The 54,477-nt window shown below is 39.8% G+C and carries 62 protein-coding genes and 4 tRNA genes (1 of these 66 cut by a window edge); 25 read left to right on the top strand and 41 right to left on the bottom strand.

The window, feature by feature from the left end:
- From psmB to amrS, 8 genes are all read right to left on the bottom strand, one after another.
- Positions 1-263 carry the 5' portion of an archaeal proteasome endopeptidase complex subunit beta gene (gene psmB, locus ACMFNG_RS09900; protein ID WP_011012551.1) on the bottom strand. It extends 358 nt beyond the left edge of the window, so 263 of the gene's 621 nt are visible here — the first part of the coding sequence; it begins with the start codon at positions 261-263; the stop codon falls past the left edge of the window.
- A gap of 88 nt (positions 264-351) precedes the next feature.
- Positions 352-960 carry a tRNA (pseudouridine(54)-N(1))-methyltransferase TrmY gene (trmY, locus tag ACMFNG_RS09895; RefSeq protein ID WP_011012550.1) on the bottom strand — a complete coding sequence of 203 codons (609 nt, stop codon included), beginning with the start codon at positions 958-960 and terminating at the stop codon, positions 352-354.
- A gap of 14 nt (positions 961-974) precedes the next feature.
- Positions 975-1,871 (bottom strand): hypothetical protein, encoded by an 897-nt coding sequence (locus ACMFNG_RS09890; protein WP_011012549.1) that lies wholly within the window; start codon positions 1,869-1,871, stop codon positions 975-977.
- Between the two features lie 32 nt (positions 1,872-1,903).
- Positions 1,904-2,680, bottom strand: coding sequence for an FKBP-type peptidyl-prolyl cis-trans isomerase (locus tag ACMFNG_RS09885; RefSeq protein WP_011012548.1), 777 nt, complete (start codon positions 2,678-2,680; stop codon positions 1,904-1,906).
- 45 nt (positions 2,681-2,725) lie between these two features.
- Positions 2,726-3,466: a hypothetical protein gene (locus ACMFNG_RS09880; RefSeq protein ID WP_011012547.1), complete on the bottom strand. Its 741-nt coding sequence runs from the start codon at positions 3,464-3,466 to the stop codon at positions 2,726-2,728.
- Between the two features lie 44 nt (positions 3,467-3,510).
- On the bottom strand, positions 3,511-5,328 hold the full coding sequence (locus ACMFNG_RS09875) for an S-layer protein (protein ID WP_011012546.1): 1,818 nt from the start codon (positions 5,326-5,328) through the stop codon (positions 3,511-3,513).
- A 187-nt stretch (positions 5,329-5,515) separates the two neighbouring features.
- The gene (locus tag ACMFNG_RS09870; RefSeq protein ID WP_011012545.1) at positions 5,516-6,319 is read right to left on the bottom strand and encodes a hypothetical protein; all 804 of its coding nucleotides are present in this window, start codon (positions 6,317-6,319) and stop codon (positions 5,516-5,518) included.
- A 1-nt stretch (position 6,320) separates the two neighbouring features.
- Positions 6,321-7,367: an AmmeMemoRadiSam system radical SAM enzyme gene (gene amrS, locus ACMFNG_RS09865; RefSeq protein ID WP_014835402.1), complete on the bottom strand. Its 1,047-nt coding sequence runs from the start codon at positions 7,365-7,367 to the stop codon at positions 6,321-6,323.
- 63 nt (positions 7,368-7,430) lie between these two features.
- Here amrS and ACMFNG_RS09860 point away from each other — a divergent pair, with 63 nt between their 5' ends.
- From ACMFNG_RS09860 to ACMFNG_RS09850, 3 genes are read left to right on the top strand one after another with little or no spacing between them, the layout of a single operon-like run.
- Positions 7,431-8,357, top strand: a complete 927-nt coding sequence (locus ACMFNG_RS09860; RefSeq protein ID WP_011012543.1) for a 2-dehydropantoate 2-reductase — start codon at positions 7,431-7,433, stop codon at positions 8,355-8,357.
- The gene (locus ACMFNG_RS09855; protein WP_014835401.1) at positions 8,335-8,973 is read left to right on the top strand and encodes a TIGR00153 family protein; all 639 of its coding nucleotides are present in this window, start codon (positions 8,335-8,337) and stop codon (positions 8,971-8,973) included. Before ACMFNG_RS09860 ends, ACMFNG_RS09855 begins: the two co-directional genes overlap by 23 nt.
- Before the next feature lie 5 nt (positions 8,974-8,978).
- Positions 8,979-9,899, top strand: coding sequence for a D-2-hydroxyacid dehydrogenase (locus ACMFNG_RS09850; protein ID WP_011012541.1), 921 nt, complete (start codon positions 8,979-8,981; stop codon positions 9,897-9,899).
- Here the strand turns inward: ACMFNG_RS09850 and ACMFNG_RS09845 are convergent.
- Complete coding sequence (locus tag ACMFNG_RS09845) at positions 9,882-11,780, bottom strand: 1,4-alpha-glucan branching protein (protein WP_011012540.1); 1,899 nt, start codon at positions 11,778-11,780, stop codon at positions 9,882-9,884. The genes ACMFNG_RS09850 and ACMFNG_RS09845 overlap by 18 nt on opposite strands.
- A gap of 183 nt (positions 11,781-11,963) precedes the next feature.
- Between ACMFNG_RS09845 and rqcH the strand changes: the two genes are divergently transcribed.
- The 3 genes from rqcH (at position 11,964) to ACMFNG_RS09830 (ending at position 15,268) form a co-directional block, all read left to right on the top strand.
- Entirely contained in the window at positions 11,964-13,913 is a 1,950-nt protein-coding gene (gene rqcH, locus ACMFNG_RS09840) for a ribosome rescue protein RqcH (RefSeq protein ID WP_011012539.1), read from the top strand.
- Positions 13,913-14,350 carry a hypothetical protein gene (locus ACMFNG_RS09835; protein WP_011012538.1) on the top strand — a complete coding sequence of 146 codons (438 nt, stop codon included), beginning with the start codon at positions 13,913-13,915 and terminating at the stop codon, positions 14,348-14,350. The genes rqcH and ACMFNG_RS09835 overlap by 1 nt, the downstream gene beginning before the upstream one ends.
- A 147-nt stretch (positions 14,351-14,497) precedes the next feature.
- Positions 14,498-15,268, top strand: coding sequence for a hypothetical protein (locus ACMFNG_RS09830; protein ID WP_223208978.1), 771 nt, complete (start codon positions 14,498-14,500; stop codon positions 15,266-15,268).
- Here the strand turns inward: ACMFNG_RS09830 and ACMFNG_RS09825 are convergent.
- Positions 15,254-16,090, bottom strand: a complete 837-nt coding sequence (locus ACMFNG_RS09825) for an SPL family radical SAM protein (RefSeq protein ID WP_011012536.1) — start codon at positions 16,088-16,090, stop codon at positions 15,254-15,256. The genes ACMFNG_RS09830 and ACMFNG_RS09825 overlap by 15 nt on opposite strands.
- Before the next feature lie 69 nt (positions 16,091-16,159).
- On the opposite strand from ACMFNG_RS09825, the gene ACMFNG_RS09820 reads away from it, so the two are divergent.
- Both ACMFNG_RS09820 and ACMFNG_RS09815 read left to right on the top strand, forming a co-directional pair.
- Positions 16,160-16,591: an OsmC family protein gene (locus tag ACMFNG_RS09820; RefSeq protein ID WP_011012535.1), complete on the top strand. Its 432-nt coding sequence runs from the start codon at positions 16,160-16,162 to the stop codon at positions 16,589-16,591.
- 60 nt (positions 16,592-16,651) lie between these two features.
- On the top strand, positions 16,652-17,437 hold the full coding sequence (locus tag ACMFNG_RS09815; RefSeq protein WP_014835400.1) for a 4-phosphopantoate--beta-alanine ligase: 786 nt from the start codon (positions 16,652-16,654) through the stop codon (positions 17,435-17,437).
- Here the strand turns inward: ACMFNG_RS09815 and ACMFNG_RS09810 are convergent.
- From ACMFNG_RS09810 to ACMFNG_RS09795, 4 genes are read right to left on the bottom strand one after another with little or no spacing between them, the layout of a single operon-like run.
- Positions 17,434-18,153 (bottom strand): helix-turn-helix domain-containing protein, encoded by a 720-nt coding sequence (locus ACMFNG_RS09810; RefSeq protein ID WP_149586330.1) that lies wholly within the window; start codon positions 18,151-18,153, stop codon positions 17,434-17,436. The two genes, ACMFNG_RS09815 and ACMFNG_RS09810, sit on opposite strands and share 4 nt — an antisense overlap.
- 44 nt (positions 18,154-18,197) lie before the next feature.
- Positions 18,198-18,788 carry a type-4 uracil-DNA glycosylase gene (gene udg, locus ACMFNG_RS09805; RefSeq protein ID WP_011012532.1) on the bottom strand — a complete coding sequence of 197 codons (591 nt, stop codon included), beginning with the start codon at positions 18,786-18,788 and terminating at the stop codon, positions 18,198-18,200.
- Entirely contained in the window at positions 18,789-19,163 is a 375-nt protein-coding gene (locus ACMFNG_RS09800; RefSeq protein WP_014835399.1) for a hypothetical protein, read from the bottom strand.
- A 5-nt stretch (positions 19,164-19,168) separates the two neighbouring features.
- A complete protein-coding gene (locus ACMFNG_RS09795; RefSeq protein ID WP_011012530.1) occupies positions 19,169-19,972 on the bottom strand; it encodes a sugar phosphate isomerase/epimerase family protein in 804 nt (267 codons plus the stop codon).
- Positions 19,973-20,055: 83 nt separating this feature from the next.
- Here ACMFNG_RS09795 and ACMFNG_RS09790 point away from each other — a divergent pair.
- The 3 genes from ACMFNG_RS09790 (at position 20,056) to ACMFNG_RS09780 (ending at position 21,700) form a co-directional block, all read left to right on the top strand.
- Positions 20,056-20,165, top strand: a tRNA-Met gene (locus ACMFNG_RS09790).
- Between the two features lie 46 nt (positions 20,166-20,211).
- Complete coding sequence (locus tag ACMFNG_RS09785; protein ID WP_014835398.1) at positions 20,212-21,252, top strand: NAD(P)-dependent glycerol-1-phosphate dehydrogenase; 1,041 nt, start codon at positions 20,212-20,214, stop codon at positions 21,250-21,252.
- A 13-nt stretch (positions 21,253-21,265) separates the two neighbouring features.
- The gene (locus tag ACMFNG_RS09780) at positions 21,266-21,700 is read left to right on the top strand and encodes a UPF0179 family protein (RefSeq protein WP_014835397.1); all 435 of its coding nucleotides are present in this window, start codon (positions 21,266-21,268) and stop codon (positions 21,698-21,700) included.
- Between the two features lie 4 nt (positions 21,701-21,704).
- Here the strand turns inward: ACMFNG_RS09780 and ACMFNG_RS09775 are convergent, their stop codons facing one another.
- Genes ACMFNG_RS09775 through ACMFNG_RS09765 form a run of 3 tightly spaced genes read right to left on the bottom strand, consistent with a single transcriptional unit; the run spans position 21,705 to position 25,043 of the window.
- On the bottom strand, positions 21,705-23,594 hold the full coding sequence (locus ACMFNG_RS09775) for an arginine--tRNA ligase (RefSeq protein WP_011012527.1): 1,890 nt from the start codon (positions 23,592-23,594) through the stop codon (positions 21,705-21,707).
- 10 nt (positions 23,595-23,604) lie between these two features.
- A complete protein-coding gene (locus tag ACMFNG_RS09770; protein WP_011012526.1) occupies positions 23,605-24,675 on the bottom strand; it encodes an mRNA surveillance protein pelota in 1,071 nt (356 codons plus the stop codon).
- Positions 24,676-24,680: 5 nt separating this feature from the next.
- Positions 24,681-25,043 (bottom strand): ribonuclease P protein component 2, encoded by a 363-nt coding sequence (locus tag ACMFNG_RS09765; RefSeq protein WP_011012525.1) that lies wholly within the window; start codon positions 25,041-25,043, stop codon positions 24,681-24,683.
- Positions 25,044-25,190: 147 nt separating this feature from the next.
- Here ACMFNG_RS09765 and ACMFNG_RS09760 point away from each other — a divergent pair, with 147 nt between their 5' ends.
- Positions 25,191-26,093 carry a transcription initiation factor IIB gene (locus ACMFNG_RS09760; RefSeq protein WP_011012524.1) on the top strand — a complete coding sequence of 301 codons (903 nt, stop codon included), beginning with the start codon at positions 25,191-25,193 and terminating at the stop codon, positions 26,091-26,093.
- A gap of 91 nt (positions 26,094-26,184) precedes the next feature.
- Here ACMFNG_RS09760 and ACMFNG_RS09755 read toward each other — a convergent pair.
- The 3 genes from ACMFNG_RS09755 to tuf form a co-directional block, all read right to left on the bottom strand.
- Positions 26,185-26,271 (bottom strand) — tRNA-Ser (locus ACMFNG_RS09755).
- A 37-nt stretch (positions 26,272-26,308) separates the two neighbouring features.
- The gene (gene rpsJ, locus ACMFNG_RS09750; RefSeq protein ID WP_011012523.1) at positions 26,309-26,617 is read right to left on the bottom strand and encodes a 30S ribosomal protein S10; all 309 of its coding nucleotides are present in this window, start codon (positions 26,615-26,617) and stop codon (positions 26,309-26,311) included.
- 39 nt (positions 26,618-26,656) lie between these two features.
- Positions 26,657-27,943, bottom strand: coding sequence for a translation elongation factor EF-1 subunit alpha (tuf, locus tag ACMFNG_RS09745; protein WP_011012522.1), 1,287 nt, complete (start codon positions 27,941-27,943; stop codon positions 26,657-26,659).
- A gap of 270 nt (positions 27,944-28,213) precedes the next feature.
- On the opposite strand from tuf, the gene ACMFNG_RS09740 reads away from it, so the two are divergent.
- Positions 28,214-28,963 carry a lipoate--protein ligase family protein gene (locus ACMFNG_RS09740; protein WP_014835396.1) on the top strand — a complete coding sequence of 250 codons (750 nt, stop codon included), beginning with the start codon at positions 28,214-28,216 and terminating at the stop codon, positions 28,961-28,963.
- Between the two features lies 1 nt (position 28,964).
- Here the strand turns inward: ACMFNG_RS09740 and ACMFNG_RS09735 are convergent, their stop codons facing one another.
- Positions 28,965-29,819 (bottom strand): cation diffusion facilitator family transporter, encoded by an 855-nt coding sequence (locus ACMFNG_RS09735; protein WP_014835395.1) that lies wholly within the window; start codon positions 29,817-29,819, stop codon positions 28,965-28,967.
- A 239-nt stretch (positions 29,820-30,058) separates the two neighbouring features.
- Complete coding sequence (locus ACMFNG_RS09730) at positions 30,059-30,292, bottom strand: hypothetical protein (protein WP_011012519.1); 234 nt, start codon at positions 30,290-30,292, stop codon at positions 30,059-30,061.
- 346 nt (positions 30,293-30,638) lie between these two features.
- On the opposite strand from ACMFNG_RS09730, the gene ACMFNG_RS09725 reads away from it, so the two are divergent.
- Both ACMFNG_RS09725 and ACMFNG_RS09720 read left to right on the top strand, forming a co-directional pair.
- Positions 30,639-30,714 (top strand) — tRNA-Asn (locus tag ACMFNG_RS09725).
- Between the two features lie 6 nt (positions 30,715-30,720).
- Positions 30,721-30,798 (top strand) — tRNA-Ile (locus ACMFNG_RS09720).
- On the opposite strand, the gene ACMFNG_RS09715 is transcribed toward ACMFNG_RS09720, so the two are convergent.
- The 5 genes from ACMFNG_RS09715 to rpl7ae all read right to left on the bottom strand — a co-directional run bounded on the left by ACMFNG_RS09715 (position 30,799) and on the right by rpl7ae (position 32,919).
- Positions 30,799-31,629 (bottom strand): DMT family transporter, encoded by an 831-nt coding sequence (locus tag ACMFNG_RS09715; protein ID WP_011012518.1) that lies wholly within the window; start codon positions 31,627-31,629, stop codon positions 30,799-30,801. It lies immediately after the preceding tRNA gene.
- A 34-nt stretch (positions 31,630-31,663) separates the two neighbouring features.
- On the bottom strand, positions 31,664-31,939 hold the full coding sequence (locus ACMFNG_RS09710) for a transporter (RefSeq protein ID WP_011012517.1): 276 nt from the start codon (positions 31,937-31,939) through the stop codon (positions 31,664-31,666).
- A 140-nt stretch (positions 31,940-32,079) separates the two neighbouring features.
- Positions 32,080-32,280 (bottom strand): 50S ribosomal protein L24e, encoded by a 201-nt coding sequence (locus ACMFNG_RS09705; RefSeq protein ID WP_011012516.1) that lies wholly within the window; start codon positions 32,278-32,280, stop codon positions 32,080-32,082.
- A gap of 5 nt (positions 32,281-32,285) precedes the next feature.
- Positions 32,286-32,501: a 30S ribosomal protein S28e gene (locus ACMFNG_RS09700; protein WP_011012515.1), complete on the bottom strand. Its 216-nt coding sequence runs from the start codon at positions 32,499-32,501 to the stop codon at positions 32,286-32,288.
- Between the two features lie 46 nt (positions 32,502-32,547).
- Positions 32,548-32,919 carry a 50S ribosomal protein L7Ae gene (gene rpl7ae / locus ACMFNG_RS09695; protein ID WP_014835393.1) on the bottom strand — a complete coding sequence of 124 codons (372 nt, stop codon included), beginning with the start codon at positions 32,917-32,919 and terminating at the stop codon, positions 32,548-32,550.
- 153 nt (positions 32,920-33,072) lie between these two features.
- Between rpl7ae and ACMFNG_RS09690 the strand changes: the two genes are divergently transcribed.
- Positions 33,073-33,774: an IS6-like element ISPfu1 family transposase gene (locus ACMFNG_RS09690; protein ID WP_011011522.1), complete on the top strand. Its 702-nt coding sequence runs from the start codon at positions 33,073-33,075 to the stop codon at positions 33,772-33,774.
- A gap of 47 nt (positions 33,775-33,821) precedes the next feature.
- Here ACMFNG_RS09690 and ACMFNG_RS09685 read toward each other — a convergent pair whose 3' ends face one another.
- Complete coding sequence (locus ACMFNG_RS09685) at positions 33,822-34,136, bottom strand: HEPN domain-containing protein (protein WP_014835392.1); 315 nt, start codon at positions 34,134-34,136, stop codon at positions 33,822-33,824.
- Between the two features lie 113 nt (positions 34,137-34,249).
- Here ACMFNG_RS09685 and ACMFNG_RS09680 point away from each other — a divergent pair, with 113 nt between their 5' ends.
- Genes ACMFNG_RS09680 through ACMFNG_RS09665 form a run of 4 tightly spaced genes read left to right on the top strand, consistent with a single transcriptional unit; the run spans position 34,250 to position 38,712 of the window.
- Complete coding sequence (locus ACMFNG_RS09680) at positions 34,250-35,371, top strand: glycosyltransferase family 4 protein (protein WP_011012511.1); 1,122 nt, start codon at positions 34,250-34,252, stop codon at positions 35,369-35,371.
- Positions 35,368-36,336, top strand: coding sequence for a glycosyltransferase (locus ACMFNG_RS09675; RefSeq protein WP_011012510.1), 969 nt, complete (start codon positions 35,368-35,370; stop codon positions 36,334-36,336). The genes ACMFNG_RS09680 and ACMFNG_RS09675 overlap by 4 nt, the downstream gene beginning before the upstream one ends.
- On the top strand, positions 36,314-37,552 hold the full coding sequence (locus tag ACMFNG_RS09670) for a glycosyltransferase family 4 protein (protein WP_011012509.1): 1,239 nt from the start codon (positions 36,314-36,316) through the stop codon (positions 37,550-37,552). Before ACMFNG_RS09675 ends, ACMFNG_RS09670 begins: the two co-directional genes overlap by 23 nt.
- Before the next feature lie 8 nt (positions 37,553-37,560).
- Positions 37,561-38,712 (top strand): glycosyltransferase family 4 protein, encoded by a 1,152-nt coding sequence (locus ACMFNG_RS09665; RefSeq protein WP_011012508.1) that lies wholly within the window; start codon positions 37,561-37,563, stop codon positions 38,710-38,712.
- On the opposite strand, the gene ACMFNG_RS09660 is transcribed toward ACMFNG_RS09665, so the two are convergent.
- Genes ACMFNG_RS09660 through ACMFNG_RS09625 form a run of 8 tightly spaced genes read right to left on the bottom strand, consistent with a single transcriptional unit; the run spans position 38,702 to position 46,281 of the window.
- Positions 38,702-39,799 (bottom strand): glycosyltransferase, encoded by a 1,098-nt coding sequence (locus ACMFNG_RS09660; protein ID WP_011012507.1) that lies wholly within the window; start codon positions 39,797-39,799, stop codon positions 38,702-38,704. The two genes, ACMFNG_RS09665 and ACMFNG_RS09660, sit on opposite strands and share 11 nt — an antisense overlap.
- Entirely contained in the window at positions 39,796-40,701 is a 906-nt protein-coding gene (locus ACMFNG_RS09655; RefSeq protein WP_011012506.1) for a glycosyltransferase, read from the bottom strand. Before ACMFNG_RS09655 ends, ACMFNG_RS09660 begins: the two co-directional genes overlap by 4 nt.
- Positions 40,702-40,724: 23 nt before the next feature.
- Positions 40,725-41,633 (bottom strand): glycosyltransferase family 4 protein, encoded by a 909-nt coding sequence (locus ACMFNG_RS09650; protein WP_011012505.1) that lies wholly within the window; start codon positions 41,631-41,633, stop codon positions 40,725-40,727.
- A 9-nt stretch (positions 41,634-41,642) separates the two neighbouring features.
- A complete protein-coding gene (locus ACMFNG_RS09645) occupies positions 41,643-41,876 on the bottom strand; it encodes a hypothetical protein (protein WP_011012504.1) in 234 nt (77 codons plus the stop codon).
- Positions 41,877-42,887, bottom strand: coding sequence for a UDP-glucuronic acid decarboxylase family protein (locus tag ACMFNG_RS09640; protein ID WP_011012503.1), 1,011 nt, complete (start codon positions 42,885-42,887; stop codon positions 41,877-41,879). It lies immediately after the preceding gene.
- Entirely contained in the window at positions 42,884-43,735 is an 852-nt protein-coding gene (locus ACMFNG_RS09635; protein ID WP_011012502.1) for a UTP--glucose-1-phosphate uridylyltransferase, read from the bottom strand. Before ACMFNG_RS09635 ends, ACMFNG_RS09640 begins: the two co-directional genes overlap by 4 nt.
- Positions 43,732-45,015, bottom strand: coding sequence for a UDP-glucose dehydrogenase family protein (locus ACMFNG_RS09630; protein WP_011012501.1), 1,284 nt, complete (start codon positions 45,013-45,015; stop codon positions 43,732-43,734). The genes ACMFNG_RS09635 and ACMFNG_RS09630 overlap by 4 nt, the downstream gene beginning before the upstream one ends.
- A 9-nt stretch (positions 45,016-45,024) precedes the next feature.
- Positions 45,025-46,281 (bottom strand): flippase, encoded by a 1,257-nt coding sequence (locus ACMFNG_RS09625; protein WP_288073443.1) that lies wholly within the window; start codon positions 46,279-46,281, stop codon positions 45,025-45,027.
- A gap of 223 nt (positions 46,282-46,504) precedes the next feature.
- Here ACMFNG_RS09625 and ACMFNG_RS09620 point away from each other — a divergent pair, with 223 nt between their 5' ends.
- From ACMFNG_RS09620 to ACMFNG_RS09610, 3 genes are all read left to right on the top strand, one after another.
- Positions 46,505-46,726, top strand: a complete 222-nt coding sequence (locus ACMFNG_RS09620; protein WP_011012499.1) for a type II toxin-antitoxin system VapB family antitoxin — start codon at positions 46,505-46,507, stop codon at positions 46,724-46,726.
- Complete coding sequence (locus tag ACMFNG_RS09615; RefSeq protein ID WP_011012498.1) at positions 46,713-47,117, top strand: type II toxin-antitoxin system VapC family toxin; 405 nt, start codon at positions 46,713-46,715, stop codon at positions 47,115-47,117. The genes ACMFNG_RS09620 and ACMFNG_RS09615 overlap by 14 nt, the downstream gene beginning before the upstream one ends.
- 71 nt (positions 47,118-47,188) lie before the next feature.
- Complete coding sequence (locus ACMFNG_RS09610; protein ID WP_011012497.1) at positions 47,189-49,066, top strand: threonine--tRNA ligase; 1,878 nt, start codon at positions 47,189-47,191, stop codon at positions 49,064-49,066.
- Here the strand turns inward: ACMFNG_RS09610 and ACMFNG_RS09605 are convergent.
- Both ACMFNG_RS09605 and mtnA read right to left on the bottom strand, forming a co-directional pair.
- Positions 49,009-50,304, bottom strand: a complete 1,296-nt coding sequence (locus ACMFNG_RS09605; RefSeq protein ID WP_223208977.1) for an MFS transporter — start codon at positions 50,302-50,304, stop codon at positions 49,009-49,011. The two genes, ACMFNG_RS09610 and ACMFNG_RS09605, sit on opposite strands and share 58 nt — an antisense overlap.
- A gap of 97 nt (positions 50,305-50,401) precedes the next feature.
- Complete coding sequence (gene mtnA, locus ACMFNG_RS09600; RefSeq protein ID WP_011012495.1) at positions 50,402-51,472, bottom strand: S-methyl-5-thioribose-1-phosphate isomerase; 1,071 nt, start codon at positions 51,470-51,472, stop codon at positions 50,402-50,404.
- A 135-nt stretch (positions 51,473-51,607) separates the two neighbouring features.
- On the opposite strand from mtnA, the gene ACMFNG_RS09595 reads away from it, so the two are divergent.
- Entirely contained in the window at positions 51,608-51,814 is a 207-nt protein-coding gene (locus ACMFNG_RS09595) for a hypothetical protein (protein WP_011012494.1), read from the top strand.
- A gap of 84 nt (positions 51,815-51,898) precedes the next feature.
- Positions 51,899-52,165 (top strand): hypothetical protein, encoded by a 267-nt coding sequence (locus tag ACMFNG_RS09590; RefSeq protein WP_011012493.1) that lies wholly within the window; start codon positions 51,899-51,901, stop codon positions 52,163-52,165.
- On the opposite strand, the gene ACMFNG_RS09585 is transcribed toward ACMFNG_RS09590, so the two are convergent.
- The 3 genes from ACMFNG_RS09585 to ACMFNG_RS09575 are packed head-to-tail and all read right to left on the bottom strand — an operon-like array spanning position 52,129 to position 54,408.
- Entirely contained in the window at positions 52,129-52,797 is a 669-nt protein-coding gene (locus ACMFNG_RS09585) for a TraB domain-containing protein (protein ID WP_048059060.1), read from the bottom strand. The two genes, ACMFNG_RS09590 and ACMFNG_RS09585, sit on opposite strands and share 37 nt — an antisense overlap.
- Entirely contained in the window at positions 52,775-53,698 is a 924-nt protein-coding gene (locus tag ACMFNG_RS09580) for a ribonuclease Z (protein ID WP_011012491.1), read from the bottom strand. The genes ACMFNG_RS09585 and ACMFNG_RS09580 overlap by 23 nt, the downstream gene beginning before the upstream one ends.
- Entirely contained in the window at positions 53,698-54,408 is a 711-nt protein-coding gene (locus tag ACMFNG_RS09575) for a maleate cis-trans isomerase family protein (RefSeq protein ID WP_011012490.1), read from the bottom strand. Before ACMFNG_RS09575 ends, ACMFNG_RS09580 begins: the two co-directional genes overlap by 1 nt.
- Positions 54,409-54,477: the final 69 nt, after the last annotated feature.

Below are 54,477 nucleotides of genomic sequence, written 5' to 3'. Positions count from 1 at the left end.
GCCTTAACGCTCATCTCTTTTCCTACGGTAGATTTGTATAGGTTTGCCTCGGCTTTTAAGAGTCTAACTAAGTTGAGTATATCTCCAACGTCTCCCGCCCCTGCAATTGCCAAATGCTCGTCAATCTTGTGAATCTTTGTCACGTTCTTTGCGTAGATAATGTTTCCTAGGCTAGCTCTTGTATCTGCTGCAAGTACTACTCCTTCCTTACAAACTAGGCCTACTGTAGTTGTTCCCTTAAGTTTCTCTTTCAAGTGCAACACCCCTTTTGAATATTACCCAGAGCGAGCTAGAACAGAAAAAGACTTCTCAGCTGGGATAAAGCACAAACTTTTATATAAACCTTTCGCTTCATGGAATGCCAATTCTGTCTAAGTAAATGTTTACAAATGCTATAACATGGGAAGTTAGATAGGGTTTTGGCCCTATTGTTATCTTTGGCACTAATCCTTCTAGAAAATTGAGCTCCTCCTCTGTGAATCCATTTTGATCTCCTAGTATGAATCCCACGTTATCCTGTGGGAATTTAACTTTCTCAATATCTACTCCGTTCTCCTCAAGCAAATACAAGTTATACTTAATGTTTTTCCTTACCACGTCTTCAAATGTCATCCTGCTAATATAAATACCGGGAAGAACTTCCCTTTCTTTTGTTGGCTCCTTTATATCTTTTCCGGCATTTAGTATTTTACCAATTAGCTTTGCAGTAGATACTTCATCAGGATTCAGAGTTTTTGGTTTAATTTTTGCACCTTCAAAGCGAATTGTCTTTGGAGGGTCAGGTGGTCCATATAGAACTGTGTATACTCTAACATTTTTTCTAAAGGAATGAGAGAGTTGAAATGCTGCATTTAGAGACCTACAAATCAAGTCAAGCCTTCCGCTTGTGCCAGGGATGTCTTTAATGGAGTAATCAAAAGCAGTATGGGCTGTAGAGGACTTTATAATGAATATTCTCACTTTTGTTCCCTCCCTTAAACTAGAAGATCAATGTGAGCCGTTGAAATTCTGTCTCTTACTTCGATTCCCCTATCCCTAAATATTATCCCTAATTCAATGGGTCTATCAGGTCTTGATCTTCTCCGGATTAATATTCCGACTTCATCTCTTATTTTGTCAACGCTCATTCTAGAGAGGTGAAAATACAATAGTTGAAGAAAATTCTTGTAGTCATGCATTTCCTCTAAGAATTCTCTATGTTCTAATGGGAGTTTTGGGTAAATGTGCTTCATGAAGAATTCATAAAAGTATCCAAAAGTCTCTAGCGAAGTAACAAAAAGTAACCTGTAAAATTCTGCATTTTTTGAATAGAAAAGAGAATTAAGCACAAAAATTCCTCTTCCCAGGATCTTAGGTAATTGCGATAATGGAATGCCGTGGCTTCTAAATGTTAGCATGGAGCCCATAATTTTCAGCCCTATAAATTGATTTTCGCCATATTTAAGGTATATCTCATTGAAAAAGGTGTAAATTTTTCTGGGTTTTCTTAATATGGTTGGGATTAGGTTATCTAATAAGTAGAGAGCCCTTCTGATGGCCTCTCTGTCCCCAATTAAAATTGTCTCAATTCCCTGAATTGAAGTTTCCTCTATATAGTTTGTATCCAAATGGAAGTCAAATATCCGGTTCCATGGAGGAATGTTGTTTTTATTTAAAATAGAAAAATCCATTAACGATACCAAGACTTCTTTATCAACTTCACCTAACCTTTTCTTAATCCTTACTATTGGGTGAAAGCCACGAGGGTAAATGGGGGATAAAGGAATAAAGGTGAGATCTTTGAGAGTCAAAATTGCCTTTATGGCCTTTCCTATGCTTCTTTCTGGAAGTCTCAACTTGAGGTCTTGTTCAAGTATCTTTATCTTCTTCATGGTCCTCCCATGTATTTAACTAATTTTATCCCTTAAGATTCTTCCGCTTTAGACTCACTCTCCTCTTGCTGTTCTTCGTTAGGAGACTCTTGCTCCTCGGCAGACTTGGGCTTTAATAACTCTTCAATGGTTGGCTCAAATTCAACTTTCTCATATCCTATAAATTTCAAGTCACTTTCGAGAAGAATTTCGCCCAAAATTAGTGTCTTTGGATCAATATCAACGTCTTTGAAGTTTAGCTTTACATCTTTTTCACTAATCTCAATAATAACCTTATCTTTGTCAATCATTGGCAGTCTTAGTTCTATTAGTGCCTTAATCTTTTCTATTGGATCTTCAATTTTCTCAACAACTTCAACTTCATATACGAGAGTCTTTCCTGCTAATGGATGATTGAAGTCTACTCTAACTCTTCCTCCGCTAACTGTAAGAACCCTACCTCTCATTTTTCTCCCATTTTCTGTTTCAACTTCAATTTCTAGCCCAGGGTACGGGATTATTCCAGATTTTCTGAACTTTCCAAGTGGGATAATCTTAATTTTTCCTGGATCTCTCAATCCAAAGCCTTCTTCGGGTGGAACTTCAATGACGTATTTTTTCTTAACTTCAAGCCCTATAAGTCTCTTGTCTAGTCCGGGCAATACGTGTCCCGCTCCAACCGCTATAGGGACTGGCCCATAGATTCCGTTTGGATTGTATATTCTAGCTTCTTTTGCAACATCCTCATAAGTTGTGTCGAAGATTTCTCCAGTTTCTTTAACCTTTCCAGTGTAATGAAGTCTTATGACATCTCCTTTCTCTACTTTCATTTTTCTTCCCCTAACTCCGTATTGAAAGTTTATTTTTAAGCTTAATTATGAAAACTGAAGACCTACTAAATTTTCTAGTAGTATGGCTTCGGCTCTTAGTGAGGAGTCACTCTTTCCTTTTAGAATAATTAAGCCCTCCCTGGGAATTATTATACTCGTCTCATTAGCTCCTTCAGCTGGTCCCATTATTATAACTCCCAAGTGTTTTTCATTGCCGATAAGCCCAAGGCCTACTTGTGCCTTTACTAAAAGGCTCAGATACCTAATGTTTCTCCTTTTCATAGTCTCTTCGTAGGCGTACATCTTTGCCGATTCATTACTTAACCCCCTAGCTATAGCTTCGGCATAAAAGTATCTTTTGAATAGTGTTGAAACCAACAATGTTACTTCGCTTACAGCAAGAGTTCTCTCAGTACAGCTCCCCTTAAACTCATCTGGGTTTTTTGAGCAAGTCTTAACTTCCGGTGATCCTACCACTATAGTAAACTCTTCATACCTCTTTTCAAGTACAAAGTCGGGAGGAGATTTTGGGTTATAAGAGAGAGTTATAATGTACCCAATGCTCCCCTCAGGAGGCTTCCAGCCTTTTAATCTGGCCTCTATATACTCATTCTGAGAAAGGACAACATACGTGGAATTTGGGAATTTAATTACGATGTACTTTTCTTGAACAAAATCGGGAGAAGATATAAGAATGCTGTTAAATTTGGCATATCCATATGCAGTAATCCCAATACTTGCTAAAATAATCGTAATCAAAAAAATTCCCGCTATATACTTTCTCACATTTAAACCTCCAGGGAAGAAGAATTAAAGAAGAAGAGAAGGGATCACTCAAGGTTTGCAATGTAGTCGAGCAATGCCTCTGCAGCTGCTCTGGTTCCTTCTCTGTCGCTACCTGCTACTAGGACTACACCGTAGCCTCCAATCTTGCCGCACTGCTCCTTGTAGACGATAGTCCATCCTTCCTTACCAGTACCGAACTTCTCGGCCCACTCTTCGTAGGTGAGTGGAACTCCTAGGTCTTCAGCTAAGGCTGCAGTTACCTTGTTGACGACTGGACCACCCACTAGGATTAGGTTGCTGCCTACGTTCTCTAGTCCTTGCTCAAGGACTTCGGTGTCAAGGACTGTGATTGGAGCGGTTAGCTTCTGTGGAATATAAGCAACCTCTGGACTGACCTCAGCTTTGACGTCTACAACTTCATAGTCATCAATTGACTCTCCTATTGCTGCCTCTACTGTCTCATACTGTGTCTCCAGTGGCTCGATGTAGATGTAGGCTGTTAGTGTACCGTACTCTACATCGTCTTTTTTCTTCTTCCTTATCGTTGCCTTGTAGTCTACAGCGTAGGTGTTGAATAATGGCACTCTCTTGTCGGAGAGTGTGTTCTTGTTTTCAAGGGCGAACCATATAATCTTTCCACTGTCGACCTTGAACTCTGCTATCCATCCAGGCATTATTTCGTCTCCACTCTTTACTGTCTTGAGGTCTGTCCAGACGTGGAGTTTTACTGCGTTTGTACCGCTGATACCTACGAAGGTGTCCTTTATCTGGATTCTTATGCCTCCGTCGAAGAAGGTTTGTGCCTCTGTACCACCAACTGCGAGAGTAGTTGTCTCAGTATCTCCACTTGGGCTCTCAACCTTTATGAATGCCTTGTCTCTTGCAACATCAATATCAAGGATTGTGACCTTGTAGTCTCCGAAGTTGTATGTTTCACCCTGGTTGTAGTAGTCCTCGCCCCAGTCCTTACCATAGGTGAAGCAATCTCCACAAGCTGTTTCTTGAATGTCTTTTCCAATGAAGACTATTGGATATTCATTGTCAAGGATCTTTAGGGTTTCTCCTTCACCAACTCCTGACTTAAGAACCTTAACTCCCTCTATGGTGTAACCGTCGTAGTCTGGATAGAACTTTGCGAGTGTGCTGTTGTCAAGGAACAAGTTTGTGATTAGGTTTACTTCTGGTATTGTTTCATCCTTTGTTATCTTGTCAACTGTAGGTTGTCCTTTGAGTGTATAGTTGTATACTACAAGTGATATGTTTGCAACCACTGTACTTACGTTAACTGTGAAGTCCTCAAAGTCGTCAATTACATCAACTTCACTGTCAGTTATGCCGTCGAGAGCAATTCCCTTAAGTGTTAGGTTTGCTGCAAGGTCATAGCTCCCAACGCTTCCAATATTGTCAATCCTGATCTCCACTGCCTTGTCATATACACCATCATTCCAAACTGATGTTGAGAAGTTAGCTACAAAGTCTGATCCGTTCCACCAGGCTGGTACATCTTTTAGATTGTCTCCAACCTTGTATTTGTGAGCTGTATTTGTGTCGTAGTTGTCAAAGACAGGTATCTTTTCAATGGGTTCGGTTACATCCTTCCTTGCAACCACTGTAGCGTCGGTAACTTCAACATCCTTCTCGGTGTAGAGTAAGCTTCCAATTGCAGCGGCAATATCGGCTGCGCTCACAACGTCCATAGCAGCTCCTTCACTACCAACAACGATCTTAACGTTTGGCTTTCCATCCTTAACAAAGAAGTCCTTTGGTATCTCGGGGACTTCGCCTTGGGCACTTGCAAAGCCAAGGGTTGCACCAGCTACTGCGGCACCAACTGCAAGGGCCGCAATCTTCTTAACTTTCATTTTTCTCCACCTCCCAATAATCTGCCCATACGGGCTTCATCTATATGTGTGTCAGTGCGGGGTATAAATACTTTTCGGTTCCAAACCCTTTCTAACGATTAAAGAAGCTCGCCAATCGCCGTAATAGATTTTAGCAGCTTCATGATGTGTCTATGAAATTTTCGGTGTTTGCCGATAATATCTATTTCTATTCTGCCAGTAAGGGTCTATGAACTAAATCGTTGACTATACTTGCTATTTCCGAAAGAGTTGATTGAAGCTCTGCCGGGTCTATATTTATTATTTCAGGTTCAATTATTATAAATGCTAGAGGGGCATATTTGGCAGCTAAAACAAAAAGAGTTTTTAAATCTGAGAGAAGTTCCACACCAGCTAAAGCCTTTATTCTAACTTTATTGTCCTCTAGTGGTATTTTTTCTTTCTCGGTTACCTTAATTTTGTTTATTTTACACCCTTCTAGAAATAGGGCCTTACTCAAATTTTCTTCTATCTCCCCAAGAGAGTTACCGTAAATCTCTACTGCGAATCTATATCTTATTAGATTTTCTTCGATGATCATCCTCTCAATTTCTTCTTCAGAATAACCAATTTTGGGTTTTGGCAGAGCATCGAGTTTTGGGTAAGCTACTACAGGGCCAAACTTATCTATGAGTGCGCCAACTACATATGCTATTCTTCCCAATATTGGAACAAGCTCTTTTGCATGTATCTCGTTACCCTTCACATTTTCAATTTCAACTATTGTAGGTCCATACTTCAAAACTAAATCAACGATATTTCCAAGTTTTCCCTCTACATGGGCTTCAACGACTGTTGAATATTTAAATTTCTCGTCTTCTTCATTTTCAACGACTTTATCCCTATATATTCCCTTTATTTTAACGTTTCTCTCTTCTTTTAGTTTTTTCTCAATTTCCATGCTAGAAGTTTCTACGGCTTTCTTATCATTTCCTAGCACTTCAATATAAAAAATTGCCTCTATTAGCACCATATTACCACCACATTCCCCTGTATGTTTTCCTTTGATATTCTCCAACTATAGGGATTTGTTCACCACAGTATTTGCATTTTCCATCTTTTATTTCATACCTTAATATCTCAAATCCCCATCTTTCTATTAGTAATTTTCCACAACGTGGACAGTATGTATTTTCTCCTTCATGTCCAGGAACATTTCCGAGGTACACGAACTTGAGTCCTTCTTCTTTGGCTATCTTATAAGCTTTTTCCAAAGTTTGTATAGGGGTTGGAGGTAAATTCAACAGTTTGTAATGTGGGAAGAAGCGTGAGAAGTGTACTGGGGTATCATCTCCGAGCTCTTCCACAACCCACCTGGCAAATCTTCTAATTTCTTCTTCATTATCATTAAGAGTTGGAATTATTAAGTATGTTAGCTCAACGTGAATTCCAAATTCTTTTTTGGCAATTACTGCGGTTCTTCTGCTCGGCTCGCCACTTGGCACACTTGAAATTTTCATGTAGAATTTGTCGTTAAATGCTTTTATATCAATGTTCATGGCATCTATGTATTTTGCTAACTCTCTAAATGGCTCCTCATTTATGTAACCATTTGTTACCAGAATATTGTTTAGTCCTTCCTTCTTAGCTAGTTTTGCTGTGTCCAAAACGAACTCATACCATATGGTGGGTTCGTTGTAAGTGTAGGCTATGCTCTCGCATTCGTAGTGTCTTGCTAACCTCACTATACTTTCTGGCGTTGCATCTTGAAGGTAAGGGAAGCTTTCATCCGCTTGACTAATTTCCCAATTTTGGCAGTGCTTACAGTGCATGTTACATCCTACAGTTCCTATTGAAAATGCACAGGAGCCTGGCCAGAAGTGAAATAGGGGCTTTTTCTCTATGGGATCGAGGGCTATTGAGGAGACCTTCCCATAATTTAAGGTATAGAGCTTTCCATCTATGTTAATCCTAACTTTACAAGATCCTCTTTTTTCTGGGTTTATAATGCAATTTAGCGGGCAAAGCTTGCATTTAACTTTTCCATCCTCTAGGGGCTCCCAATATAGTGCTGTTCTCATCACTACCTTATGAGCAAAGGGCATTTATATATCTACCCCCAAACTAATATGAGGAGATGTGGAATGAAAATTTATGTTCTGGGTGCTGGGGCTATAGGCTCGCTTTTTGGAGGGCTACTTTTCGCTGCAGGTGAGGATGTTGTTCTTATTGGCAGAAAGCCCCATGTAGATGCAATAAATAAGAGAGGGCTTAGGATAACTGGGATTATAGAAGAGGTGATAAAAGTTCCTGCTACAATCTCTCCTCCCGAAGAAAAACCAGATCTAATAATACTCGCAACAAAATCGTACTCTACAGTAGAAGCCCTTAGAGCCTCTAAAGCGATTGTGGAGGACACTTGGATATTAAGTATTCAAAATGGAATAGGAAATGAAGATGAAATAAGAAAGTTCGGGGGAAAGCCTATAGGAGGAATAACTACAAATGGAGCTATCTTAGTGAGCTCAGGGGTTGTGAAGTGGACGGGAAAAGGAATAACTGTAGTTGGTTTATACCCTAAAGGGCGTCACACATTTGTTGACAAAATTTCCGAAATTTTCAATAGAGCGGGATTAGAAACTATTGTAAGTGAGAACATTGAAGGGTGGATATGGGCAAAGGCAATTGTTAATTCTGCTATTAACCCCATTGGCACTCTGTTACGGGTTAAAAATGGGGCAATTCTAGACAATGAGGAATTGCTTTCTGTAGCAGTAGAAGTTGTGAAAGAGGGGTGTAAGGTTGCGACGCAAAATGGAGTAAAATTAGAGGTTCATCCAATAGATTTGCTATTCCAGACATTGAAAAAAACTAGGGAGAATTACAATTCCATGCTCCAGGATATATTAAAGGGGAGAAAGACTGAAATTGACTACATAAACGGAAAAATAGTTGAGTATGCCAAATCTGTTGGGCTTGAAGCTCCCCTTAATTTTCTTCTGTGGGGGTTAATTAAGGGAATGGAAAAGTTACATGGAGGAGTGGAAAATGTTTGGGGCAAAAGAGAATGATGTGTTTAAACTAATAAGGGATCATTTGACAATGGTCGGAGATACATTAAAATACACCAAGGAGATGTTTGTTCAGTATTTGCAGGGAAACATAGGAAATGCCGAGGAGCTGTTAACTAAAGTCGAGGAGAGTGAAACTCGGGCCGATAAGCTTAGGAGAGAAATAGAGCTTATGCTTTACTCAGGAGCCTTTATTCCGGCAAATAGAGGGGATTACATAAGACTTGTAGAGCTAATAGATAATGTTGCAGATGCTGCGGAAAGTGCTGCCCATACCCTAATATTTGCTAAGCCTGCAGTTCCCCCGGAATATAAAGAAAAGATCCTTATTTTAATCAACGAATCCCTAAAAACATTTGAGTACCTCAAAGAAGCTGTTGTATCCTTAGAGACTGACGTAGATAGAGCACTTGAATATTCTAAGTCCACTGAAGCTCAAGAAGAGGATGCCGATAAAATAGAATACTCTTTGCTGAGAAAGATATTTGAAGATGAAAACATTTCCACTTACGCAAAGCTTATTTGGAACCAAATTATCACAAAAATTGGAGATATTGCCGATAGGGCTGAAGATGCTTCAGACCATATAATGCTTATGGCCGTTAAAAGGAGGTGATAATGGTGAAGGTGCTTGTAGCTGCCCCTCTTCATGAAAAGGCTCTAAATATACTAAAAGATGCTGGTTTTGAAGTTATTTACGAGGAGTATCCGGAGGAAAATAGGCTTTTAGAATTAGTTAGAGATGTTGAAGCTATTATAGTTAGAAGTAAGCCAAAGATTACAAGAAAGGTAATAGAAAATGCTCCAAAATTAAAGGTAATTGCAAGAGCTGGAGTTGGATTGGATAACATAGATGTTGAAGCTGCTAAAGAGAAAGGCATTGAAGTTGTTAATGCTCCAGCAGCCAGTTCTAGAAGTGTTGCAGAGTTGGCTGTTGGGTTGATGTTTGCAGTTGCTAGGAAGATAGCTTATGCTGATAGAAAGATGAGGGAAGGAAAGTGGGCGAAGAAGGAGTGTATGGGTATAGAACTTGAAGGAAAAACCCTTGGAATAATTGGATTTGGAAGAATTGGCTATCAAGTTGCGAAGATTGCAAGAGCTTTAGGCATGAAATTGTTACTTTATGACCCCTACCCTAACGAAGAGAGAGCTAAAGAAGTCGGTGGAAAGTTTGTGGATCTAGAAACACTGCTAAAGGAGAGCGATATAGTCACAATTCATGTTCCATTAATTCCGGAAACATATCACCTCATTAACGAAGAGAGACTTAGGCTTATGAAGAGAACAGCTATTTTAATAAACACTTCGAGAGGGGCTGTAGTCGATACACAGGCCCTAATTAAAGCTCTTGAAGAGGGATGGATTGCGGGTGCAGGGTTAGATGTATTTGAAGAAGAGCCTCTTCCAGAAAACCATCCACTAACGAAATTTGACAATGTTGTTCTAACACCTCACATAGGAGCCTCAACTTACGAAGCCCAGGAGAGAGCGGGAGTAGAAGTAGCGGAAAAAATTGTAGAAATACTAAAGAAGAGCTCTTAATCTCCTATAGATCCTTTCTAATCTCTTTTTTGGAACTCTTGCTTTTTTGGCAAGCTCCTCTATCTTCCAATTAAGGAAGTCTTCAGGCTTCGTTATACCTACCTTCTTGAGCTTTTCTATGGTCTTTGGACCAATTCCCTTTATGGAGAGCAAAAATTCTTCGAAGTCTCTGCCCATGCTCTGGCCACTTGAAAATTTTCCTCTCTCTTTATCTTCTTCCTCTTTGGGAATCTGGGGAGGCTCAATGTATTCTGGAACTTCAGGCGGAACTTCACTAACATATGGCTCTATAACTATTGGATGGAAGACATTGTCTTTATCTTCTGCTTCTTCGAGAAGTTCCATCTCCGGAAATTCCCCAGTTTTTACATACACTTCCAGGGAATTTGCAAGCCTGTGGAAAATGTGGGCGTGCTCGAGAATCCTCTTTTTGGCATATTTCTTTGCCTGCTTTGTTGTTATTAAGAACTGCCAGTCACTTGATTCAATAAGAAGAAGCTCTCTGCCAAGCTGATCCAATGTCCTATCTGTTAGCTCGTCTCTTCCAAGGTATTTGCTAGCTAATGCCACCATTCTATCTTCCGCCAAGTGGATTATTGGCCATGTCCACTCAACTTCTGGGTTCCACCATGTATAGTGAGTTCCGAACATTCCCCAGGAGCCTTCAGGTAGCTCTATTTCATACCTTTTACCATCGAAGTTGTCTAGAAATTCGGATATTGTCGTAGTCTTAATTCCTAGCTTCTCGGCAAGCTCCAAAACTTTTCCTAACCACTTAACCCCCTCGAACCACCAGTGTCCAAATAGTTCGGTATCATAGGGAGCAACTACTATTCCATATTCTCCTTCTTTTTTCTTGAATTCTTCTAGAAGGGAGGATACCAATGATATAAAGTGCCTTGCATGTTCTTCAACTCTTTCCATGGCCTTTTCTGGCACATAGGGCTCTTTTCCTCCAAGGTCAATCTCCTTAGATGTAACCCTCCAATACTGTCCTCCACTTTTCTCGGCCTTCTTGTGGAATTCTCTATACCAGAAGTCTCCTGGGTACCCTATGTCTGCGCTCCACACTTGAATCCCCGTTTCTCTATTTCTTGCAAAAACGGCAATTCCATTTTTAAGGAAGTAGGGTCTTAGCGTCGACTTCTTGGTTTTTTCGGGTAAAATCTCCCCGTACTTGGAAGTAGCTGGTCCTTCGTCAATTAGATGACTCTCCACGAAAAAGTAGTCTATCCCATACTTCTTAAGGAAGTGCTCAATTCCCTTCCTCCAAACTACCTCTCCTGTACTCGGGCTTCTCCAGTATCCATCAGGCCTGTATGCACACTCGGGTAACCACATTCCTCTGGGCCTTCTCTGGAAATACTTTTCGTAAGTCTTTATCGCATTTGCAATTTGACCTTCGATAGCTTCATCCCTTCCCAAAAGTGGGAGGTATCCATGAGTTGCAGCTGATGTTATTATTTCAAGGTAACCTGCTTCTTGGAATTCTCTAAATTTTCCTATAATGTCGCCATTAATTTCCTTCCAATACCTATAAACATCTTCAAAGTATGTTATCATGTAGGCTATTGCTTTTTTCAATTGATCGTTCGTGTATTTTGTAAGATCTTCTTTCATAAGCTCTAATTTTCTAGTGATATACTTTTCGAACTCTTTTTTCATGTATTCGTCGTTTAGTTGCTCCAATAGCACTGGAGAGAAGCTTATAACGAGTTTGAAGTTTACACCTTTGTTGCGCAACTTTTCAAACTCCATAAGTAGAGGAATGTATGTTTCTGCAATAGCCTCAAAAACCCACTCTTCCCCAAAGGGCCACTTTCCGTGCTTTCTTACATAAGGTATATGGGAGTGTAAGACAAAAGTTAAGTATCCTCTCATGGCTAATTCCCTATGAAAAGATTTATGAAGAGAGTATTTAACGATTTTGCCTATATCTTAGCTTTGTTTACTAAAAAATGCTTTATGTATATAAAATATAGAAAACTGTAAGTCCTGGGTAAGAGATGTAAATAACCACCCCATCTTTATAAAATTGCAAAACTAACCTTAGGGGGGGTATTTATGAAAGAAAGCATGAGCAGTGTGGATATAAAATACATAACCGAGGAACTAAAAGACATGATAGTGGGTTCGAGGGTTGAGAAAATTTATCATGAAGGTAATGAAATTAGGTTTAAACTTCACAAGACGGGAGTAGGAAGGGTAGATTTGTTAATTGAGGCTGGAAAGAGAATCCACATAACTACTTACGTTAAGGAGAATCTACAGCCAACTTCATTCGCGATGCTTTTACGAAAATATTTGTCTGGAAAATTTCTTGAGGATATAAGGCAATACGAATTCGATAGGGTAGTTATCTTGTCGTTTGGTGAATATTTCCTCATCGCCGAACTTTTTGGTAGGGGGAATATTATATTTGTAACTAAAGATTGGGAAATAATTGGGGCTCTTAGATATGAAGAGTTTAAAGATAGGGCAATAAAACCAAAAATTAAGTACGTTTTTCCCCCTTCTAGAGCTAACCCCCTAAAAGTTAGCTTTGAAGAGTTCAAAGAGATAATATTGAACTCCCAGGGAACTGAAATCGTGAGAGCGCTTGCGAAAAATTTTAGCATTGGAGGCTTATATTCTGAAGAGACTCTCCTTAGAGCAAAAATAGATAAAGATAGAAAGGTTGATGAACTAAGTGAAGAAGAATTAAGACTCGTATATGATACTCTTCTAACAGTTCTAAACGATGAAAAAAAGCCTAACATTGTATATAACAAAGAAGGGGTTATGGTGGATGTCGTTCCAATAGATCTACAATGGTATCGGGAATATACAAAAAGATATTATGAATCTTTTAGCGAAGCTTTGGATGAATACTTTGGAAAGCTAACAATTGAAAAAGCAAGACTCGAAAAAACCAAGCAACTAGAAGAAAGGAGAAAGGCTCTTGAAATTTCTTTAAGGAGAATTGAAGAACAGATAAAAGGATTTGAAAAAGAAGCCATGACTAATCAGGAAAAGGGTGACGCGCTCTATGCCCACTATTCCATTGTAAATGAAATCTTAAGAGTTATTTCCTCAGCATTAAAGCAATATGGAGTTGAAGAAGTTAAAAAGAGGATAGAAGAAGGAAAGAAAGCTGGCTACCCTTGGGCAAAAATGATAATCGACGTAACCGACAACAAAGTAACGCTCAATTTGGATGGGATAAAAGTTTCTCTCGATGTTGAAAAATCACTAGAAGAAAATGCTGAGCTTTACTATGAGAGGGCGAAAAAAGCAAAGAAGAAACTGGAAGGAGCAAAAATAGCATATGAGGAAACTAAAAGAAAATTAATAGAGCTTGAAAAAGAGATAGAGCGAGAGAGTAAAGAAATCAACATAAAGAAAATCACCCGCAAAAAGAAAAAGTGGTTTGAAAAATTTAGGTGGTTTATTAGCAGCGAAGGTTTTCTGGTCATCGGAGGGAAGGATGCTACAACGAATGAAATCGTTGTTAAAAAGCATATGGATGAAAATGACATCTATTGTCACGCAGACATATGGGGGGCTCCTCATGTTATTATAAAAAATGGTAGAAATGCCAGTGAAAAAACGATCAGAGAAGCTTGTCAATTTGCCGTTGCCATGAGTAGAGCATGGAGCGAGGGATTAGCTTCGGCAGATGCTTACTGGGTTTACCCAGAGCAAGTTAGCAAACAAGCCCCTGCTGGAGAATACCTACCCAAAGGAGCCTTTATGGTGTATGGGAAGAGAAATTGGATTCATGGGATCCCTCTTAAACTTGCGGTTGGAATAGTTAATGTTGAGGGGGAAGAGCTTGTCATGTGTGGTCCAGTTGATGCGGTAAAAGCTCATACAAACAAGTATGTAGTGATAAGGCCTGGAGGATTAAAGAAGAGTGACCTTGTAAAGAAAATCCAAAAAATATTTGAAAAATGGGGATATAGGGTCTCTGAAGAAGATATAATGAGCGTTTTGCCCCCAGGACATGGAGAGATTGAGGAGGTGGTTGAATAATGTTTAAGCTTTACTCTCTTGCAAGAGAATTTGCAAGGGATTTACTTTTTGAAATTAATGGAGATGTAGTTACCTTATCAATAAAGGGGGTCTTACTTGCTAATACTTCTTCAACTTCTTCAAATTTCTCGATATTTGAGGTTTCCGAAAATGAGTTCATCTTAGCAATACAAACCTCTGGATATGTAGTGTATTTGGGAATTGAGGCGGAGGAAGAAATCGAAGAGGAAGTTTATCCTTCACTTGTGAGAATTATAATTTCGGAAGTAATGCCTATTATAAATAACTTAGTTCAAGTGGCAAAGGAGTTAAGCTATAAGGGAGCAGATATCCTATTAGACGACAATATGTCCTCTTCGCTTAGGGAGGCTATGTACAATTTATTGTTGAAGCATAAAAAAGGCAAGAGTCCATATGAGCAGGTGGAGGTAGCATAATTTGGATATTTTTTAATCTTTATCGAATTAGTTTTGTAAATTTTCCAAATCTAATTATAAAATTTACAAGATAGTAATTTGTATGTGAAAATTTGTTTAATTTCTTGGAAAAAGTTTAAATATATCCTCAACCAAAAACACAATGGTATGAGGGAGATTATAAATTATGATGGTCCAGAAATCTTCAGGGAAATAGTTTCACAGAAGTTTACAAGATTAGTTGAAGCTCTCGAGGCTTTGGGGGTTAAAATTAATGAAGTCTCATTGAGGGGGAGAGAAATTACTGTAAATAGGTATATGGTCTTGTACATTGTAGGGGAGATTGTAATTTCAGAGAAGAGTGGTCTTTTCTTGAGGGAAATTAAGCACCTAATTGGTCCAATTTTAAGGAGTATAAATGATGAGATCCAAAGAGAGGTTCGCCCTGTTGGATATTACTCTTATATTGATGTTGATAAATTTAGATTGAGCATGAGTAGAGAGCAAGAAGAGAATCGGCAGAACATTGTTGTTGATGTGCCTGAAGAATATGAAAAAGAAGTGAAAAGAGTTGCCAAGGGTATTGCAATCTTCCTTTCTGACAATAATGTAAATTTTGACACCCTTGTTATTTCAGGATATTTAGTGAAAGACATTCTTAAAATAAGAGTTGTTCTAATGCCAGTGGGTGAATATGAGGAGGATAAGCTAGAAAAGTTGCTTAGAGGTGTAGCAGAGAAATATACCTCATACCTAAGAGAAAGAGGATTGAAGGCTATTTTGGATGATATTGAAGTTATAACAACTAAGATTAAGCCCTGGGTATCAATTGCATTAAAGAGGAAAAGATTAGCCGAAAGGGAAGCCTCACAAATAGTTTCCGATGAGGATATACAACTTGTAGTCCAAAAGTTTAGAGGAAAGTTATCTAGGAACTAGATGAGAACCATCACAAGTGGGATAAGAATAATATCCCTCCCTACAGGAACCGAATGTTATTCCAGCTTCTTCAATTTTTTCCCTCGCTGTCCTTAATATCTCCATTCTCAGATCTTTTTTGAGGTAATAATATCCTTCATATTTTTCGGTGTATAGGGGCTCTAGTTTTTCCATTAGCTCGGGAAATTTTGCTTTCATTCTTGCCTTAATGTCAGGCCTTAGTTTTAAGGTTGAGACTGTTATATGACTAACAAATTTCAATGCTTTTAGAGTTTTGTCGAAATCTTCCCAGGTGTAAAAGGGAATAATTGGATCTATTCTTGCGTACACAGGAATGCCTTCTTTCTTTGCAAGTTTTAGTGCTTTAATTCTTTCTTTAGGAGAAGGCGCATTTGGCTCCAAAAGTTTAGCCTTTCTTTCATCTACCGTTGTTACTGTAATTCCGACTGCACACCTTAGCTCTTTAATTATATCTAGGTCTCTTATAAATATATCAGACTTCGTCAAAAGTAAACATCTTATATCATATTTTTTGAATAGCTCTAGAACTCTCCTCGTTATCGTGAGATCCTTTTCAATCGTTGGATAGGGATCTGAGGAGTATGACATCGCAATTATAAAGTTCTTATTAAACTTCCTTAATTCCCTGTCTAACGTAGGAAGCAAGCTTTCTTTAATTCTCACTTTAAAGGCTTTAGGAATGTAGGATGTTATGTAACAGTAAACACAAGCATGATCGCATCCAGTGTAGGGGTTAAGGGTGTATTTAAACGGGCAAGTGCACATATTTGATTTCCAGGGGTCAAATGGTCTGATGTACATTTTCATTTAATGCTTGAATGGAGAAATTAATTTAAATTTTTAGGGTCAATCCAGAAGGGTGATGGAGGAATGAGTAACATAGTGAAGGGAATAGTAAAGTGGGTTGAAGGAGAACAGTTCATTGGGGGTATAGAAGGGGAAAACTGTTCGGTTATTTTAGGAGAAGGCGGAATAAGCCCAATGAAGCTTTTATTGCTCAGCGTGGCAGGATGTACTGCCTATGATGTAGTGATGATCCTAAGGAAGATGAGAGAACCTATAAGAGGTCTGAGGGTGGAAATCGAGGGAGTTAGGCGAGAAGAGCATCCGAGAGTGTATAAGGAGGTAACTATCCACTATAAAATCTATGGAAAGGTTGACGAAAAGAAGGCTCGAAGAGCAATAGAGCTTAGCCAAGAGAAGTATTGTTCTGCCTCTGCTCATCTAAAATTGGGTGGAACGATAGTTAGATATACTTTGGAGATTTTCGATGATGAGCCTCCATCCCATGCTGAAGGGTGATGAGTGCACATCAGGCTGAGCTTTATAACTTTCTCTTTGATTTTATTTTTGGTGGTTGATATGGTAAAAATACCGAAGTCTCATCCACGATATTGGAGTCTTTTGTATAGAGAAAAAATAATTGAGGGGATGGAGAAAGGGATTACAGCCAAAGCAGGGCTTATTGCCCATGGAAGGGGAGAAGCATTTGACTATTTAATTGGAGAAAAAACAATCCCACCAGCAGAAACTGCAATGAGAGCTGCAATTGCTAAATTACTCCTTGCGAAACACCCTGTAATTTCTGTAAACGGCAATGTTGCTGCTTTAGTTCCTAAAGAAACAGTTGAATTAGCAAAAGTTCTGAACGCAAAATTGGAGATTAACTTATTTTATAGAACTGAAGAGAGAGTTAAGAAAATTGCTGAAGTCCTTTATGAGAATGGAGCCGATGAGGTTCTGGGAATTAACCCAACTAAAAGAATTCCAGGATTGGAGAGTGAGAGGGGAAAGGTTGATGAAAATGGTATCTGGAAAGCTGATGTCATTTTGGTTCCTTTAGAAGATGGAGACAGAACAGAAGCATTATGTAGAATGGGAAAATTTGTAATAACTGTGGATTTAAACCCGCTCTCGAGAAGTGCCAGAATGGCTGATATAACAATAGTGGATAACATAGTTAGGGCTTATCCCAGGATGATAGAGCTCGCAAAAGAAATGAAGTCTCTCCCAAAAGAAGATCTAGAGAAGATAGTGGCCACTTATGATAACTCAAAAGTTTTGAGTGAGGTTCTCATACACATTAGAGATAGGCTCACGAAGCTTGCAGAGGGGGGAATCTGGAAAAAAGAAAAACTTGACATTTAAAATGCCCCGACTAGTTTCCTCAGGCCCATAATTAATTCACTTTCGCTCTCTGCTTTTGAGACAACCAAGGGGACTCTTTCTTTTTCTGCAATTTTTATGGCTAATTCATCGAGTCTTTTTACTCCATGAAGCACTACCATGGCAGGCTTTAAACCCTGCACTCTTATTGCTATCATTGGGCTTCTTCCAGTTGTTACTTTTGTAAAGACAAGAGCTCTTTCAGTCGTCCAACCATAGAGCTTAAGAAACTCTTCTGCAGACATCTCCAGGATAGCCTGAATGCTATCGACAATAGTGTATCCGTAAATCTTCCTATCTATCAAATCTGGGTTGGCTACTATTTCGCCTTTAACGGCATTTACAATATCCTTTACCGTGACTGGAATGTTAAATTCCCTTATATCAAGGATTGCACTTGTTGGAATATCCCCGCCAAGGGTTCTACTAAACGCTCTAATTACATTTCCTCCTCTCTTCTCATCGATCTCCAGAAGAGCCTCAACAAACTTCCTTATAGTTGAAGCTCCTGGGCTCTTTCTTCTTCCACCCTCATAATCACTAATAACAGAAGATGACACTCCAAGATACTCGGCAAGTTCACTTTGGCTTATGCCGAAAATCTCTCTCCATTTTCTCATAGTCTTTCCTGGGTCGGGGGATAAAACAATCTCACCAGCAATTCTTTTTGCCAAGATTTCCTTTTCCTTTTCAAGCATGAAGTTATATTTTCCTGGTCAAATATAAATATTTCGGCGATTGCCTAAATCCCTAGTTTTTCTAACAAGCTTTTTAGGATGTCAAAATCCTGCTTTAGTTCCTCCTTTAGTTGAGGTCTATAAAGGGCCACTGCTGGATGATATGTTGGGAAGATATAAAGAGTACCAAAAAGTGTTTTTGCCTTGAAGACTTTCCCATGAATTTTGCTTATTGGCTCAAGATCAAATCCAAATTTTTTGAGGATGTAATTGGTGGAATGCCTTCCTAATGTAACGATAACCTTTGGCTTTATAATATCTATCTGTTGATCAAGATATGGGGAGCATGCCTTTATTTCTTCTTCTGTCGGATCTCTATTGTTTGGTGGCCTACATTTAACCACATTTGTTATATAAACATCTTCTCTTGTTAGTCCAATCCCATCTAATAGTTCATCTAAGACTTTTCCAGCTTTTCCAACAAATGGTAACCCTTTTTGATCTTCCCAGTACCCTGGGGCTTCTCCAATGAACATTATTTTTGCGTCATAATTTCCATACCCGGGAACGGGATTAGTTCTTAGCCTCCACAATGGGCATTTTTTACAGGTGAGTATTTTTTCTTCTAGCTTTTTCATTAGCTCATGCTTTGACATTTAATCACCTTTTCTCTCTTTGAGTTGTAGCCGTGCTTGAGAGAGATAAGCTTGCAGTAATTCTACCCAGGCAGTGTAGTAGCCTTTCTCATAGTCATCTCGAAATTCCTGATTCTTTATTTCTTCAAAGTTCCTAAGAAACTCTTTTATTCTCTCTTCGTCTGGATTATTTAGAAGCATTATAATGAGTGAATCGGTGTCATTATCCTTTATTGCGCTCATGAAGCCATTTAAGGCCTTTAGATATCCTCTTCCCCATTCATCTTCTTCTTTCACTAGCTTTTGGAGTTTATCTAAGTGTGATTTCGCTTTATCAAAATCTCTCCTTAAGAGAGCCCTGAGAAACATTTCCATGCGCATTTCTCTGGCTGGCATGTTTCTCACCTCATCAATCTCTGAAGCAGATCAGATTTTGAGGGGAGGTTTTCAAAAGTCTTAACGTCTTTTACCTTTAGGAGAATTGGTATATCTTTGAAGAGTCTTATTATCTTTCCAAATGGTATCTTTCCTTCCCCTGGGAGAAGGTGTAGATCTCCCACCCCGTAAGCTAGGGCATCTTCTGGCTCTACCTGGGGGAACATTTTTCCAAAATTATCGTGGACTAAAAGGATTATTGTTTTCTCGACTCCTAGTCTAACATCTTCTAAGAGCCTATTTTCATCCCCCTGGGCACTTAAGAATGCATGAGCTACATCCAGAGCAAATCCAACGTTGTCCTTATTCACGTTGTCTATTACGTAGAGAGTATCCTTAACACTAAACGTGTTTTCAAGTGCAATATTTATTCCAAAGTTTTCTGCTATATCAGCCAAAGCTTTTATTGAGTCAATCTCTAAGTCTAACCTTCCAGTTTTTCCACTTTGCATAACTATTGTTTTTGCTCCAAGCTTAATAGCAACATCCAAGACCGCCTTGGCAACTTTAAAATGTCTTGAGTAGTAGACGTTGTCCCTTAAATTCAACGAAACTGGCATTCTAACTATGTAATCTATTTCAACACCCTTTAGTATTGTCTCTATTTCTTTCAACTTTTCTTCTATCACGGTTCCGTTTTTAATAACTCCCAAAGCGTGGGGGAATATCTGGACGAAATCATAATTTTTTACTTTGATATCTGCTAAAATTGAGGCAAGGGTTTTTCTTTCATTTAAAAAGTGGGGATATATGCTAACTCCAACTTTCATTATTATTCACCTCACTTTTTTCTGAGATTTTCATCAAGCGAAAGACTTAAAAGTCTTCCGTGGATGAGGATAACTCGGGTAGTGCCGGGGTAGCTTAGCCTGGTCAAAGCGCCCGGCTCATAGGGCCCTCCCCCGTTAAGGGGGAGCCTGAGAAACCGGGAGATCCGGGGTTCGAAGCCCCGCCCCGGCACCACTATTCTTATGACTCCATGTACCGTATTAGAAATGAGGGGATACAAATGCACATAATGGAGTTCCCGCGAGAGGTAATTTTAGGTAAGAATGTTATTAGTGAGACTGTTAACGTTGCAAAAAGGTTGAGTTTTTCTTCACCTGTTCTTGTGGTTTATGGACCGAAAACAAAAGAAATAGCTGGGAAGGATGTGGAAAGAGTTCTTAAAGAAGAATTTGACGTTCATTCTGTAATTGTTAAGGAAGCAACAATTAATGAAGTTGAAAAGGTTGAAGGTATAATAAGAGACAATAAGGTAAAATGGGCTATTGCAGTTGGAGGAGGAACAATTATAGACGTTACCAAGTTGGCCAGTTATAGAGCAGGAATACCATTTGTCAGTTTTCCAACTACCGCATCCCACGATGGAATAGCAAGCGCAAATGCTTCCATAAAGGGGCTTGGAACTAAGACCTCAATCAAGGCCAGGCCTCCGGTGGCAGTTATTGCAGACATTAGAATAATAAAATCCGCTCCCAGGAGGTACTTAGCTGCAGGAGTAGGAGATGTTATCAGCAATATCACTGCTGTGCGGGACTGGAAACTTGCTCATAAAATTAAAGGCGAATATTTCAGTGAATACGCTGCAGCTTTAAGTTTAATGAGTGCAAAAATGGTCATGAGGGATGCGGAAATCATAAGAATAGGAGACGATGAAGGGGTTAGAAAAGTAGTGAAGGCCTTAATTTCCAGCGGAGTTGCTATGAGTATCGCTGGCTCTTCAAGACCAGCTAGTGGAGCGGAGCATCTTTTCAGCCATGCATTAGACCTTTTGCTTGAAAAACCTGCTCTTCATGGAGAGCAAACAGGAATTGGAACAATAATTATGGCTTATCTCCACGGAATAAACTGGAGAAAAATAAAGGAAACTCTCCAAAAGGTAGGCGCTCCAACTACAGCTTATGAGCTAGGAGTAGATCCAGAAATAATAATAGAGGCCCTTACTATAGCTCATACTATAAGACCAGAGAGATACACTATCCTGGGGAGGGATGGTCTGACTAGGGAGGCCGCTGAAAGGGCTGCTAAAATCACTGGTGTAATTTGAGGAGGTGGGAAAGATGGTTATCACACTGGTTGGAGAAAAGTTGGCTAAACCAGGTGTTGAGTTCATTTATTATGGACCAGCTGAGCCTTGTAAATCATGTAGATTGGCAAGAGTATGTACAGGAAACCTCGAACCTGGAAGGAGATACAAAATAATCAAGGTAAGAAATATGGAGTATCCTTGCCTACTTCATGAAGGAAAGGTAAGGGTAGTTGAAGTTGTAGAACCAGCAATTGATGTGATTATAGAGCCCAGGTATGCAGTTGCTGGGAGCAAAATAACATTAAAGTTTGTTGAATGCGATGATCCCGAAAAAGTTGATCTAGTAAGGCCAGAAGGACTATTTGAAGGGGACGTTGTGAAAATACTGGAGATAATTGGAGACATTGAGTGTAATGGAAGAAAATATAAGATTGCAAAGGTAATAAGGGAAAATACACAAAAATAGAGCATCACATTTTATCTGGAGCCTCTATACCCATTAACCAAAGAGAATTCCTTAGAACTTGCCTTGTAGCCATGACAAGCAAGAGCCTTGCTTCTCTTACTCCCTCTTCTGCTTTTATAACTGGATGATCCATGTAGAATTTGTTGAACGTTGAGGCAACCTCATTTGCATACCATGCAATTAAGTGGGGCTTAAGATCAGTTCCAGCTTGCTGAACTATTTCTGGGAACCTTGATAGTAACATTATTAATTCTCTTTCTTTTTCTGTTATTTGGTTAAAATTAGCCACTTTTAGAAGTGACTTCCAATCCGTTGATATTCCTAATTCTTCAGCTTTTCTTAAGATTGAAGAACATCTTGCATGGGCATACTGAATGTAAGGGGCACTCTCTCCTTCAAAGTTGAGCACGTCTTCCCATCTAAATACAATTTTCTTCTCTGGACTATACTTGATGAGGGTGTACCTTATAGCCCCAACAGCCACTTTCTTTGCTATTTCTTCTTTCTCTTCCTCTGTTAAGTTTGGATTCTTTTCTTCTATTAAACTCTTGGCTTTGTTTATCGCTTCGGCTATAACTTCATCTACAGTGAATCCAACCCATGTTCCTTTTCTACCTGAGAATTTTCCTTCTGGACTTTCTACGTGCTCATAAGCTAAATGGTGGAAGTTTTCCGCGGCATCTTTGTATCCGAGCAACTCTAAAGCATATTTAATTGCCAATTGAGGATGTCTTTGCTCTGCCCCAATAACATTAATGACAATATCTCCCGCTCCAAACTTTCCTGGTATTGGCTCTCCATCTGGGGCTGTAGTCCACGTATGCTCATCCCATTTCTTGTACATTAAGTCAATGTCTATTTTTCCAAATTTCCATAGGTGGTATGCTATGTCTTTTCCTGTGTATGTCGCTGTTCCATCACTTCTCCTAAGAACGAGATAAGGATTCTTCATATCGGGGAATAACTTGCTTAAATCCATAACAAAAGCTCCTTTGTATTTCCCCTCTTTTGGAGTGTAAAAGTTTTCATTTTTCTCGAGGAGTTTGATTGTTTTTTCAAAGAGCCTTGTGCTAACTATGTCACTTTCCCAAACTAAAAGATCATAATAAATGTTCAGACTATACAAAGTTTCCATCTGAGCCTTAACGACCTCTTCAGCAAGCTTCCTCCCGTTTAATTCTCTCTCTTCTAGTTTTTTCATTAGTTCTCTAATCTCCTTCTCTACTTCAGAAGACTCTTCAATTTTCTTATTAACCTCAACATAGAGAAGCCCTAATACATGATCTATTGGATTGTTTTTTGGTATTTTTTCTTTTAGTTCTTTCATTAATTCATCAAACTTCCTTTTTAAGTTCAAATATCCCCAATACACTTGGGCAAATTGAACTCCCAAATCATCAATATAGTTTTGGACTTCAACCTGATATCCCAAAAATCTCAGAATTCTTGCCACTGTATCTCCTAGTATAGCATTTCTTGCATGCCCCATGTGAAGTGGCTTTGTGGGATTAACTGAAGTATGTTCCACTATGACTTTCTTCCCTTTTCCTATTTCTGACCTGCCGTATTCTGTTCCATAACCTAAAATAGCTTCTATAACTAATTTAGAGATCTGTGGATAATCTAGGAAGAAGTTTACATATCCATTAACTGCTATAGCTTTTTTTACCTCTTTTGGTTTATTTTTGTTAAATTTTTCTGCAATTTCCTGAGCAATAATGAGGGGAGATTTTCTTAATAATCTGGCAAGTTGAAATGCTACTGGAGTTCCAAAATCACCCAACTCTGGGCTTGGAGTGTCTACAAATTGTATATCCTCACTCCAATCTGGTGCCATTTCTCTTACAATACCTTCGATAGTTCTCTTTATTTCGGACTTTATTGTTTCCATCATCTTTATCACCTCACTTGATTTTAAACCTCAACAGTGCAGCTATACCTCCAAGGGCCTTAAGTTTATCGCCTCCTTCATGTTCTGAGCTTACAACAACAACAGAAGCCCTCAAATTTCTCGCAAGTTCCATTAACTCTTCAATTTTTTCCCTTAGCTCGCCCTTTAGCAGGGAATCTAGGACAATTAGAGTTTCAACAGCCCCATAATTTGTTGCTTCTTCCACTTCTTTTAATCCATAAGCTACCAAGCCATTTTTTGCTATTTCTTCTATAACTTTTTCTACCAATTTTATTTCCTTTGATATTCTACTTTCAGTATACACTTTGTCCACTGTTCCTCTTTTTATAACTTCATAAATTCCTGTTCTTCCCCCCATACTTGTATCATCTGTGACAACTTTCTTTGCAAGTTCTGGATAATTTTCCCTGAGAAAATTAACGAAATTTTCCTTATAGAATCCAGGCCCGGCTACAATTGCCTTCTCTATATTTTCTCTTTTCATTAACTCCTCCATAGATTTTGCTACTTCATGGAAGAATTTCTTTTCTTCATCATCCCTTTTTATGTTATATCTCTTTCCACTTATATTGTAGGTTATAGATCCAACAAAGTCTAGGCCATATTCCCGGACTATTGCAATTTCGGCCTCTCCATCTTCTATTGCAACAATCATAACTCTCGCTTTTTTTGAAGACTCTATAGCTTCTTTAAGTCTTTCAATATGATAATTTTTCCATTTTTCCTTTTGTATAGTTATTACAGTCCCAGGTTCTACGGTTAGTGTATGATACCTTCCTAAAGGAACATCTTCTCTGCTTGCATAAATTATTGGCCCAGTTATTCTAAGTTGATTGGCAAACCTGTGTAGATTTATCTTTTCAGCTTTTATTCCTAAAAATACGGGTACTGCTTCAACTTTTTCTGGTCTTAAAGAATCACTTCTTTGAGCTTGCTTTCTTAGAGTTTTAGCATATACAACGTCTCCTTCACTTATGATATGATACAGATGCCAAAGATCATCAAGAGTCTCTGCTTTTATCTTTATCTTGCCTTCTTTTGGTTTTTCTTCCAATATCTCCATTTTTATCACCTCCACCCGAATTGAGACAGAAATTTTCTTTTGAGTCTTTTGATTGTTCCAGAAACCCCAAGAACTTTTATAATTGCCTTGTTCCCATTGATGTCTGACACTAGTGTTAGGGAAAATATGACATCATAGACATGGTTTCTGTCACACCTAATTATCCCAGTTTGAGTAGTTTCATCGAACTTGATTAACCATGGCTTGGCTTTTGCTGTTCCCAGTTCTCCAAGTGTTCTAAGACATGCATTCCAAATGGCTTCCTTTATTTCATCCTTGTTAAACTGATTTTCTGAAATAACCTTAAATGCTATGTACCTTTTCTTGTCTCTCAAAGTAGGAGGTAAGGTTTTTGGCCTCTCACTCATCCCTTGAAAGTGCACACAACATACATTTAAAAGTACCGAAATCTTTTTAAGGTACTACCCGCCATAGTAACACAAAAGGTTTATATACCTTTTGGAACTAGCAGTTATATTGGAGAGAGGGGGTTTGCAGACTGTGGGGGTGTTGATGTGAATAAGCAAAAGGTTTGTCCTGCTTGTGAATCTGCGGAACTTATTTATGATCCAGAGAGGGGGGAAATAGTCTGTGCCAAGTGCGGTTATGTAATAGAAGAGAACATAATTGATATGGGTCCTGAGTGGCGTGCTTTTGATGCTTCTCAAAGGGAACGCAGGTCTAGAACTGGTGCACCAGAAAGTATTCTTCTTCATGACAAGGGGCTTTCAACTGAAATTGGAATTGACAGATCGCTTTCCGGATTAATGAGAGAGAAGATGTACCGTTTGAGGAAGTGGCAGTCCAGATTAAGAGTTAGTGATGCAGCAGAGAGGAACCTAGCTTTTGCCCTAAGTGAGTTGGATAGAATTACTGCTCAGTTAAAACTTCCAAGACATGTAGAGGAAGAAGCTGCAAGGCTGTACAGAGAGGCAGTGAGAAAGGGACTTATTAGAGGTAGATCTATTGAGAGCGTTATGGCGGCATGTGTTTACGCTGCTTGTAGGTTATTAAAAGTTCCCAGGACTCTGGATGAGATTGCTGATATTGCTAGAGTTGATAAAAAGGAAATTGGAAGAAGTTACAGATTCATTGCGAGAAATCTCAATTTAACTCCCAAAAAACTATTTGTCAAGCCAACTGATTATGTAAATAAATTTGCGGATGAGCTCGGATTAAGTGAAAAAGTTAGGAGAAGAGCTATTGAAATTCTTGATGAGGCTTATAAAAGGGGGTTAACTAGTGGTAAGAGTCCAGCTGGTTTAGTAGCAGCAGCCCTATACATAGCTTCTTTATTGGAGGGAGAGAAGAGAACACAAAGAGAAGTTGCCGAAGTTGCTAGAGTAACTGAAGTGACTGTGAGAAATAGATACAAGGAGCTCGTAGAGAAGTTGAAGATTAAAGTTCCTATAGCATGATTTTATATTTTTTCTGAAAACCTTCGCCATTCAGGGCAGAATAAGTCACATTTTTTACCTGTAGAATCTTTTTTATCAGAAAGGAGAAGTATGGCGCCGGGGCGGGGATTTGAACCCCGGTGGGCGAACGCCCACGGGCTCTCCAGGCCCGCGCCTTCCCTGGCTAGGCTACCCCGGCACAATTAAATATAGGTAAGGGGATTAATAAGCATTTATCATGATATCAATTCAATTTCGATTGTAACATCTTCAGGAACTCTAATTCTCATAATCTGCCTCATTGCTCTCTCGTCCGCTTCAATATCAATTAACCTCTTGTGAACTCTTAATTCCCATCTGTCAAATGTGGCAGAGCCTTCTCCGTCGGGGCTCTTTCTTGTTGTAATCCTTATTCTCTTTGTTGGGAGTGGTATAGGCCCACTCATTCTAACTCCTGTTCTCTCTGCAATTTGCTTTATTTGGTTTGCAACTTCATCAAGAGAACGAACATTTGTGCTCGCTATCTTGATTCTCGCTTTTTGCATAATTGATCACCTCAAAAGAAAAAGAATTTGGGAGAGAAATCACTCTCCTCTCTGGATTGAGATGACCATACCGGCAGCAATTGTCATACCCATGTCTCTGATAGCGAATCTACCGAGCTGTGGAATCTCTTTGACTGGTTCAAGAACCACAGGCTTCATTGGCCTTAGGATTACGATTGCAGCATCACCAGTCTTGATGAATTGTGGGTTCTCCTCAACAATGTTACCGGTCTTTGGATCAAGCTTTGCTAGGAGTTGCTCGAATCTTACTGGAACCTGGGCAGTGTGAGCGTGTAGTACTGGGCTATATCCAACAGTAATTGCAGTTGGGTGGTTGAGTACGATAATTTGAGCCTTGAATGTGTCCTTTGTCCTAACTACTGTCGGTGGGTTGGTTGTGTGTCCAGCAACGTCGCCTCTCTTGATGTCGTTCTTGCTAACACCTCTGACGTTGAATCCGATGTTGTCACCTGGAAGAGCTTCTTCAAGTGGCTCGTGGTGCATCTCGATGCTCTTAACTTCACCCTGGATGGGCTTGTGGAATATGGTGGATGCTGGTTCAAATATTACTACTTCTCCAACCCTAAGCTTTCCAGTCTCGACTCTACCGACTGGAACTGTACCGACACCCTTGATTGAGTAGACATCCTGGATGGGTATTCTGAGTGGCTTGTCAACTGGCTTCTCTGGCTCTGGAATCTGATCAAGAGCCTCGATTAGGGTTGGGCCGTTGTACCATGGCATCTTGTCGCTCTTCTTAACTACGTTCTCACCTTCCCAAGCGCTGATTGGGATGACTGGGAAGTCCTTGTAACCGAGCATCTTCAAGAGCTTCTCTACCTGGGCCTTAACTTCTTCGAATCTCTTCTGGTTGTAGTTAACCATATCCATCTTGTTGATAGCTACAATGATATGCTTAATACCGAGTGTCCTTGCAAGGAAGGCGTGCTCCTTGGTCTGTGGCATGACTCCATCTGTAGCTGCAACTACGAGAACTGCAGCATCAGCCTGTGAGGCACCGGTAATCATGTTCTTTACGAAGTCCCTGTGACCAGGGGCATCGATAATTGTGATGTACCTGTGTGGGGTCTCGAACTTTGTGTGTGCAACGTCAATGGTAATACCTCTTTCTCTCTCTTCCTTAAGTCTGTCCATGACCCAAGCGAACTTGAAGGATTTACCTTTTTCACCCATTTCCTCGAACTTCTTGATGATCTGCTCTGGAATGTTTCCTGTGTCGTAGAGTAACCTTCCAATTGTTGTGCTCTTTCCGTGGTCTACGTGTCCAATAAATACAATGTTAACGTGGGGCTTGTCCTTTGGCATTTTCATTCACCTCCAATTTCTTGCCTAACCCTACTTTTGAACTTACTTTTTAAAGCTTTCGCACATCAGCCCCCTCAGGCGGGAAACCCGCCTTTAGTTGAGGGGGCTTCATTGAGCTCGGTGTGAAATTACGAAGGAAGTTTAAAAATTTAATGTCCTTATATACTTGGCTCGGCGGTGACCACTTTCATCATAAGCTCAGCTAAGACCGATTTCCTCATAGCCAAATTTTATTAAGCTATGTTAGCGGATTGTAATATGGTGGAGTTTATGAGGTTTATTCCTCTAATAGTTGCTAGACCTGAAGTGCAGATGGCGATTGATGAGGCGATTCTAATAGCTAGAAGTGAGGGAAAAGTTCCTGATACTGTAAGATTATATGTTTTCAAGCCGAGTTCAGTGACTATTGGGAGGTTTCAGAGCGTTAGACACGATGTTAATGTGGAGAAAGCAGAAGAACTTGGAATACCTATAGTGAGGAGAATTACTGGGGGAGGAAGTGTATTCCATGACGAATATGGGGAGATAACGTATTCAGTTATAATTGACGAGAACTATCATCCGAGCCTTAAGAATATCTACGAAAGTTACAGATTTTTGGCTGGCCCCTTGGTTGATGCTCTACAAGATCTTGGAGTTAAAGCTGAGTTCTCTGGACTGAATGATATTGTAGTTAATGGCAAGAAGATAAGCGGGTCAGCTCAGACGAGAAAAAGGGGAGTAATTCTTCAGCATGGAACATTTATGTATGCAACAAGACTTGAAGTTTTGGGAAGTGTATTGAAGGTCTCTAAAGAGAAGCTTAAGGATAAGGGCATTAAAAGCATCTTTGAGAGAGTGACCACATTGGAAAAAGAAGGAATTGAAATGAGCAGAGAAGAAGCTTATAATCTTTTGAAAAATTCCTTCTTTAGGGCTTTCCCGCTAGAAGAGGGGGAACTTACAAAGTATGAACTTGAACTAGCTGAAAAGCTTATAGAAGAGAAATATGGGAGAAAAGAATGGAACTTTCAGAGATAGATCATTTAAGGGCTAAGTCAACGTGAATGAAGGCTTGTTCAACTTCAGGGAGTTCTTCAACTTTTCTTTTAACTTCTTCACTGATGTCGTGAGCTTTCTTTAAAGGAATATTAGGAGGAACTTCAACGTGTAGCTCAACGTGAAGCTTAGGTCCGACATAATGGGCTTTTAAATCATGCACACCTACCACCCCTTTCACACTTTTTGCCACTTCTTCAATTTTCTTGCACACTTCATAGGGGGGAGCTCTCCCCGTTAAGTAACCAACATTTTCGAGTATTACTTTTATAGCTACTTTGGCTATGAAGAGAGAAACTATTAGTCCAGCTAAAGCATCACCAAACCAAACCCCATACTTTTGAGCAATAAGCCCTATTAAAACAGCAATTGTTGTTAAAACGTCACTTCTATGGTGGTATGCATCAGCTATTAAAATTTGATTGTTAAGCTTTCTACCCACGTGAAGGGTGTATTGGGCCATGACTTCCTTAGTTACCATTGAAAAAATTGCAACGGAAATCATTAGTAGCGTTGGTGAGGTCAGCTTTTTCATGAAGATTCGAGTTATTGAGTCTCTTGCAATTTCATAAGCTATTACTATTAAGAGCTCACCCATAAAGAATGCAAATAATGGCTCAAATCTTGAGTGGCCAAATGGGTGGCTACTGTCAGGAGGCTTTCTAGAAATTTTAATTCCTATTAGACCTATAAGGCTTGTAATAGTGTCGCTTAGGGAGTGAACACCATCTGAAATAAGAGCTATACTTGAATTAATAACTCCAACAACTATTTTTATTATTCCAAGCAAGGTATTTCCAATTATGCTGAGAAATATCGGCTTTATCTCTTCTTCCATCATATGAAGAGGGGGTATGCAACTTATTAAATTTCTCTTTGCGGTCAGTCCGTCACTCCCTCATCATACTTCAGCTTAGGCTGAATTCCTCATCCCGGTAAGTTGGCTCAGAGATCACCTACCGTCATCACTATTTCAGTTCGCCCATCACTCATCATTGCCTCTTTTAAAACTATCTACTGCACTAAAAATATTATTGCTGTTAGCAGAATTTAATAAAGAAAAAAGTTAGAGATCCATCAAATATCCCAACCAAACTCTTCTCTCACTAGCTTGACTAACTCTTTTAATTCCTCTTTCTTTATGTTTACACTGCTTGTTGCTCCAACAAGTGCTATTATTCCGTGAACTTCTTCTTGAATTTGGATAACATCGTCGCTGACTTTTGCAACTCTTAGCTCTCTTCTTGCTACCTCATCTTCACTGATCTTAAACCTATCCTCACCTATTTTATAGTATCTTATCTCTGTCATCTTTTCTCCCCCTTAAAGATTCTTCATATTTTAATTACGAAAGGAAAGATTATAAACATTTCGAGAAAGCTAATTTTCTTAGGTAGATTGTTTTAGTATCGCAAAAATAATCTCATTAACTTGGAAACAAGGGTGTGGGAGTAGCTCTAAGGCCTATAGACAAAGGTGAATTAATTGATATCGCAAGAAAAGTTGGGAGGATTAATGCTGAATTGGTTGTACATATGGGGAAGCAAATTTGTTTTTTTACTCAACTACTTTAGGAAGTGGCGTGCCTCTATCACGAAGAGTTTTAAAGTGAACCGTAACATTTATAAATTGATAGCAATGGATATCTTTTGGGCGAGCCGCCGTAGCTTAGCTGGTGGAGCGCCGGACTGTTAATCCGGCGGTCCCCGGTTCGAATCCGGGCGGCGGCGCCAGTAAGTGGGCCCGTAGCTCAGCCTGGTCAGAGCGCGCGGCTCATAACCGCGTGGTCCGGGGTTCAAATCCCCGCGGGCCCACCATCATTCTCTTCTGGACATTATTATTCCCAGGAGAATTAGAGCTAAGCCTAAAATAGTTGATTTCATAATTTTCTCCCCAACTAAGATTGAAATGAATACTAAGGATAGGACTGGAGTTAAATAAACCAAAGAGGCTACTTCTCCTGCTTTTTCACTTTCCAAAGCCTTAAGCCACAACAAGAAGGTTAATCCCATCTCAAAACTTCCCACGTATATTGCTCCCAGGATTCCAACAATATCAAATTTAATCCCCCTAAATATTCCCAGGAGTGAGATGTAAATGAATCCAAAAACAAAGTTCCAAAACATCTTTGTCTCAGCTTTTCTTGTATCCCTAAGATTAAGTATCCAGTACGTGGCCCATATTATGGCACTGCTTAGGGCCAAAAAATCTCCCGTTGGATTCGCAAATTTTAATGAGGCTAAATTTCCTCTAGTTCCAATTATTAAAGCCCCAAAGAACCCAATTAAGACTCCAAGAACTTCTCTTCCTGTAAGCCTTTGGCCCAAAAACACTGAGGAAAATATTACTAGAATAATCGGCCAGGTGTAATTAAGAGCTTGGGCCTCCTGGGCAGGTAGGAGGGAATATGCACTGAAAAGAACTAAATAATATAGGAAGGGATTTATGAAACCAAGAAGAGCTGAATTAATATTTCTTTTTATAGAAAAGTCTCTTTCCCCTCTTAAATTTGCTACGAGGAATATCATCATTGATGTGAGAGATGCATAAAATAGCATGCTTAGGGGATCTAGCCTGGATAATGTTAGCTTGAATGCTGAGGCAACAGTTGACCACAATAGTATAGCAAGGATAGCATATTTGTTCATGTGCTACCCTAATACTTATCCTTTAAGAATTTTGCTAAATGCCAATTCTCTGAAGATAATCTAATCCCTCTTCTCTTTTTCCAACAAATGCAACTTTACCTCCAGCGAGAATCACTATTTTGTTGACCACATGGTAAATTGGCTTCCATAGATGAGAAACTATTATCATATTAGTACCCTCTTCGGCTTTTTCCATAATTACTTCAGAAACAGTTGAAATTCCAAAAGTTTCAAGTCCCGAGAAAGGTTCGTCCAATATTACTACTTTATTCTCTCCTGATAAGGCTAGAATCCTTTCGGAAATTTCCAATAAAAGCTTTTTGATTATGTTATAAGATAAAAGATGTTTGACTTTTGTGTTAATTGGGTCTTAATTATGGATAAGTGTCTAAAATACAGGTCTTGAATTAGAACACTAAAAAAGAAACAGTTAGAATAAAAATTAAAAGATTACTCTCCTCCTCTCTGTAATCTGGCCTCTTGATATGCCTTGGTCCACTTAAGCTTCCTGGGGTTCCTTCCCATAAAGTAGTATCTTTCGCACTTCCTTGAGCAGAAGAACAAGACTCTGCCATCGTTCCTTACATACATTTTTCCAGTCCCAGGCTCGAAAGGCTTTCCACAGTAAGAGCAGACGTTCCACCTTGCCATAAAGTTCACCTCCTGCTCTTAATCTCTCTGGCCTCTCTTTCTGTCTCTCTTAGAATTAGTATATCTCCAATCCTTACTGGCCCTCTGACATTTCTCCTGATGACTCTACCCTTATCTCTACCCTCGAGTATCCTAACTTTTACCTGGGTTACGTCTCCAGTAGTACCTGTTCTCCCAATGATTTCGATAACCTCAGCTGGGTACCCCTCATCCTCAGCCATCTCTCACACCTCACGATGAGAGTGATAAATAATAAAGGGGAGGAAATCACTTCATTAATTCCTTAACTTTCATGGCTATCTCTTCAACTAAATCTCTCGCTTTACCTGGTTCAATTATGGCAACACTTGCGGCTGCAACTTCAATGCCAGCTGCAGCTCCAAGCTCCTTTTTACTTGGAACATAGATGTAGGGAATCTCCTTCTCCTCACAGAGTGGTGGAAGGTGTGCTACAATCTCTTCTGGATCAACATCCTCGGCAATTATGACGAGCTTTGCTTGGCCTCTCTCTACAGCCTTTGTGGTTTCATTTGTTCCCTTTCTAATCTTTCCTGTGTCTCTGGCTATTTCTACTGCTTGTAGAGCCTTCTCAGCAAGCTCCTTTGGGACTTCAAACTTCACGTAACTTGGTTTGGCCATCATCCATCCCTCCTTTAGTCATCGTTCATCTGTCGAGGTTGGTTGAAAACTCTGCTTTAAAAGGATTTTGGTTAGATGCAGGATACTGTTAGGATAAGCTGTGGGGTGTCAGGTTTAAGTTACTGGCAGTACTTTAGAAAAAGAAGGGGGAACATGAAGTCTGAAACCATTATTTACTGGGTGGTTTCAGCCTTAAAACCCTTTCGTCGCAACAAAATCCCACCAGAAAAGAAAATCAGGGGAGTAGAATTATACCTGCGAGGCCTCAGTTACCGGCAAACCGCCAGAATACTCAAAATCAGTCACGTAACAGTCTGGGAGGCAGTCCAAAAACTCGCAGAAGCAGTTTACAAGCCAAAAATCCTCGCAGTCAAAAAACAGCGAAACTTCATCGCAGTTGACGAAACAGTAATAAAAATCAACGGGAAGAAAAGATACCTCTGGGCTGCAATTGACGTTGAGAGCAAGGAAGTTTTAGCAGTCTGGATTACGACTGTTAGAAACTGGTGGGTTGCCAGGGATTTCATTCTGGTTGTTTTAAAGTCGTGTGAAGGGCAGCCTGTCTTTCTGGTTGACAGGGCGAGCTGGTATAAGTCTGCTTTTAAGAGTTTGAGGTTGGGTTATCTGCATGTGACTTTCGGGCCGAGGAACAGTGTTGAGCGCTGGTTTAGGACGTTGAAGGAGAGGACGAAGCGTTTCTGGAATAATTTCAGGGGTAAAGACTGGAGGAGGGTTCATAGGTTTGTTTTTCTGTTTGCCTTCTGGTATAATTTTGTCAGAATTCATTCTAGTTTTGGTGATCCGCCTGGTGATGTTACTGAATGGCTTCAGGAGGTGATGCCCCAGTTATCCTAACAGTATCTAATCGATAAGTTCTTTGGCTACATCATCTGAATAATATTCTAATGGGGACCTTCCGGATACGCATCAGGATACCTCAGTGCTATATAGTTCCTGTCTAGCTTCATTGCAAAATAAAGAATCTTCTTAGGACCCTTTATGTTGTTTTCAGCTAGCTCTCTTAAGAGCTTCGTTATTGAGTGTCCTATGGGAGCAAAGCTCAACCCTCTTAGAATAGCTTTCACAGCTAATTCTGCTGCTTGTTGGGCTTTAAAACTTGCCCATTCATAATACCCTTCTCTCAAATCGGAATACGCAGAAGCAAGAGTTCTCTTTGCCTCTACCATCCACCGATCATATTCTTTTTTCTTGAACATGAATAATCCCTTCAATTGATTATTAGAGTTTTGGGTTGAAAAAGAATAGATGTCTGGTGGACATTCCATTAACATAAGGTTAATAAGGTAAAGGGGATAAGGACTCGATAAGTATGGGAGAAACACTAAGAATTGCCTTTATCTATGATGTAATTTACCCTTGGGTAAAAGGAGGAGTTGAAAGAAGACTTTACGAGATAGCTAAGCGATTAGCTGAGAAACACGAAGTTCACATTTATGGGTACAAGCATTGGGACGGGAAAAAGATACAAGAAATGAATGGAATATTTTATCATGGAACCATTAAGCCAAAAAAGATTTATCACGGCAATAGGAGAGCAATACTCCCTCCAATTTTTCATTCAATAAATTTGCTTTTCCTTCTAAAGGGTCAACATTTAGACATTATCGATTGTCAAGCAACTCCATACTTTCCATGCTATGCTTCCAGGGTTAGTAACTCAAACTTAGTAATCACGTGGCACGAGTTCTGGGGAAATTACTGGCTAAAATATCTTGGAAGGGCAGGTTTCTTCGGAAAAATAATTGAAAGAGGGTTATTTGTTTTAACTGACAACCATATAGCAGTATCTCTAAAAACAAAAAAAGACCTCTACAAAGCAGGTCTCAGAAAGAATATTTACGTGGTTCCCAATGGGATAGACTTTGAAAAGATTCAAGAGATAAAGCCTTCCAGCTACACCTCAGACATAATCTTCGTTGGAAGGTTAATTAAGGAGAAGAATGTTCCTTTACTCCTAAAAGCTCTCACCATAATAAAACAGGATATCCCGGATGTTAAAGCTGTTGTAGTGGGGGATGGTCCTGAAAGAGAATATCTAGAAAAGTTATCTTTTAAGCTTAATCTTCAGGATAATGTAAAATTTTTGGGGTTCCTAAATAGATATGAGGATGTTGTGGCACTAATGAAGGCCTCCAAGGTATTTGCCTTTCCTTCTCTTAGAGAGGGATTTGGGATTGTTGTCATTGAGGCCAATGCAAGTGGCCTACCTGTGGTCACAGTTGAACATGAGATGAACGCCTCTAAGGATCTCATACTAGAATGGAAAAACGGATTTATCGCAAAAGTTAATGAGAAAGACTTTGCGGAAAAGATTTTAATCGCATTAGAAAAAAGAAAGAAAATGAAGAAACTGAGTACAGAAATAGCAAGGAAATATAACTGGAATGAAATTGTAAAAAAGCTGGAGAGATACTACAGGTGGATAGCATGAGGTACGTTATTTTGGCAAGGAATTTAGACTCGAAGGCAGGAGGAATTAGTGTTTATGGAAGAAATTTAATCAAAAAGTTAGAAGCTAAGGGAATAGATGTTATAATATCTCCTAAGGAAAAATTTTCATACTTTAAGTGGCTTCTTTTTGATGTTCCAATTTTCATACTAAAAACAGATGCAGATGTTTATCATGCAATTGGAATTATAGAGGGCATACTTTTACCGTTTATAAAGCCAAGAGCGAAAAAATACCTTACAGTTCACGATTTAATACCCTTGAAATATAAAGGAAGAGGATTTAGAAAAATTTTGGAGCGGTTCTTAGTTAGATTAGGACTGTTTTCAGCAAGATTCTACGACAAAATCTTTGCGGTCTCTCATCTAACAAAACTCGACGTTATTAGATTTGGAGGCATTGATGAGAATAAAATAGAGGTAGTTTATCAACCTATTGATGATAAATTCTTAAAAACCCCCACTAGTGGGAAGAGGCACAAAACCTTCAATATTGGATACATTTCAAGAATGGAAGCATACAAGCGGCATGAACTTTTGATCAAACTGTTTATGAAGTACAAAAATCCAAATGCCCGGCTTTACTTGGCTGGAACTGGACCCCTGTTTAAAAAAATACAAAAACTAGCAGAGGAAGACAAGAGAATAATTCTCCTGGGATTCGTACCAGACGATAAGATAGTTGAGTTTTACGACATGCTTGATGTGTATATCCATCCCTCAAAGTATGAAGGCTGGGGTTTGCCCATAGTTGAGGCAACCGCTAGGAAAAAGCCCGTGATAATCTTTGAAGATGCCGAGATACCAAGGGAGGTCAAGTACTTATGCCTAAGTATTGATTTTAATATCATAAATCCACTTATTTCTAATCTAAAATACCTAAAAAAAGTAGGAGTGATCAAGAACAAAGCTTGGAGGCGTATATATGAGAATTCTATTTGTCACTGAGTATTACCCCCCAATACATATGGGTGGGGCTGAAATTAGCCTAAAAATTTTAGTAAACAAGCTAGCTAAGCTAGGACACGAAGTCACTGTTATTACTCCCAATTATACTAAGTATAAAACCGAAACTGAGATTTCCAAAAATTTGAGAGTAATAAGATTTAAATCCTGGCGGTACTTTTTATTTAAGAAACAGTTGCGCAAGATCTCTTCTGAAATTTATCTGCGAAAAAAAAGTTCATACTACTTCCAATTAAACGGGTATATCAAGTTATCCTCTTTTGAAATTATGAAGGTTGTAAAAGAACTCCTCCAGAAGGAAGACTTTGACGTTATCCATGCAAATAACTTGGAATCAATTCTAGGCCTTTCAAAACTTCAAGTTAATACAAAAGTTGCACATTTGAGGGATTTTGCACTACTCTGTTGGAATCGTGGGTTGAACAATAATGGGAAACTATGCGAAGGATGCAGTTTAACAAACATACGGCAGTGTATGGGAGCAAATTACATATTGGGTTCAGCTTTAGTGCACGAAATAAACAAAAGAAAAAATGTGCTAGGGAAATTTGATAAGATTCTTGCAATTAGCAATTTTGTAAAAATGGAATTCGTGAAAAGACTAAATATCCCTACTGAAAAAATCTCTGTACTTTACAATCCAATAACTCAAGAGATAGTCTCAAATATTTCAAAAGAAGAAGCTCGACAATACTTAAATCTTCCAGAAGATAAGACAATTGTTTTATTTGTTGGAACCCTTACAGAACTAAAAGGAGCCCATTTAATACCAAAGATAGCAAAAGAGTTACCCGAACATTTGTTTGTTGTTGTAGGAGATGGACCCCTAAGAAAGATGTTTACTGAATTCCCATTAGAAAACGTCCTCTATGTGGGATATCAACCAATGGAGATACTAAGACACTATTACAAAGCCTCTGACATTCTTCTCGTGCCCTCTCTGTGGCACGAGCCCTTTGGGAGGGTTATCATAGAGGGAGCAGCCAATGGTTGTTACGTTGTTGGAAGTGATAAAGGTGCCATTCCTGAGATTATTCACTGGATAGGATACGGAACATCTGTACCCCCTCAAAGCAAGTATTTTGTGGAAGCAATAAAGAATGCTCCCCAAACCACCAAGCATGAGAAGTTAAAAATAAAAATAATTAACTATTCCCATAAATACGCAGAGAAGTTTATAAAGGCAATCATGGAATAAGAGTTTGTATGGATGAAAACAACCTCTTGGTTGTCACAAACATATTCCCAAATAAGGATGGCTCCTATTATCAAGGAGTATTTGTAAAAGAACAGATAAAATTTCTGAAGAATTATTTTGATAATGTGTATGTTATAAGTCCCTGGCCCTATGGATATAAAATGTTTCTTAAAGATTATTCCTACGAGAACGTTTACGTATATTATCCTAGGTTTATTCACTTTCCCATAGGGTATTTTAGAAGAAGACTTGGAGAGAATTATTACAAGACTATTCTAAAGGTAATAAAAAGAGAGAATCTGAAATTTAAGATTGCTCATGCTCATTTCACATGGCCGAGTGGATATGCAACTCACATCTTAAAAAGAACACACAAAATACCATTTGTAGTAACAACTCATGGACTTCACGATACAAGAATGAACTTTCTTCTAAAAAATGGAGCCATGGAGGTTTGGAAATCCGCAGATGCTATTATCAATGTTTCAAGAAAATGTGTGAAGCTATTAATGAGAGTGGGTATCCCAGAAGATAAATTGTATTATATCCCAAATGGTGTCGATACATCTTTATTTTATCCCCAGGAGACTGCACTAATTCGAAAGGAATTAAATATCCCTATTGATAAAAAAATATTAATTAGTGTTGGAAATCTTGTGGAAAAAAAGGGGTTTGAATACTTGATTAGGGCTATGAAAATAATATTGCATGCAAGAGATGATGTTTTGCTATATATAATTGGAGAAGGACCACTTAGAAAAAGACTTGAAAATATAACAAGAGAACTAAAGCTGGAGGAGCATGTATTCCTTGTTGGTCCAAAACCCCATAGAGACATTCCATTGTGGATTAATGCAGGAGATTTATTTGTACTTCCCAGTTTAGTAGAAAATTTTGGAGTTGTAAATATTGAAGCACTAGCTTGTGGAAAACCCGTTATTTCAACAATCAATGGGGGAAGTGAAGAAGTAATAACATCGGAAGAATATGGCTTACTATGCCCGCCTAGAGACCCTGAATGCTTGGCAGAGAAAATTTTAATGGCCCTAAACAAAGAATGGGACAGAGAAAAAATAAGAAAATATGCTGAGCAGTTTGATTGGAGGAACATAGCAAGGCAAATTTTTAAGGTGTATGAAGATGTTTTATCTAACTATTGAGGAACTCTACTAACTTATCTTTCAAATATTCCCAACTATAATAAGTTCTAATGAATTTTCTTCCAGAAACAGCTTTCTTTCGTAGAATTTTTGCATCGAGAGTTAGGAGCACGTTTGGAAGCTCTGAATTATCATCAATGAGAACAGCAAATTTCCCGTTTCTCGTCTCATAGCTGAATGACCCATAGTGTACGGTAATTACAGGTTTGCCCATTGCAATAAATTCCTTCAATTTGAACGAGCTCCTAACAGTATCTGTAAATTTTTTACCTACTGGAACTACGCAGATATCCATAGCACTAATATAAAAGGGAATCTCTGAGTGCTCAACATACCCAGTAAATATGAACTTATTGGATACCCCTTTTTCTTCTGCATATCTCTTTAATGTTTCAAGGCCTTCTCCAAACCCAATAATTAGAAATCTGAAGTATTCAAGCATGTTCGATGTTTTTAACTGTCCAGCACAGTCAACCAACTCTTTTCCAACAAAGGTGTTTTTTCTCCTGCTTATTCTACCAACAAATCCTACGACTATTTCATCATCCCGAATTCCTAACTTTTTTCTCATCTTTTCTCTTTCTTCGCCATACTTTTGCTTAGAAATTTCCATATCTATGCCATTTGGAACATAAATCACGTCATCCCTATTTTTCCCTAGATGAAGAGCTATCTTCTTGAGCTCTGGGCTTACAACGACGACTTTATCTGCAAATTTTATAGCTAAATATTCCCAAAATGAAATTTCCCAGGGTCTAGGTTTCTTCTTTCTAAAATCCACAAATGCATCGTCCCAGTCCACTACTAATAGAGTTTTCTTTAATAACTTTGCAATAATTCCTGGGATTGAACTTGCTATTAAGGGGGCGGAGACATAGAGGATATCAACCTCAAATCTTGGATCTAATACAGCTATTATGTTCCTGAGGATTATAGAGACCTTCTTAACAATTGAGCCTTCCCATTCAATTGGAATAATTTGACGTGTTCTGATATTTTTGTCTTTTGTATCGCCCAGTAATTTCTTTAGTCGGATAGAAGTTGCATACTTCTCGGGCAACCCGTATACAACTACAATACTTCTCATTTTTCTTCCTCCTTTTTAAGAATCTTCCTTGCCTTTATTTGCCCATATCTGTTTGCAATTACTGCAATTAAAAACAAAGCAAGCATTAATAGTTTCCCATCTTTTAATATCATACGGGGGATGTTGTAGTTAGGCGCCGCTCTAATGTTTTTCAGTTCGTCTTTGTTAAAAAACGACTGCCACTTTTTTCTAAAATAGTAATTTCCTATCCCCCTATTAACTTGCTGTTTCCAAAATCCTTTAAGAGTGTAGTCTTGGATGTGAATAGCCTTTAGTGGAATAAATGCAAATTTGTAACCTTTTAGAGCTACTCTGAGTTTTAAATCGGCATCTTCTCCAGCAGCTACTGGAAATGTTTCATCAAATCCACCCACCTCCTCAAGAACTTCCCTTTTATATGCAACGTTACAAGTTGCTCCTCCAAAAGTTTCAAAACTTCCAATATAAATGGTCCTTGGCATATTGTAAGCAAGTCTGGACATATAAGCCTCATACTGTGCAAAAATATTTTTTCTTAGAACTTCTTCAGAAGCTTCTACATAGCCACTTACAGCCGCAACTTCGGGATATTTTCTAAACACATTCAAGAACTCTTTAATCCAATTATTAGGAACAATTACATCATCATCAACAAAAAATACGATTTCTCCCTGGGCATTTTTAATGCCCAGGTTCCTAGCTGCTGCTGGGCCTTTATTTCGTTGCCTTAATACTCTTAGGTTTTGAATTTCTTTTCTTGTCTCTTGAAGAAACTCATAAGTGCCATCTGTAGAGCCATCATCTACTACAACTATCTCATATCTTTCCTTGGGGTAATTTTGATTTATAAGAGCCTTTAAACACTGCTGTAACTTTTTCTTGCGGTTATAAGTTGGAACAACAATTGACACATGCGCCTTCATCTAAACCCTCCATAACTGTTAATTTAAAGCAGGCCAAGCCTTTTAAGTTCATTATATAAATTCTCCCCATAATTATACCAAGTATACTTTTCTACATGTTTTCTTGCATTTTTCCCCATTCTTTTGACCTCAGACGGGTTCTCATAAAAGTATTGAATTCCGTCTTTTAGGCTTTTGATATCTCTAATCGGTATCACAAATCCATCTTTTCCATGTCGAACTATTGAACCACTGTTGTATGTAACTATGCTTGGTAATCCCGAAGCCATTGCCTCGTAGGTAACTAATGCAGATCCTTCCTCGATAGAGGGAAATACAAACACATTAGACTCTCTAAGTATAGGGACAATATCCTTAACCCTGCCAGTAAATATAATGTTTTTAAGTTTGCTGTACTTCGCAATAATTATTTTAACGTCTGGAGAAATCGCTCCAACAACATATAATTGAGCGTCTTTTAAATTAAGCTCACTCCAAGCTTTTAAAAGATAAGGAATACCTTTTCTTATGCTAACAGTACCAACAAATACTGCTCTAAAAATCTCATTGTTATAATTGTCTTTAGGTTGAAACTTTTCTAAATCCACACCAAAAGGTATCTTAATAAGCTTCTCTTCTGGGATCCCGTTCTTTATGAAAGTCTCTTGAACAAAATCCGAAGGTATTTTTATAAAATCTGCCTCTTTGATTTCTTTTAGGGCTTTCAGATAAATTTTTTGACTTCCAACCTTAAAGGGGATGTTCCATTTTTGATATTCCTCCTCCAATATCTTTAGCTGATAGAGAGGATGGGAAGAAGCACACTCTACAATTGTCTTAATCCCTAACTTTTTGGCTCTTTTAATCTGATTGAGACTCATATTCATCCATCCGTAAAACACTTCAGCCCCATCTACATAGCGGGATGCAATCCTGTCAAACAAATTATTCATAATCTCGTACTAGGGCAATACTGGAAGTATCCTTGCTCTTGTAAAACCAAGAGGCATGTCCAGGTACTTTAGGTATTTTAATTTTTTGATTTTCGAGCTTGGAACCTTATTCTCCTTATAATCATAGGCTATTGCATACCTTAAGCTCCCATTTCGATGCAATCCTTCTACTTCATAATATGCAGTGTTCCCTATCCCTCCCCCAAAAAGAACAGCTCCTATTGTATAAATAACTTCAGACAATTAAATTTTCCCCCCAAACCATTTTATTGTCTTTTTGAGCCCTTCTTCGAGTTCGACCTTTGGTTTCCAGTTTAGCAGTTTTTGTGCTTTACTTATGTCTGGACACCTCCTAGGAGGATCATCAGGAGGTAGTGGATGAAATTCTATTGGCGAATCAGAATTAGTAAGCTTCTTTATGAGATAAGCAAGCTCAAGAATACTAATCTCCCGGGGATTGCCCAAATTCACAACTTCCCCTCTACCGTTCTCCACAGCGGCAAACTTCAATACTCCCGTTATGAGATCAGTTACATAACAAAAACTCCTTGTCTGGCTCCCATCTCCAAAAACAGTAATTGGCTCTTCATTCAAGGCTTGACTTATAAACCTTGGGACTACCCTACCATAAACTCCATCAGCTCGCATTCTTGGCCCATACGTATTAAAAATCCTAACTATTCTCACATCAACATTGAACTGCCTATAATAAGCCATCGTGAGAGCCTCTCCAAGTCTCTTTGACTCATCATAGCAACTTCTAATGCCAATTGGATTCACGTAACCCCAATACGTTTCAGGAGTTGGGACAACTTCAGGATGACCATAAATTTCGCTCGTTGAGGCAAAGATAAATCTCGCATTATTCTTTTTAGCCAATTCAAGCATATTCCTAGTTCCAAGGGTGTTTGCATCTATTATCTCTAGAGGATAGTGCTCGAATTCAAAAGGTGATGCCCTTGAGGCGAAATGAAAGATAAAATCAAGTTTTTCTCTGATTTCCAAGGGTTTCGAAACATCGTGCTCTATAAATACAAAATTCTCCTCACTTGTTAGATGAGAGATGTTTTCCCAACGACCACTGGCAAAGTTATCAACACAATAAACCTTTGCTCCCAACTCGATTAACACATCACAAAGCCAAGATCCCAAAAAACCAGCACCACCTGTAACCAGAGCAGTCTTACCCTCAAAATTAGCACTATCTAATGCTCTTACAATTTCTCTTACATCTGACTTTATCGGGTCCATCATATTCTTTCCCCCACTAACGATTTGATAAGTTCTCTTAGCTTTTCACTAAGTTCTTCATCTTCTAATCCTAATTCAATATTTGCCCGTAGCCAATCAAAAATGTTACCAATGTCATAACGCCTGCCCTTAAACACATAGCCGTAAATTTTCTTCCCATTCTGAACCATTAACTCTAGAGCATCTGTGAGCTGTATTTCTCCCTTTTTATCAGGCTTTACCTCCTCCAAATACTCAAAGATTTCGGGGGTTAAAATGTACCTTCCTAAAATGGCCAAATTTGATGGAGCTTCGTGAATTTCTGGCTTTTCAACTAGCTTGTTTATCTCAAATATTCTTTCATTAATATATCTCCCTATCCCAACAACTCCATAGAGAGAAATTTTCTCCTCTTGAACTTCTTCCACAGCGATTACCGGGGCCTTTAATTCTTCATAGGATTCTATTATTCCAGCAGTACAAGAAGGGAGTGTAATAGTATCCCCCAAGAGGAGAGCAAAGGGTTCATCGCCAACGAAAGCCTCTGCATATTTGATAGCATCCCCCAATCCCCTTTGTACTCTCTGTCTAGCATAGTAGATATTTATATCATCGAGGATTTTATCCAATTTGTCAAGATGTGGATTTTTCACTTCATGCTCATATCTATCGAAATGATCTTCGATTGCCCTCTTATGTTTTCCCGTTATTATCAAAACTTCTCGTATCCCAGCCTCATAAGCTTCTTCGAGAACATATTGGATAGTTGGCTTTCTCACAACAGGGAGCATTTCTTTTGGTTGTGCTTTAGTCAGTGGTAACATTCTTGTTCCAAGGCCTGCTGCTGGAATTACCGCTTTTCTCACTTTCACCAGCACACCCCCTCGTAAATTCTCGCTGTTTTCTCGGCAGCTCTAATTCTCCTACCGTCAATAACAATTTTCCCAGAGTAATCTACCTTCTCAAATTCATTCCACTCTGTAACTATCAAAATAACATCAGATTTTTCAAGAACTTCTTCAGGCGAGTTAGCGTATTCTATCTTTTCCCCAACATCCGGATAAAAGCGCTTGAAATTCTCCATGGCTTTTGGATCGTAAGCTATAATGTGAGCTCCTTTTTCCAGAAGTTTTCTGACTATAATATAAGCCCTAGTCTCTCTCACGTCATCAGTGTTTGGCTTGAATGCTAATCCTAACACTCCGACAGTTTTTCCCTTAAGGTCTGGAACATGCTTCTTTAGCAATTCAATAAGCTTGAGAGGTTGCCTCTCATTGACCTCAACAACTGCCTTTAGGATTATTGGGTCCTCTCCCAGTTCTTCCGCCTTCCTAATTAAGGCTCTGACATCTTTTGGAAAGCATGAGCCACCCCAGCCAATTCCAGTCCTGAAGAAGTAGGGGCTTATCCTATGATCTAGGCCAACTCCTTCAAAAACTTTCCAAGAATCTATTCCGAGTTTTTTACAAATATTCCCAATCTCGTTTGCAAAGCTTATCTTTGTTGCTAGGAAAGCGTTTGAGGCGTACTTTATCATTTCAGCAGTCTTAATGTCCACAATTAACTTTGGTGCATTAATGGGAGCATAAAGCTCTTCGAGGACTTTCTTAGTCCTCTCATCTTGAACACCAATGACTATTCTATCCGGGTTGAGGAAGTCCTTCAATGCAGTACCTTCTCTCAAAAACTCTGGATTCATTGCAAGGCCAAAGTCTTGGATTGCCTTCTTACCAGAATACTTTTCAAGGATTGGTCTTACAACTTCCTCGGTAGTTCCTGGGAGGACAGTGCTCTTAACTACGACAACATGATAATCTTCCTTTTCTCTTAGTGCCTTTCCAATAGCTCTGCTGGCTTCTTTAACGTATGTAAGGTCAATCGAACCGTCTTCTCTTGAGGGAGTTCCAACGGCTATGAACGTAATGTCAGAATTGAGAATTGCATCTCTATAATCGTTAGTAGCGTAATATTTACCTCTAAATTCTTGCATTAATTCTTCCAAACCCTCCTCATAAATTGGAGGTTGAGCATTATTAATCATTTGGATCTTCCTCTCATCAACATCAACGAAGATAACGCTATTCCCAAGCTTGACAAAACCTATCCCTGTGACAAGCCCAACATAACCAGAGCCAACAACCGAAACTCTCATCAAACCACCTCAGAACACTTGATAACTTTCTTGCTTAAAAGTATTTTTTACAGAGAAAATCGAAAAGAGAACTGCAAGCCCTTGTGTGCACACTGTTGCTATGGCTGCTCCTTCAGCACCATAGTTTAGAATCAGAACATAATTAAGTAGAACATTTAATAAAGCCGTTAAACCTGTTATTTTAGTAAATACTAATTCATTCCCGGTTGCATTTAAAAAGCTCCCAAAAAGAGAACTTAAAAACATAAAAGGTACTGCAAAAGCAAGAATTCTAAGTACTGGAACACTTGTAAGAAACTTTTTGCCAAATATAATAAGAATTCCCAAACGAGCAAAAATATAATATCCTGCCAAAGCTAAAACTCCCAATCCTGCAAGCATCTGTATACTCCTTTTCAGGAGAGTATTTAGGGTTCTTCTATCTTCTTTCCATAACCTGGCCATTGAAGGCATCGTTGTAGAGACAACAATATTCGGCACAAATAGAGAGACCTCAATTAAAGTATAGGCCACTCTATAGATTCCAGTTTCATAATCTCCCTTCATCAAGCTAAGCATTACCATATCAGTACGATAGTAAATCATAGTAAAGATACCAATTAGCCAAAATGGATAACTCTTTTTCAAAAGAAAAATCCACATTTTTGGCCTAAAGTATATCTTAACGTTTTTAATGAAATTACTCCCCCATTTTACTCTAAGGGATTCTCTTATCGTATAACCAACAAGAAGAGCAATTATAAAGGGCGACAAAGACTTATAAAGGTAAAGAACAGCTCCCCCAACAAAAAATGCCCAAACTCTTTCAATCGTTCTCGCTATGGCTTCGTACTTCGTGACCTCGTGGGCATACATAAGATTTACAAACACATAGGAAACCCACATAAGAACAGCTTCAGCTCCAACTAATAATATCAGGACTTTCATCCATATAGGCTTTGGAAGGAAAACCGTTAAAACAGCTATAACACCAAAATTAACCAAAGCAAGAACAATTTTAAGACCCAAAATATCTGGCAAAAGTTCTTCAGCTTTATTCCTATCCCTAGCAACCTCCCTCATGAAATAATAGCTCACCCCAAAGTCGGAAAATATGCTAAGAAGCCCAACATAGTAGAAGATAAAAGAGTACTGCCCTAATCCTTCAGGACCAAGAGTTCTACTCAAGATAACTATTACACCATAAGCTAATAACTTTGAAATAACATCAGCACTAAAAAGCCAAGCTGCATTCTTAATAAGTTTAAGCTTTAAACTCTCAGTCATGACAACTACCTAATGAGGAGGAGAGATTAAAAACTTAATGCAAGGCTAATCAAGCTCAATAAGTTTAGCTAAGTGCTCCAGAAACTAACTCTTAATGTTCTGACAGCTCACAAGAAAAGCTGATTATCAAGATTTTGCCTAATATAAAAATCTTCTGTCTAACCTTGGAATGACACTAAAGTTTATATATTCGTAATACAATACCGTAATCAAGGTGATATGGATGGAAGTCGTTAGCTTTAGAATTCCCAGGGAACTTAAGAAGGAAATGAAAAAAATTGACATAAATTGGAGCGAAGAAGTCAGAAAATTCATTGAAGAAAAAGTAAAAGAGTACAAAAGGAAGAAAGCCTTAGAGGAAATCGATGCTATGTTGGCAAATTTACCAAAAGCTGAAAAGGGAACTGCAAGAAAATACGTGAGGGAGGATCGTGATAGTAATTGACGCATCCTCCATCGCCAAATACATCCTAAGGGAAGAAAATTGGGAGAAAGTAAGAAAATACCTACTAGACAAACCATACTCTCTAACACTAGCTTTAGCTGAAGTGTCAAATGCCATCTGGAAACATTACGTGCTGTACAAAGCTATATCAATTGAGGAAGCTAAGTTAATGTATGAAGCATTAAAGAGGCTTGAAGAGGACGTTATAACTTTTGAACCTCTTGAAAATTATCTTTGGGATGCTATGAACATAGCCATCAGCTGGGGAATTCCAATTTATGATGCCCTCTATTTGGCTCAAGCAAAAAAGTATGGCAAGCTTTTAACAAGCGACAAAGAGCAATGGAAGATTGCAAAAAAGCTTGGAATTAAAGTGGAATACGTGGAGTAATAGTAAGATCTCCAAACCCAAATGCAAAGATATTTAAAAATCCACGCTTTTAGGTTAAAGGTGGTGATAATATGAGAATGCTTCTAATTCACAGCGACTATATCGAGTACGAAGTCAAGGACAAGGCCATTAAAAACCCAGAACCGATAAGTGAGGAGGAAAAGAAAGGAAGAATGGACGAAGTTCTCGTCGCATTCATAAGCGTCGAGAAAGTTGATGAAAAGAATCCAGATGAGGTTGTTGAGAAGGCAATCAACGAGATAATAGAGGTTGCAAAGCAGGTAAAAGCTGAGAACCTCTTCGTTTATCCCTTCGCCCACTTAAGCAGTGAGCTTGCAAAGCCCTCAGTTGCTCAGGAAGTCCTTAGAAGAATATACGAAGGACTTAAAGAGAGGGGTTACAACGTTGGAAAGGCACCGTTCGGCTACTATAAGGCCTTCAGGATAAGTTGTAAGGGACACCCATTGGCAGAGCTGAGCAGAACAATAGTCCCAGAAGAGGCAAAGGTGGAGGAAGTTCCAGAGGCCCTCAAGAAAGAAGAAACCGAGTTGGTAAGCTATTGGTACATCTTAACCCCCGAGGGAGAGTTAGTGGAGGTTGATAAATTCGACTTCACGGGCCATGAAAACCTAAGGAAGTTCGCCAACTATGAGATAGCTAAGAGTAGAATTGCCGATAAGGAACCTCCGCACGTTAGGTTAATGCTCGAGCATGAGCTCGTTGATTATGAACCTGGGAGTGACCCAGGAAACCTTCGCTATTATCCAAAGGGTAGGCTAATCAAATCGCTCCTCGAGCAGTACGTAAGTGAGAAGGTCATCGAGTACGGGGCAATGGAGGTTGAGACCCCGATAATGTACGACTTCGAGCACCCAGCATTGGAGAAGTACTTAAACAGATTCCCTGCAAGGCAGTACATAGTGCTGAGCGGGGATAAGAGGTACTTCTTGAGGTTTGCAGCTTGCTTTGGCCAGTTCATGATAAGTAAGGATGCAACTATAAGCTATAGGAACTTGCCGCTGAGGATGTACGAGCTCACCCGCTATTCATTCAGGAGAGAGAAGAGGGGGGAGCTCTCAGGTTTGAGGAGGCTCAGAGCATTTACAATGCCGGATATGCATACATTAGCCAAAGACATAGAGCAGGCGAAGGATGAGTTCAAGAAGCAGTTCAAGCTGAGCATGGAGGTACTTGGGGGTGTTGGGTTAACCCCAGATGACTATGAAGTGGCCATAAGATTTACGGAGGACTTCTGGAACGAGCACAAGGACTTCATAATTGAATTGGTAAAGCTAATAGGAAAGCCCGTGCTCATTGAGATGTGGAAGCAGAGGTTCTTCTACTTTATACTCAAGTTCGAGTTCAACTTCGTCGACAACCTTGACAAAGCGGCAGCATTAAGCACAGTTCAAATTGACGTTGAGAACGCCGAGAGGTTTGGAATTACGTACTACGATGAGAACGGAGAAGAGAAGTACCCACTGATCCTCCATTGTTCGCCTAGCGGTGCAATTGAAAGGGTTATGTACGCTATTCTCGAAAAGCAGGCTAAGCTGATGCAGGAAGGAAAGAAGCCAATGTTCCCGCTCTGGCTCAGCCCAATTCAAGTAAGGGTAATCCCGGTGAGCAAAGAATACTTGGACTATGCACTGTACGTTGCTGGAAAGATAGAAGGGGCAAGAATAAGGGTTGATGTGGACGATGAAGACGAAAGGCTGAGCAAGAAGATCAGGAGGGCGGAGAAGGAGTGGATACCCTACATAGTGGTTGTGGGAGAGAAGGAGAAAGAGACTGGAACGATAACAGTAAGGAGGAGAGAGGACGGCAAACAATACGAGACAAGGATTGAGGAGCTCATAAAGGAGATAAAGCAGAAGACGGAGGGCTTCCCCTACAAGCCAAGGCCCTTACCTCTCTTACTCAGCCAGAGGCCAAAGTTCAGGGGCTGACCTCTTCCCATCATTATTGGAACCATTGAAAGTCCAGTTAGGGTTAAGCCGAGCACGAAGTCCGTGGTGGCACTGAAGGAGTTAACTATGTATCCGCTAGTAAAGCTTCCAACTATTGCGCCCGTTGAGGATATGAAGTTGTAAGAACCCATCACTGCTCCTTTCTTCTTTTCTGGAGCTCTTTCAGTTATTATCGCGGAGGATGATACGCTTATCATTGACCAGCTGTATCCCAGGGTTAGGTATCCTAATATTGCAAGGGCTATAAATGAGTACCCGGAGAGCATTGTGGAAATCAATAGTAGGAGCATTCCAACAATTCTAACTTCAAGGCCCAGGAGGTAAGTTGTTATCCCCTTAAACAGCTCTCCAACTTTTTTGTAGGTTAATGCTGAAATCGTTGAGCTGGCTATGCTTAGTCCATAGAGAACCTCCCCATCAAATCCTTTCTCCCTCACTACCATTGGATATTGAGTTAGGATCAGCATTGAGCCTATCCACATTATTAGGGTGGAAGCAGAGAGGGCTTTAATTACCTCATCTTCAATCCTGGGAATGGATATTCTCCTGGGAGAGAACATGAAGAGTGACAGCTGAGGCCTTCCATTAATGTACACTGGAACCTCTCTAATCCTCTTCATCGCTGAAACTACAGAGATTGCTCCTATCAAACCCAGGATTATTGGGATAAACTTTAGAGGGGTTAAGGTGAGTAGGAGTAGGCCTAAGATCAATCCAGCGACCCAGGCCCAGCCGCCGATCTCGTTGAACCTCCCAGTGGCCTTGCCTATCTCGCTCTTCCTAAACTCCCTGGCAATCAACGCGGCAGGGAGAGGAATCGTTGCTGCGAGGAAGAATGTGTAGAGGGCATTCACAACTATCAACTCCTTAATGGAAGAGGACAATCCCAATGCAAGGATGAAGAGCGACGCTCCAATTAGCCCAAGGATTAAGAACACTTTTCTCCTCTTGAACCTGTCGCTTAGGGCTCCCCATAGTAAACCCCCGATCATTGAGGACAAGCTTCCGGTTCCCGAGAGGTAGCTCAAATCTAGAGGGGTTGCATTAACCTCCAATGCCAAAGTTGGAATTAGGGGAGTTATTCCCCCCGTGGCTATCTTAAATGGTATGAAGGAGTAAAACCAGGAGCCTCTAAGCCTGGGATATGTTTCTTTCTTTACCCTCTTCTTGCTTTGGACCATTAAATCCCTTCTCTTCGTGTTTTTCATCGCTTTCATCGAGGGTGGTGAAAGAAGGCATGGAGTTTATAAACTCTTCGAAAGGGGTTTATAAGTCTCATTTACTTATAAACTCCCAAAGAAGTGGAAAAAGAAATTAGAGGGTTTCAAAGAGCTTCTTGAGGTTCCTCTTGAATGGTGGCCAAACTACACCTCTATCTGTTATTATTCCTGTCAGATACTTGTGGGGGGTAACGTCGAAAGCTGGGTTATACACTGGAACATCTGGGGCAATTCTGCACCCTCCACAAGTCAACACCTCCTCTGGTGATCTCTCCTCAATTGGAATCTCCTTCCCGCTACTCAAGCTCATGTCAATGCTTGAAAGCGGAGCTACGGTAAAGAAGGGTATCCCGTGCTCCTTGGCCAACACTGCTAGCATGTAAGTACCTATTTTATTTGCGAAGTCTCCATTGGCAACTATCCTGTCTGCACCAACTATTATTGCATCAACCTTTCCTTGCTGCATCACGAAGGCTGCAGCATTATCAGCTATCAACTTAACATTTAGCCCATCGTAACTATACTCCCAGGCGGAGAGTCTGGCCCCTTGAAGGACTGGCCTAGTTTCGTCGAGCCATAAAAGCTTTAGTGTTCCCTCCTTGTGCATGACCCTAACCACAGCCCCAACGGTTCCCAGGTGAACCGTTGCTAAGCTACCAGCGTTGCAGTGGGTTAGTATGTTTCCCTCTGGGAGGACTTCAGCTCCGTAGTGGCCCATTCTCAAATTTGCCTCCACGTCCTCATCCGCAATCTTCTGTGCCTCCTCGACTATCAACCTCTTAATCTCATCCAAACTGTCCTCCCTATGCTCCTCGACTAACTTCTTTATCCTGTTAAGGGCCCAGAATAGATTTACGGCCGTCGGCCTTGTGTTCTTTAGAGTTTCATATGCTCTATAAAACCCATCGAAGAACTCATCTTTGGTCTTTGCTTTTGATGTTTCGGCATATAAAGCCAAGCCAAAGGCTGCAGCAGCTCCAATTGCTGGGGCCCCTCTCACCGTCATGTTCTTAATTGCCTCAGCAACGGCCTCAACCGTTGTGAATTCCTCAACCTTGAATTCCCTGGGAAGGAGCCTCTGGTTTATCATGTAGACCTTTCCTTCCCTATACTCAACGCTCCTTGGAAGTTTTGTCAGCTCTTCAGGCCTGTACTTTATCTCCATGATACCACCGATTAAGCTTCGCGGGGAATCTTTAAATCACTTTGTGACATCGACAATCGTCGAGTCCAATTTTAACAAATGTTAATAGAAATCCTTTTATACTTGGAAGTAGTACATATTATTGGGGGTGAAAAGATGGTGGTTATAAAGAAGAACCCCGAAGTATTCCTAAGGGATCTCAAAAAGCACTATGACGTTGTTGTAAAGATGCCCTCAAGCGAGTACCTCAAGAAGCCAAACTTCGTGGTCGTTGATCCCAAGAGCGGAAAGAAGGTCAAGGTCAGCTTCATTTACCTCGACGATGGCGAGTTCGCTGGCGTAGTTTACGACGATTCTAGCTGATTGTCATTTTTTCAAATTTTCTACCAAAATACTTTTATATGTCCAATTTTGATTTGGAGAAGGTGGTTCAAATGATGAGGAGGGATGGAGAAACCGAACGTTGAGTTGCTTGAGGCAGTTCTAGTTGAAGGCCTCTATTGGGCCTATTTGGGGAGGCCAAAGGAGGTTATGCCTTTTCTGAAGGGGAAGTTGAAAGCGCTTGCAAATGGCTCCTTTGAGGTTCTGGAGGATGTTCTCAGCGAGCTAGAGAAGTTCTACGAGGAGGTTAGCAAGAAGGACAGCATTGGGGACAGGGAGTTCAGAAAGCTAAAAGTCTATAGGGAGTTGATTTTAACGGCCCTTGGCTTGTGAGCATTTAGTATTCTCTCTATTCCTTTCTTATGCCCCAGTCCAACTACGGCAACAACCTTCACCTTCTTCTTTTTTTCAAGCAGAGAGTCAACTATCCTCATTAGGTTAATCGCCATGTAGAGGTTCCTCTCCTCAACCAACACCTTATACATGTGCGGAAACTTTTCCCTGAACTCCTTCATTAGGTACGAATAGTCCAACTCTTTCAGCTTTCCTGGGAGCAGGCTTGCCAAAACCTCAATCCCAAATCTAAGCTTTTCTATCGGTGGAGAAGAAAGCATTCCAGCTAAAGTCTCGTTCACGGGCTTATCTATTAGGTAAACTGGAATTCCCAGGGAGGCTGCGGCTTTGTAAGCTTCAATCATCTCCTCCCCTGGGGACTCTCCAAAGCTCCTTCCAAAGAACATTTCAAGCTCTTGGAGTATGAATCCAAAGATGCCCATCTTACCAAGCTTTAGGGCCTGGGGGAGGGTTAGCCTTTCCCTCCTAAGCAATGCCAATAGCCTGGGATAATCTAACTCTAATGCTATAGCATCGGGTTTTTCCCTAATTATAGTCTCCCTAACTTCTCTCACGCTTTCAGGGGAGACGTGAACTGTTCCAATGATCTTAACGTACCTTAAATATGACATTGCCCATACCTCCCACAAAAACCCTGTCGAAGTCCCTGGGAACGTAAGCCTCTGGGCACAACTCCTTAGCTGCAACGGCGTACTCTTGATAGGAATACCTTGGAGCCCTATGGAACAAGGCCAAGTGCCTCGCCTTAGAGCTCTTGAACATCTCATAAGCCTCCTCAATGGTTGTGTGATAGCTGTCCTTCCTGTGCTCACTAGATATGTAAGTTGCCTCGTGTATTAACAAATCCGCTCTCTTCGAAAACTCAACTATGTCGTCAATTGGCTCAGTGTCTCCAGTGTAAACTACCTTAGCTCCCCTCTTCTTTGGCCCCGTAACCTCGCTCAGCCTTATAACTCTCTCCCCAATTTTTATTATCTTCCTCTTTTCAAGCTCCTTCATCCAAGGCCCAGGGGTTAGGCCTAAAGACTTTATTTTTTCAAGGTCAAAGTTGCCCCTTCGATCTTTCTCCTTGAAAACATACCCCAACGCAGGAATGCCGTGAGAAACTTCAAACGTCCAAATTTCGTAGTTTTCGAACTGAAGCCTAGCCTTTCCGGTTATCTCGTGGACAACAACATCAAACCCAGGGGCAAAGTAGCCACTCTTAAGAAAGTTGGAGATGAATTCGCCGCTATTCTCTGGGCCATAGATGTGGAGGGTCTCTCTCCTATCCCACAAGTTCATCGTTTGGATTATTGCTGCTAACCCCAAGTAGTGGTCTCCGTGGAAGTGGGTGATGAAAATTCTCTTTATCCTCATCGGATTAAGCCCAGCTATTTCCATCTGCCTGAGAGTTCCCTCTCCCACATCGAAGAGGACTATCTCACTCCCTATCCTAATCGCTATTGAGGGAACATTTCTCTCGGGAGTGGGCTTTATTCCCCCAGTTCCCAGGAAGATTACCTCAATCATTAGAACTCCCTTAGGAGCTTTCCGAGGGGTAAGCTCTCCCTAACGTCTATCTCTCTCAGGGCATACCAAAGCGTTGCTTGGTTGCTTGTCACCACTGGAATTCCCAAGTCCCTCTCAAGCTTCTCAATTATTTCAAAAGTCCTCAGGTTTGTGCAACTTATGAACACTCCGTCAGCTTCCTCCATGAACATCGACTTGGCCAACATGTAGGGAATGTAAGGACTTAACCTACCAATCTCTAAGTTGTCTTCTATTCCCAATCCCCTTATGTCTAAAACTGTGAAGCCGTTCTCCTCCAGGAACTCCTTCTCCCTCTGATTTATTTCATCTATGTACGGAGTTACAACAACTAAGGACTGAATGTCGAGAACGTTCAAAGCCTCTAAAACTGCCGTACTTGTCGTGAACGTTTCAATTTTCACTTCCTCCTCTATCTTCATTTCTAGCTCCTTCTCGAAGTCTTTCCCTCCAATGAAAGAGCCGCTTGTGCAACCAAAGGCTATAACCTCAACTCCAGCGTCTGCTAGAAGTTTGGCCCCTTCAATCGAATAGCCAACCATCTTGGTTAGCTCCTCCTCATTGACCTTCTTTAACGGAATTCGTGAGGTGTGAAGGGATACTCCTTCGGGTAAGTAAGAGTGCAGCTCCATCTCCATTGTAGTGTTTGATGATGGGACTAAAAGCCCAATTCTTCCCCTCCATCCAAACATCGAAACACCCGTTCTTGGTTGTCGAGGGCTTATATTAAGTTTGCCATCAACAAAATAATTATGTAATTA

This window comes from Pyrococcus woesei (assembly GCF_050496105.1).
Classification (GTDB): Archaea; Methanobacteriota_B; Thermococci; order Thermococcales; family Thermococcaceae; genus Pyrococcus; species Pyrococcus furiosus.
The sequence above is the reverse complement of the archived record's forward strand: the minus strand, read 5'-3'. Positions and strand labels throughout refer to the sequence as shown.

Excerpts from the sequence above, each read along its gene's own strand:
- ACMFNG_RS09715 (WP_011012518.1), bottom strand. The coding sequence starts at position 31,629 with ATGAACAAATATGCTATCCTTGCTATACTATTGTGGTCAACTGTTGCC.
- ACMFNG_RS09860 (WP_011012543.1), top strand. The coding sequence starts at position 7,431 with ATGAAAATTTATGTTCTGGGTGCTGGGGCTATAGGCTCGCTTTTTGGA.
- ACMFNG_RS09735 (WP_014835395.1), bottom strand. The coding sequence starts at position 29,819 with ATGGAAGAAGAGATAAAGCCGATATTTCTCAGCATAATTGGAAATACC.
- ACMFNG_RS09640 (WP_011012503.1), bottom strand. The coding sequence starts at position 42,887 with ATGATGGACCCGATAAAGTCAGATGTAAGAGAAATTGTAAGAGCATTA.
- ACMFNG_RS09685 (WP_014835392.1), bottom strand. The coding sequence starts at position 34,136 with ATGTTCAAGAAAAAAGAATATGATCGGTGGATGGTAGAGGCAAAGAGA.
- tuf (WP_011012522.1), bottom strand. The coding sequence starts at position 27,943 with ATGCCAAAGGACAAGCCCCACGTTAACATTGTATTTATTGGACACGTA.
- ACMFNG_RS09820 (WP_011012535.1), top strand. The coding sequence starts at position 16,160 with ATGAGTAACATAGTGAAGGGAATAGTAAAGTGGGTTGAAGGAGAACAG.
- ACMFNG_RS09595 (WP_011012494.1), top strand. The coding sequence starts at position 51,608 with ATGGTGGTTATAAAGAAGAACCCCGAAGTATTCCTAAGGGATCTCAAA.
- ACMFNG_RS09870 (WP_011012545.1), bottom strand. The coding sequence starts at position 6,319 with ATGGTGCTAATAGAGGCAATTTTTTATATTGAAGTGCTAGGAAATGAT.
- ACMFNG_RS09660 (WP_011012507.1), bottom strand. The coding sequence starts at position 39,799 with ATGAGAAGTATTGTAGTTGTATACGGGTTGCCCGAGAAGTATGCAACT.
- rpl7ae (WP_014835393.1), bottom strand. The coding sequence starts at position 32,919 with ATGGCCAAACCAAGTTACGTGAAGTTTGAAGTCCCAAAGGAGCTTGCT.
- ACMFNG_RS09665 (WP_011012508.1), top strand. The coding sequence starts at position 37,561 with ATGGATGAAAACAACCTCTTGGTTGTCACAAACATATTCCCAAATAAG.
- ACMFNG_RS09705 (WP_011012516.1), bottom strand. The coding sequence starts at position 32,280 with ATGGCAAGGTGGAACGTCTGCTCTTACTGTGGAAAGCCTTTCGAGCCT.
- ACMFNG_RS09625 (WP_288073443.1), bottom strand. The coding sequence starts at position 46,281 with ATGACTGAGAGTTTAAAGCTTAAACTTATTAAGAATGCAGCTTGGCTT.
- ACMFNG_RS09770 (WP_011012526.1), bottom strand. The coding sequence starts at position 24,675 with ATGGAGATATTGGAAGAAAAACCAAAAGAAGGCAAGATAAAGATAAAA.
- ACMFNG_RS09795 (WP_011012530.1), bottom strand. The coding sequence starts at position 19,972 with ATGAAAGTTGGAGTTAGCATATATCCCCACTTTTTAAATGAAAGAAAA.
- ACMFNG_RS09845 (WP_011012540.1), bottom strand. The coding sequence starts at position 11,780 with ATGAGAGGATACTTAACTTTTGTCTTACACTCCCATATACCTTATGTA.
- ACMFNG_RS09890 (WP_011012549.1), bottom strand. The coding sequence starts at position 1,871 with ATGAAGAAGATAAAGATACTTGAACAAGACCTCAAGTTGAGACTTCCA.
- ACMFNG_RS09835 (WP_011012538.1), top strand. The coding sequence starts at position 13,913 with ATGTTTAAGCTTTACTCTCTTGCAAGAGAATTTGCAAGGGATTTACTT.
- amrS (WP_014835402.1), bottom strand. The coding sequence starts at position 7,367 with ATGAGAACAGCACTATATTGGGAGCCCCTAGAGGATGGAAAAGTTAAA.
- ACMFNG_RS09585 (WP_048059060.1), bottom strand. The coding sequence starts at position 52,797 with ATGTCATATTTAAGGTACGTTAAGATCATTGGAACAGTTCACGTCTCC.
- ACMFNG_RS09775 (WP_011012527.1), bottom strand. The coding sequence starts at position 23,594 with ATGATGGAAACAATAAAGTCCGAAATAAAGAGAACTATCGAAGGTATT.
- ACMFNG_RS09830 (WP_223208978.1), top strand. The coding sequence starts at position 14,498 with ATGAGGGAGATTATAAATTATGATGGTCCAGAAATCTTCAGGGAAATA.
- rpsJ (WP_011012523.1), bottom strand. The coding sequence starts at position 26,617 with ATGCAAAAAGCGAGAATCAAGATAGCGAGCACAAATGTTCGTTCTCTT.
- rqcH (WP_011012539.1), top strand. The coding sequence starts at position 11,964 with ATGAAAGAAAGCATGAGCAGTGTGGATATAAAATACATAACCGAGGAA.
- ACMFNG_RS09610 (WP_011012497.1), top strand. The coding sequence starts at position 47,189 with ATGAGAATGCTTCTAATTCACAGCGACTATATCGAGTACGAAGTCAAG.
- ACMFNG_RS09810 (WP_149586330.1), bottom strand. The coding sequence starts at position 18,153 with ATGCTTGAAAAGGAAAAGGAAATCTTGGCAAAAAGAATTGCTGGTGAG.
- ACMFNG_RS09800 (WP_014835399.1), bottom strand. The coding sequence starts at position 19,163 with ATGCCAGCCAGAGAAATGCGCATGGAAATGTTTCTCAGGGCTCTCTTA.
- ACMFNG_RS09740 (WP_014835396.1), top strand. The coding sequence starts at position 28,214 with ATGAGGTTTATTCCTCTAATAGTTGCTAGACCTGAAGTGCAGATGGCG.
- ACMFNG_RS09885 (WP_011012548.1), bottom strand. The coding sequence starts at position 2,680 with ATGAAAGTAGAGAAAGGAGATGTCATAAGACTTCATTACACTGGAAAG.
- ACMFNG_RS09655 (WP_011012506.1), bottom strand. The coding sequence starts at position 40,701 with ATGAAGGCGCATGTGTCAATTGTTGTTCCAACTTATAACCGCAAGAAA.
- ACMFNG_RS09780 (WP_014835397.1), top strand. The coding sequence starts at position 21,266 with ATGGTTATCACACTGGTTGGAGAAAAGTTGGCTAAACCAGGTGTTGAG.
- ACMFNG_RS09855 (WP_014835401.1), top strand. The coding sequence starts at position 8,335 with ATGTTTGGGGCAAAAGAGAATGATGTGTTTAAACTAATAAGGGATCAT.
- ACMFNG_RS09785 (WP_014835398.1), top strand. The coding sequence starts at position 20,212 with ATGCACATAATGGAGTTCCCGCGAGAGGTAATTTTAGGTAAGAATGTT.
- mtnA (WP_011012495.1), bottom strand. The coding sequence starts at position 51,472 with ATGGAGATAAAGTACAGGCCTGAAGAGCTGACAAAACTTCCAAGGAGC.
- udg (WP_011012532.1), bottom strand. The coding sequence starts at position 18,788 with ATGTCAAAGCATGAGCTAATGAAAAAGCTAGAAGAAAAAATACTCACC.
- ACMFNG_RS09765 (WP_011012525.1), bottom strand. The coding sequence starts at position 25,043 with ATGAGTGAGAGGCCAAAAACCTTACCTCCTACTTTGAGAGACAAGAAA.
- ACMFNG_RS09580 (WP_011012491.1), bottom strand. The coding sequence starts at position 53,698 with ATGATTGAGGTAATCTTCCTGGGAACTGGGGGAATAAAGCCCACTCCC.
- ACMFNG_RS09700 (WP_011012515.1), bottom strand. The coding sequence starts at position 32,501 with ATGGCTGAGGATGAGGGGTACCCAGCTGAGGTTATCGAAATCATTGGG.
- ACMFNG_RS09650 (WP_011012505.1), bottom strand. The coding sequence starts at position 41,633 with ATGAATAATTTGTTTGACAGGATTGCATCCCGCTATGTAGATGGGGCT.
- ACMFNG_RS09680 (WP_011012511.1), top strand. The coding sequence starts at position 34,250 with ATGGGAGAAACACTAAGAATTGCCTTTATCTATGATGTAATTTACCCT.
- ACMFNG_RS09590 (WP_011012493.1), top strand. The coding sequence starts at position 51,899 with ATGGAGAAACCGAACGTTGAGTTGCTTGAGGCAGTTCTAGTTGAAGGC.
- ACMFNG_RS09670 (WP_011012509.1), top strand. The coding sequence starts at position 36,314 with ATGAGAATTCTATTTGTCACTGAGTATTACCCCCCAATACATATGGGT.
- ACMFNG_RS09620 (WP_011012499.1), top strand. The coding sequence starts at position 46,505 with ATGGAAGTCGTTAGCTTTAGAATTCCCAGGGAACTTAAGAAGGAAATG.
- ACMFNG_RS09575 (WP_011012490.1), bottom strand. The coding sequence starts at position 54,408 with ATGTTTGGATGGAGGGGAAGAATTGGGCTTTTAGTCCCATCATCAAAC.
- ACMFNG_RS09630 (WP_011012501.1), bottom strand. The coding sequence starts at position 45,015 with ATGAGAGTTTCGGTTGTTGGCTCTGGTTATGTTGGGCTTGTCACAGGG.
- ACMFNG_RS09605 (WP_223208977.1), bottom strand. The coding sequence starts at position 50,304 with ATGAAAGCGATGAAAAACACGAAGAGAAGGGATTTAATGGTCCAAAGC.
- ACMFNG_RS09875 (WP_011012546.1), bottom strand. The coding sequence starts at position 5,328 with ATGAAAGTTAAGAAGATTGCGGCCCTTGCAGTTGGTGCCGCAGTAGCT.
- ACMFNG_RS09815 (WP_014835400.1), top strand. The coding sequence starts at position 16,652 with ATGGTAAAAATACCGAAGTCTCATCCACGATATTGGAGTCTTTTGTAT.
- ACMFNG_RS09675 (WP_011012510.1), top strand. The coding sequence starts at position 35,368 with ATGAGGTACGTTATTTTGGCAAGGAATTTAGACTCGAAGGCAGGAGGA.
- ACMFNG_RS09825 (WP_011012536.1), bottom strand. The coding sequence starts at position 16,090 with ATGTACATCAGACCATTTGACCCCTGGAAATCAAATATGTGCACTTGC.
- ACMFNG_RS09690 (WP_011011522.1), top strand. The coding sequence starts at position 33,073 with ATGAAGTCTGAAACCATTATTTACTGGGTGGTTTCAGCCTTAAAACCC.
- ACMFNG_RS09730 (WP_011012519.1), bottom strand. The coding sequence starts at position 30,292 with ATGACAGAGATAAGATACTATAAAATAGGTGAGGATAGGTTTAAGATC.